51 protein-coding genes and 3 tRNA genes (2 of these 54 running past the window's edge) are annotated in these 56,684 nt (G+C 67.0%); 32 read left to right on the forward strand and 22 right to left on the reverse strand.

Annotation, left to right across the window (positions count from 1 at the left end; all coding sequences use genetic code 11):
* The 8 genes from J0J06_RS03630 to J0J06_RS03665 all read left to right on the forward strand — a co-directional run.
* Window positions 1-544: the 3' portion of a hypothetical protein gene (locus J0J06_RS03630; protein WP_294039986.1), read on the forward strand. 38 nt of this gene lie to the left of the window's left edge; 544 of the gene's 582 nt are visible here — the last part of the coding sequence; its start codon lies beyond the left edge, outside the window; it ends in the stop codon at window positions 542-544.
* A 137-nt stretch (window positions 545-681) separates the two neighbouring features.
* Entirely contained in the window at window positions 682-996 is a 315-nt protein-coding gene (locus tag J0J06_RS03635) for a hypothetical protein (RefSeq protein WP_294039987.1), read from the forward strand.
* A gap of 60 nt (window positions 997-1,056) precedes the next feature.
* Complete coding sequence (locus J0J06_RS03640) at window positions 1,057-2,349, forward strand: TolC family protein (RefSeq protein WP_294039988.1); 1,293 nt, start codon at window positions 1,057-1,059, stop codon at window positions 2,347-2,349.
* The gene (locus J0J06_RS03645) at window positions 2,346-3,500 is read left to right on the forward strand and encodes an efflux RND transporter periplasmic adaptor subunit (RefSeq protein WP_294039989.1); all 1,155 of its coding nucleotides are present in this window, start codon (window positions 2,346-2,348) and stop codon (window positions 3,498-3,500) included. The genes J0J06_RS03640 and J0J06_RS03645 overlap by 4 nt, the downstream gene beginning before the upstream one ends.
* Window positions 3,501-3,503: 3 nt before the next feature.
* Complete coding sequence (locus J0J06_RS03650) at window positions 3,504-6,761, forward strand: CusA/CzcA family heavy metal efflux RND transporter (RefSeq protein ID WP_294039990.1); 3,258 nt, start codon at window positions 3,504-3,506, stop codon at window positions 6,759-6,761.
* Window position 6,762: 1 nt separating this feature from the next.
* Window positions 6,763-7,095 carry a DUF190 domain-containing protein gene (locus J0J06_RS03655; RefSeq protein ID WP_294039991.1) on the forward strand — a complete coding sequence of 111 codons (333 nt, stop codon included), beginning with the start codon at window positions 6,763-6,765 and terminating at the stop codon, window positions 7,093-7,095.
* A complete protein-coding gene (locus J0J06_RS03660) occupies window positions 7,092-8,063 on the forward strand; it encodes a cation diffusion facilitator family transporter (protein WP_294039992.1) in 972 nt (323 codons plus the stop codon). The genes J0J06_RS03655 and J0J06_RS03660 overlap by 4 nt, the downstream gene beginning before the upstream one ends.
* A gap of 34 nt (window positions 8,064-8,097) precedes the next feature.
* Window positions 8,098-8,781 carry a transporter gene (locus tag J0J06_RS03665; RefSeq protein WP_294039993.1) on the forward strand — a complete coding sequence of 228 codons (684 nt, stop codon included), beginning with the start codon at window positions 8,098-8,100 and terminating at the stop codon, window positions 8,779-8,781.
* Window positions 8,782-8,883: 102 nt separating this feature from the next.
* Here the strand turns inward: J0J06_RS03665 and arsH are convergent, their stop codons facing one another.
* From arsH to J0J06_RS03695, 6 genes are all read right to left on the reverse strand, one after another.
* Window positions 8,884-9,627, reverse strand: coding sequence for an arsenical resistance protein ArsH (arsH, locus tag J0J06_RS03670; RefSeq protein WP_294039994.1), 744 nt, complete (start codon window positions 9,625-9,627; stop codon window positions 8,884-8,886).
* Window positions 9,624-10,061, reverse strand: a complete 438-nt coding sequence (gene arsN2, locus J0J06_RS03675) for an arsenic resistance N-acetyltransferase ArsN2 (protein WP_294039995.1) — start codon at window positions 10,059-10,061, stop codon at window positions 9,624-9,626. The genes arsH and arsN2 overlap by 4 nt, the downstream gene beginning before the upstream one ends.
* Window positions 10,058-10,726, reverse strand: coding sequence for an MIP/aquaporin family protein (locus tag J0J06_RS03680; protein ID WP_294039996.1), 669 nt, complete (start codon window positions 10,724-10,726; stop codon window positions 10,058-10,060). Before J0J06_RS03680 ends, arsN2 begins: the two co-directional genes overlap by 4 nt.
* Entirely contained in the window at window positions 10,723-11,154 is a 432-nt protein-coding gene (gene arsC, locus J0J06_RS03685) for an arsenate reductase (glutaredoxin) (RefSeq protein ID WP_294039997.1), read from the reverse strand. The genes J0J06_RS03680 and arsC overlap by 4 nt, the downstream gene beginning before the upstream one ends.
* 9 nt (window positions 11,155-11,163) lie before the next feature.
* Window positions 11,164-11,493, reverse strand: a complete 330-nt coding sequence (locus J0J06_RS03690; RefSeq protein WP_294039998.1) for a metalloregulator ArsR/SmtB family transcription factor — start codon at window positions 11,491-11,493, stop codon at window positions 11,164-11,166.
* A 108-nt stretch (window positions 11,494-11,601) separates the two neighbouring features.
* Window positions 11,602-14,907, reverse strand: a complete 3,306-nt coding sequence (locus tag J0J06_RS03695; RefSeq protein ID WP_294039999.1) for an error-prone DNA polymerase — start codon at window positions 14,905-14,907, stop codon at window positions 11,602-11,604.
* 145 nt (window positions 14,908-15,052) lie between these two features.
* On the opposite strand from J0J06_RS03695, the gene J0J06_RS03700 reads away from it, so the two are divergent.
* Together J0J06_RS03700 and J0J06_RS03705 are read left to right on the forward strand one after the other, a co-directional pair.
* A tRNA-Trp gene (locus J0J06_RS03700) sits at window positions 15,053-15,124 on the forward strand.
* 16 nt (window positions 15,125-15,140) lie between these two features.
* The gene (locus J0J06_RS03705; RefSeq protein ID WP_294040000.1) at window positions 15,141-16,379 is read left to right on the forward strand and encodes a hypothetical protein; all 1,239 of its coding nucleotides are present in this window, start codon (window positions 15,141-15,143) and stop codon (window positions 16,377-16,379) included.
* 30 nt (window positions 16,380-16,409) lie between these two features.
* Here J0J06_RS03705 and J0J06_RS03710 read toward each other — a convergent pair whose 3' ends face one another.
* The 4 genes from J0J06_RS03710 to J0J06_RS03725 form a co-directional block, all read right to left on the reverse strand.
* Complete coding sequence (locus J0J06_RS03710; RefSeq protein ID WP_294040001.1) at window positions 16,410-17,954, reverse strand: DUF6504 family protein; 1,545 nt, start codon at window positions 17,952-17,954, stop codon at window positions 16,410-16,412.
* 112 nt (window positions 17,955-18,066) lie between these two features.
* Window positions 18,067-20,511 (reverse strand): calcium-binding protein, encoded by a 2,445-nt coding sequence (locus J0J06_RS03715; RefSeq protein WP_294040002.1) that lies wholly within the window; start codon window positions 20,509-20,511, stop codon window positions 18,067-18,069.
* Window positions 20,512-20,523: 12 nt separating this feature from the next.
* Window positions 20,524-21,366, reverse strand: coding sequence for a hypothetical protein (locus J0J06_RS03720; RefSeq protein WP_294040003.1), 843 nt, complete (start codon window positions 21,364-21,366; stop codon window positions 20,524-20,526).
* A gap of 131 nt (window positions 21,367-21,497) precedes the next feature.
* Entirely contained in the window at window positions 21,498-22,226 is a 729-nt protein-coding gene (locus J0J06_RS03725) for a damage-inducible mutagenesis protein (RefSeq protein WP_294040004.1), read from the reverse strand.
* 195 nt (window positions 22,227-22,421) lie between these two features.
* Here J0J06_RS03725 and J0J06_RS03730 point away from each other — a divergent pair, with 195 nt between their 5' ends.
* Window positions 22,422-23,369, forward strand: coding sequence for a trypsin-like peptidase domain-containing protein (locus J0J06_RS03730; protein ID WP_294040005.1), 948 nt, complete (start codon window positions 22,422-22,424; stop codon window positions 23,367-23,369).
* A gap of 76 nt (window positions 23,370-23,445) precedes the next feature.
* Here J0J06_RS03730 and J0J06_RS03735 read toward each other — a convergent pair whose 3' ends face one another.
* From J0J06_RS03735 to J0J06_RS03760, 6 genes are read right to left on the reverse strand one after another with little or no spacing between them, the layout of a single operon-like run.
* The gene (locus J0J06_RS03735) at window positions 23,446-25,323 is read right to left on the reverse strand and encodes a hypothetical protein (RefSeq protein ID WP_294040006.1); all 1,878 of its coding nucleotides are present in this window, start codon (window positions 25,321-25,323) and stop codon (window positions 23,446-23,448) included.
* A complete protein-coding gene (locus tag J0J06_RS03740) occupies window positions 25,320-26,270 on the reverse strand; it encodes a TniB family NTP-binding protein (protein ID WP_294040007.1) in 951 nt (316 codons plus the stop codon). The genes J0J06_RS03735 and J0J06_RS03740 overlap by 4 nt, the downstream gene beginning before the upstream one ends.
* Window positions 26,271-26,280: 10 nt before the next feature.
* Complete coding sequence (locus tag J0J06_RS03745; RefSeq protein WP_294040008.1) at window positions 26,281-28,401, reverse strand: Mu transposase C-terminal domain-containing protein; 2,121 nt, start codon at window positions 28,399-28,401, stop codon at window positions 26,281-26,283.
* 35 nt (window positions 28,402-28,436) lie between these two features.
* The gene (locus J0J06_RS03750) at window positions 28,437-28,592 is read right to left on the reverse strand and encodes a hypothetical protein (protein WP_294040009.1); all 156 of its coding nucleotides are present in this window, start codon (window positions 28,590-28,592) and stop codon (window positions 28,437-28,439) included.
* Window positions 28,593-28,594: 2 nt separating this feature from the next.
* Window positions 28,595-29,458, reverse strand: a complete 864-nt coding sequence (locus tag J0J06_RS03755; RefSeq protein ID WP_294040010.1) for a hypothetical protein — start codon at window positions 29,456-29,458, stop codon at window positions 28,595-28,597.
* Window positions 29,458-29,655 carry a hypothetical protein gene (locus J0J06_RS03760; protein WP_294040011.1) on the reverse strand — a complete coding sequence of 66 codons (198 nt, stop codon included), beginning with the start codon at window positions 29,653-29,655 and terminating at the stop codon, window positions 29,458-29,460. The genes J0J06_RS03755 and J0J06_RS03760 overlap by 1 nt, the downstream gene beginning before the upstream one ends.
* 118 nt (window positions 29,656-29,773) lie before the next feature.
* Here J0J06_RS03760 and J0J06_RS03765 point away from each other — a divergent pair, with 118 nt between their 5' ends.
* A complete protein-coding gene (locus J0J06_RS03765) occupies window positions 29,774-30,826 on the forward strand; it encodes a hypothetical protein (RefSeq protein ID WP_294040012.1) in 1,053 nt (350 codons plus the stop codon).
* Between the two features lie 2 nt (window positions 30,827-30,828).
* Here the strand turns inward: J0J06_RS03765 and J0J06_RS03770 are convergent, their stop codons facing one another.
* Entirely contained in the window at window positions 30,829-31,755 is a 927-nt protein-coding gene (locus J0J06_RS03770; protein ID WP_294040013.1) for a hypothetical protein, read from the reverse strand.
* A 228-nt stretch (window positions 31,756-31,983) separates the two neighbouring features.
* Complete coding sequence (locus J0J06_RS03775) at window positions 31,984-32,268, reverse strand: metalloregulator ArsR/SmtB family transcription factor (protein WP_294040014.1); 285 nt, start codon at window positions 32,266-32,268, stop codon at window positions 31,984-31,986.
* Between the two features lie 90 nt (window positions 32,269-32,358).
* Between J0J06_RS03775 and J0J06_RS03780 the strand changes: the two genes are divergently transcribed.
* From J0J06_RS03780 to J0J06_RS03790, 3 genes are all read left to right on the forward strand, one after another.
* The gene (locus tag J0J06_RS03780; protein WP_294040015.1) at window positions 32,359-33,270 is read left to right on the forward strand and encodes a hypothetical protein; all 912 of its coding nucleotides are present in this window, start codon (window positions 32,359-32,361) and stop codon (window positions 33,268-33,270) included.
* Window positions 33,267-34,166, forward strand: coding sequence for a 3'-5' exonuclease (locus J0J06_RS03785; RefSeq protein ID WP_294040016.1), 900 nt, complete (start codon window positions 33,267-33,269; stop codon window positions 34,164-34,166). Before J0J06_RS03780 ends, J0J06_RS03785 begins: the two co-directional genes overlap by 4 nt.
* Window positions 34,167-34,263: 97 nt before the next feature.
* The gene (locus J0J06_RS03790; RefSeq protein ID WP_294040017.1) at window positions 34,264-36,552 is read left to right on the forward strand and encodes an ATP-binding protein; all 2,289 of its coding nucleotides are present in this window, start codon (window positions 34,264-34,266) and stop codon (window positions 36,550-36,552) included.
* 36 nt (window positions 36,553-36,588) lie between these two features.
* On the opposite strand, the gene J0J06_RS03795 is transcribed toward J0J06_RS03790, so the two are convergent.
* Window positions 36,589-37,587: a DNA cytosine methyltransferase gene (locus J0J06_RS03795; RefSeq protein WP_294040822.1), complete on the reverse strand. Its 999-nt coding sequence runs from the start codon at window positions 37,585-37,587 to the stop codon at window positions 36,589-36,591.
* A 38-nt stretch (window positions 37,588-37,625) separates the two neighbouring features.
* Between J0J06_RS03795 and J0J06_RS03800 the strand changes: the two genes are divergently transcribed.
* Window positions 37,626-38,024 (forward strand): hypothetical protein, encoded by a 399-nt coding sequence (locus tag J0J06_RS03800; RefSeq protein ID WP_294040018.1) that lies wholly within the window; start codon window positions 37,626-37,628, stop codon window positions 38,022-38,024.
* On the opposite strand, the gene J0J06_RS03805 is transcribed toward J0J06_RS03800, so the two are convergent.
* Both J0J06_RS03805 and J0J06_RS03810 read right to left on the reverse strand, forming a co-directional pair.
* The gene (locus J0J06_RS03805) at window positions 38,002-39,384 is read right to left on the reverse strand and encodes a hypothetical protein (protein ID WP_294040019.1); all 1,383 of its coding nucleotides are present in this window, start codon (window positions 39,382-39,384) and stop codon (window positions 38,002-38,004) included. The genes J0J06_RS03800 and J0J06_RS03805 overlap by 23 nt on opposite strands.
* A 215-nt stretch (window positions 39,385-39,599) precedes the next feature.
* Window positions 39,600-39,673 (reverse strand) — tRNA-Cys (locus J0J06_RS03810).
* Window positions 39,674-39,851: 178 nt separating this feature from the next.
* Between J0J06_RS03810 and J0J06_RS03815 the strand changes: the two genes are divergently transcribed.
* The 12 genes from J0J06_RS03815 to J0J06_RS03870 all read left to right on the forward strand — a co-directional run bounded on the left by J0J06_RS03815 (window position 39,852) and on the right by J0J06_RS03870 (window position 53,416).
* The gene (locus J0J06_RS03815) at window positions 39,852-40,520 is read left to right on the forward strand and encodes a protein-L-isoaspartate O-methyltransferase (RefSeq protein ID WP_294040020.1); all 669 of its coding nucleotides are present in this window, start codon (window positions 39,852-39,854) and stop codon (window positions 40,518-40,520) included.
* A gap of 16 nt (window positions 40,521-40,536) precedes the next feature.
* On the forward strand, window positions 40,537-42,045 hold the full coding sequence (locus tag J0J06_RS03820) for a TolC family outer membrane protein (protein ID WP_294040021.1): 1,509 nt from the start codon (window positions 40,537-40,539) through the stop codon (window positions 42,043-42,045).
* Between the two features lie 48 nt (window positions 42,046-42,093).
* Complete coding sequence (locus J0J06_RS03825) at window positions 42,094-42,624, forward strand: DUF2497 domain-containing protein (RefSeq protein ID WP_294040022.1); 531 nt, start codon at window positions 42,094-42,096, stop codon at window positions 42,622-42,624.
* Window positions 42,625-42,793: 169 nt separating this feature from the next.
* Complete coding sequence (locus J0J06_RS03830) at window positions 42,794-44,854, forward strand: S9 family peptidase (protein ID WP_294040023.1); 2,061 nt, start codon at window positions 42,794-42,796, stop codon at window positions 44,852-44,854.
* Between the two features lie 190 nt (window positions 44,855-45,044).
* A complete protein-coding gene (locus J0J06_RS03835; protein ID WP_294040024.1) occupies window positions 45,045-45,701 on the forward strand; it encodes a PEP-CTERM sorting domain-containing protein in 657 nt (218 codons plus the stop codon).
* Between the two features lie 89 nt (window positions 45,702-45,790).
* Window positions 45,791-46,321 (forward strand): L,D-transpeptidase family protein, encoded by a 531-nt coding sequence (locus J0J06_RS03840; protein ID WP_294040823.1) that lies wholly within the window; start codon window positions 45,791-45,793, stop codon window positions 46,319-46,321.
* A gap of 64 nt (window positions 46,322-46,385) precedes the next feature.
* Entirely contained in the window at window positions 46,386-46,895 is a 510-nt protein-coding gene (locus tag J0J06_RS03845; RefSeq protein WP_294040025.1) for a CAP domain-containing protein, read from the forward strand.
* Between the two features lie 44 nt (window positions 46,896-46,939).
* Window positions 46,940-49,765 carry a valine--tRNA ligase gene (locus tag J0J06_RS03850; protein WP_294040026.1) on the forward strand — a complete coding sequence of 942 codons (2,826 nt, stop codon included), beginning with the start codon at window positions 46,940-46,942 and terminating at the stop codon, window positions 49,763-49,765.
* Between the two features lie 107 nt (window positions 49,766-49,872).
* A complete protein-coding gene (locus J0J06_RS03855) occupies window positions 49,873-51,333 on the forward strand; it encodes an MATE family efflux transporter (protein WP_294040027.1) in 1,461 nt (486 codons plus the stop codon).
* An 18-nt stretch (window positions 51,334-51,351) separates the two neighbouring features.
* A complete protein-coding gene (hemB, locus tag J0J06_RS03860) occupies window positions 51,352-52,341 on the forward strand; it encodes a porphobilinogen synthase (protein WP_294040028.1) in 990 nt (329 codons plus the stop codon).
* Window positions 52,338-52,874: a GNAT family N-acetyltransferase gene (locus tag J0J06_RS03865; protein WP_294040029.1), complete on the forward strand. Its 537-nt coding sequence runs from the start codon at window positions 52,338-52,340 to the stop codon at window positions 52,872-52,874. Before hemB ends, J0J06_RS03865 begins: the two co-directional genes overlap by 4 nt.
* A complete protein-coding gene (locus J0J06_RS03870; protein ID WP_294040030.1) occupies window positions 52,871-53,416 on the forward strand; it encodes a GNAT family N-acetyltransferase in 546 nt (181 codons plus the stop codon). The genes J0J06_RS03865 and J0J06_RS03870 overlap by 4 nt, the downstream gene beginning before the upstream one ends.
* Here J0J06_RS03870 and J0J06_RS03875 read toward each other — a convergent pair.
* Entirely contained in the window at window positions 53,391-53,885 is a 495-nt protein-coding gene (locus tag J0J06_RS03875; protein ID WP_294040031.1) for a hypothetical protein, read from the reverse strand. The two genes, J0J06_RS03870 and J0J06_RS03875, sit on opposite strands and share 26 nt — an antisense overlap.
* Window positions 53,886-53,968: 83 nt before the next feature.
* On the opposite strand from J0J06_RS03875, the gene J0J06_RS03880 reads away from it, so the two are divergent.
* The 4 genes from J0J06_RS03880 to tkt all read left to right on the forward strand — a co-directional run.
* Window positions 53,969-54,045: transfer RNA gene (locus J0J06_RS03880), tRNA-Arg, on the forward strand.
* A gap of 219 nt (window positions 54,046-54,264) precedes the next feature.
* Window positions 54,265-54,462 carry a hypothetical protein gene (locus tag J0J06_RS03885; RefSeq protein WP_294040032.1) on the forward strand — a complete coding sequence of 66 codons (198 nt, stop codon included), beginning with the start codon at window positions 54,265-54,267 and terminating at the stop codon, window positions 54,460-54,462.
* Window positions 54,463-54,550: 88 nt separating this feature from the next.
* Entirely contained in the window at window positions 54,551-55,234 is a 684-nt protein-coding gene (gene rpiA / locus J0J06_RS03890; protein WP_294040033.1) for a ribose-5-phosphate isomerase RpiA, read from the forward strand.
* 94 nt (window positions 55,235-55,328) lie between these two features.
* Window positions 55,329-56,684, forward strand: partial view of a transketolase gene (tkt, locus tag J0J06_RS03895; RefSeq protein WP_294040034.1) — the 5' portion only. It continues 726 nt past the right edge of the window; only the first 1,356 of its 2,082 coding nucleotides appear in the window; it begins with the start codon at window positions 55,329-55,331; its stop codon lies off the right edge, out of view.

The following is a 56,684-nucleotide window of genomic DNA, read 5'->3' on the forward strand; positions in this document are numbered from 1 at the left end:
CCTCGCCGGGCCGGCCGAGGCGCAGGACACGGCTAGGTCGTCGGATGGACTCTACACTGTCGCGGTCGTGCCGAATGGCAAGGGCGACGAGAACGGGACGGGAGCGCAGGCGCTCGTGCTCTACAGCACGAGGGGGAGCGCCCAGCGCCGCCTGCTCGTGTCCAAGTGGAACGAGGATTACAGCCAGAACCTGGCGGGGTTGTCGAAGCCGCTGTTCTCGCTCGATGGCGGCTACGTCTACTTCAGTTCGACGGATGCGTCGCCGAACTCGGGCTACGTCCACCGGTTCGACCTCAAGCTGGGCGTGGTCAAGTCGATCTGCCCGGGCTGGGCATTGCGCGTGATGAGGACCGGACCGTATCGCGGCTACCTGCTGGTTCAGACGCATCGCTACTGGGACCGTCAGGAGGGCGGATCCTACAACCCGGTGTTCCTGACCCATCCTTCCGGAAGGAGGATATTGATGGTGCCGGGGAGCGACAATGACGATGGCGAACTGGCCATCGATCCTTGGCTCGCGAAGATGAAGTGGCGCGCCTGGTAGTTCTTCGCGGGCAGCCGAGTCCGAGCATGAGAGCGGGAACATGCTTAGCGACGTAAAACTGGGGTGGCGTCCGGAGCGGCGATGCTGCTAATGGCCGCCCGATGTTCCGGCTCCTTGGCCTCCTTGCGTATGTAATCGTGTCGATCACCGTCGGCATGACTTCTGTCGTGCACGCCATGGAACCGATTGGCGGCGTCACCATCGCGGCGTCGCAGACGACGGTCGTCGCCGAGCTGGGCCATTCCCAGGGCGACTCGGACGAGGTCCCCGCTGATGGCGACAAGGGATATCCCCACCATCACGTGAGCTGCCACGGAGATCACATCGCGGCGCCGTTCAGCTGCGACGGGACGATGCTGGCCGACGCGCGCCCAGACGAGCAGTCGTCGAGAAAGCCGTTTCCGCTTGCCTCGCGCCCGACCGACCCCGCGTTGAGACCACCGCGAGCCTGACGACCACTCGCTGACCGCGCCCACGCGCGGTCCGATCTGGTTCGTCAGGAGAATATCTAAATGCATCGCTATATCACGGCCTTGTTGGCCGTGGCGTCGTGCGCTTCGATGGCGCACGCGCAGACGTCGCCGCCGGTGGCGACGATCGTCCCGTCCCCCGTTGCGGCGGGGCCGGCTCTCACGTTGGATGACGCCCTCCGCATGGGAGGTGCCGCATCGCCATCTGTTGACTCCGCCAATGCCGGGGTCCGTGCAGCCGATGCGGCTCGGACGGTCGCCGGCCTCCGGCCCAATCCAACCGCATCCGCCACGGCCGAGAACGTCGTCGGGACGGGCCCCTATCGCGGATTCTCGCAGTCGGAGACGACCGTGTCGCTTTCGCTTCCCATCGAGCTTGGCGGCAAGCGTTCCGCTCGCCTTGCGGTGGCTGGGGCGCAGGGTGTCAGGGCACGGCTGGAAGTCGTGATCGCCGAGGCGGATCTGCGGCTCAGCATAACGCAGACCTACATCCGCGCGCTTGCCGCCGAGAAGCGCGTCACCATCGCCGAGGAGCAGTTGGGCTTTGCGTCCGAAGGCTTGCGGATCGCTCGTGACCGCGTTCAGGTCGGCGCGACGTCGCCGTTGGACGAACAGCGCGCGGCTGTGACTGAGGTCAACGCGCGGACCGCGCTTGAGACGGCGCGCGGCGACGCGGCGGCCGCACGGAACGCGTTGAGCCTGCTGCTCGGCCAGCCGATCGACCAGCCGCTCGACATGGCCTGGTTCGACCGGCTGGGCGGCGGTGGTGGCTACGGCCCATCGGCACCATTCGAGGTCGAGGGCACGCTGGCGCTGGCGGCTGCCAGAGCCGACGTCGCCACGGCCGACGCCGGTGTGCGGCTGGCGCGATCGCAGCGCGTGCCCGATCTAACCGTCAGCACCGGCATCCGGCGACTGCAGGGCACCGGCGACAACGCCGCAGTGGTCGGCGTGTCGATCCCGATCCCGCTGTTCAACAGCGGCCGGGCGCAGCTCGGCCAGGCGATGGCCCTCAGAGACCAGGCGGAAGCCCGCCGTCGGCTGGCCGTCCTCGAGGCGCGGACCGAGATCGGCAACGCGCAGACGGAGGTTGCCAATGCTGCAGCGCGGGCGCGGGCGTCGGGACCTGCGATGGCTGCGGCCATGGAGGCCGCGCGAATTGCCCGCATCGGCTACGGCCAGGGCAAGTTCGAGCAGATCGTCCTCATCGACGCCGAGCGCACCCTTTCCGAAACCCGTGCGTCCGCCGTGGACGCCTTCGCCGCCTATCACGACGCGCTGGCGCGTCTCGCCCGCCTGACGGCTGCGGCCCCCAATTCCGGAGACATCAAATGAATCTGAACGACAAGCGCGCGGTCGGCGGCATCGCCGCCGCCGTGCTCGTGGCGGCGGTGGGCGGCTTCTCCGTCGCACGCTGCTCGAACGACTCGCCCAAGGCCGACGTCGCCGCCAAGCCCGAACCCGAGCCGGCCGCGCCCGACACCTTGTCGATGACCGCCACTGCGGTGACCGCAGCCGGGATCGAGACCGAGACAGTCTCCGCTGGCGGTCTCGGTGCGGAGATCATAGCGACCGCGACCGTGGCGCCGTCACCCGGCGGCGAGGCGCTCGTCACCGCCCGCGCGGGCGGTGCGGTCACGCGCATCTTCAAGCGGATCGGCGATCCAGTCCGCGTCGGCGAGACGCTGGCGATCGTGGAGAGCCGCGATGCGGCGGGCATCGTCGCCGAGCGCAGCACCGCAAACGCCAAGCTGGTGCTTGCACAGAAGGCGCTTGCCCGCGAGCGCTTCCTCTACAAGGAGCGCGTCTCGGCCAAGGTCGAGCTCGAGCGCGCCGAGGCGGAAGCGGCGGCGGCCGAGGCCGAGCTCCGCCGCGCGCAGGCGGCGGCCAGCGCTGCCGGCGTCACCGGTGACGGACGCGGCGTCGTGGTGCGAAGCCCGATCTCCGGGCGTGTCAGCGCGGAGAGCGTGACGCTCGGCGCATTCGTCCAGCCCGAGGCCGAGCTGTTCCGCGTGTCGGACGCGAGCCGAATCCAGGTCGAGGCCGCGATCCCGGCGGCCGACGCTCAGCGCGTGGCTTCCGGTGATCGGGCGATCGTCGAGCTGCCCGATGGTCGGACGGTCGATGCGACCGTCCGGTCCGTTACAACTGCGTTGAACGGCGAGACGCGGACGGCGACGGCGGTGCTCGACGTTCCCGGCGGGCTTCAGCCCGGCCTCGCTGTCCGCGTCCGGTTGAAGCCGCAGCGCGGCGCAATGACGTCGGCGATCGTGCTGCCCGAGGACTCGGTTCAGACGGTCGACGGCCGGGACAAGGTGTTCGTGCGGACCGGTAGCGGCTTCCGCGCCGTGGCTGTGACCCTCGGCCGTCGATCGGCCGGGCGCGTCGAGATCGTGTCCGGTCTTAAGCCCGGCCAGCAGGTCGCGACCAAGAACGCATTCCTCCTGAAGGCGGAGCTTTCCAAGGGCTCGGGCGAGGAGGAATAGACCATGATCGCGAACCTCATTTCTCTGTCCGTCCGCGCGAGATGGGCGGTGCTCCTCATCTTTCTCGTCGTGGCGGGCCTCGGCCTTTGGCAGCTGACGAAGCTGCCGATCGACGCGGTGCCGGACATCACGAACCGCCAGGTGCAGATCAACACGGTCGAGCGCGGACTTTCGCCGATCGAGATCGAGAAGCGCGTGACCTTCCCGATCGAGACGGCGCTGGCCGGCATCCCGGGGCTCGAGACCACCCGGTCGCTGTCCCGGAACGGCTTCAGCCAGGTCACGGCGATCTTCACCGATCAGACGGATCTCTACTTCGCCCGTCAGCAGGTCAGCGAGCGACTGACTCAGGCGCGCGATACCCTGCCCGATGGCGTTCAGCCGCAGATCGGTCCGGTCACGACCGGTCTCGGCGAGGTGCTCATGTATTCGGTCGGCTACGCCCAGCCGAACGGCAAGGGCGCGAAGGTCGTGGACGGCCAGCCCGGCTGGCAGTCGGATGGCAGCTACCTGACCCCGGAGGGCGACCGGCTGACCACTGAGGTCGCCAAGGCGGGATACCTCCGCACTGTGCAGGACTGGATCATCCGACCGCAGTTGCGCACGGTTCAGGGCGTCGCGGGCGTCGATTCGATCGGCGGCTACGCGAAGACGTTCGTTGTCGAACCCGATCCGACCAAGCTCAGCGCCTACGGCATCTCCTATTCGGAGCTGGCCAAGGCGCTGGAGGCAGCGAACCTCGCTGTCGGCGCCAACTACTTCAACCGCAGCGGCGAGGCCTATCTGGTGCGCGCCGACGCACGCGTCCGCTCGATCGACGAGATCCAGACGGCGATCGTCGCGACGCGGAGCGGGGTTCCCGTCGCCGTGAAGGACGTCGCCACGGTGTCGATCGGCGGCGATCTTCGCACCGGAGCGGCGAGCATGAACGGCCAGGAGGCCGTGGTCGGCACGGCGCTCATGCTGATCGGCGAAAACAGTCGCATCGTCGCCAAGGCGGTGGCGGAGCGGCTCGACCAGGTGACGAAGTCGCTTCCGCCCGGCGTCAAGGTGACGGTGGTGCTGGACCGGTCGAAGCTGGTGAACGCGACGGTCGCGACCGTCGAGCGCAACCTCGTCGAAGGGGCGCTTCTCGTGGCAGCGGCTTTGTTTATGCTCCTCGGCAATTGGCGGGCGGCGATCATCGCGGTGCTGGTCATTCCGTTCTCGTTCCTGATGATGGCGATGGGGATGAACGCGTTCCGGGTGCCCGGAAACCTGATGAGCCTCGGTGCGCTGGACTTCGGCCTCATCGTCGACGGGGCGGTGATCATCATCGAGAACTGCCTAGCGCGCCTCGCACACCGGCAGGAGCACGAAGGCCGGCTGCTGACACTGCGTGAGCGGCTGGAAGAGACGATGCGGGCGGCGCAGGAGATGATCCGGCCGACCGTGTTCGGACAGGCCATCATCCTGCTCGCATTCGCGCCGCTGCTGATGTTCACCGGGGTCGAGGGCAAGACGTTCTCGCCGATGGCGATCACGATCATGCTGGCGCTCGGCGCGGCCTTCATCCTGGCGCTGACCTTCGTGCCCGCGATGATCGCGATCCTCATCCGGGGGCGCGTCGCCGAAAAGGAGGTTTGGCTGATACGCAAGACCAAGGAGCGATATCTGCCGCTCCTCGACAAGGCGGTCGCCCGGCCGTGGACGTTCATCGTCGGCGGTCTCGCGTTCTTCCTGCTCTGCATTCCCGTGTTCGGCTGGCTTGGGCAGGAGTTCATTCCCCAGCTCGACGAGAAGAACGTCGCTCTCGCGTCGACCCGCGTGCCGTCCGTCAGCCTTGAACAGTCGCTGAGCATGCAACGTGGCGTCGAACGCGCGGTGAAGGCCCTGCCGGAGGTGGAGACGATGTTCTCCAAGACCGGCACGGCAGAGGTCGCGACGGACCCGATGCCGCCGAACGTATCCGACGGCTTCGTGATCCTGAAGCCGCAGGAGGAGTGGCCGGCGGGCGTCAAGACTAAGGCCGACGTCCTCGCTCGCATTGAGAAGGCGAGCGGCGGTCAGCTCGGTCAGACCTTCGAGGTCAGTCAACCGATCCAGCTGCGCTTCAACGAGCTGATCGCGGGCGTTCGCGGCGACGTCGCCATCAAGCTCTATGGCGACGACCTTGAGAAGATGAGCGCAGCGGCGGCGGACATCGTCCGCACGATTCAGGCGATACCGAGCGCGGCCGACACGAAGGCCGAGCAGGTGGGCGGTGCGCCCACCCTCGACGTCCGCTTCGACCGCAGCGCCATCGCCAGATACGGCCTCACCGTCGAGGAGGTCGCCGACACGGTGTCCGCCGCGATGGGCGGTCGTGAATCCGGCCTGCTGTTCGAAGGCGATCGCCGGTTCGAGATCTCGGTGCGGGTGCCGGACGGCACGCGGGCGAGCCTCGACCAGGTGGCCGCCTTGCCCGTCATGTTGCCGCAGGCGGGGACTGCGCCTCGGCGGTCGGTTCCGCTTTCGGCCGTCGCGCAGTTCCGGTTCAGCGATGGCCTCAACCAGATCAGCCGGGAGAACGGAAAGCGTCGGGTGGTCATCCAGACCAACGTGCGCGGACGCGACGTCGGTTCGTTCGTCGCCGAGGCACAGGCCAAGGTCGACAAGGTGAGGCTGCCCTCTGGATCCTATCTGGAATGGGGCGGGCAGTTCCAGAACCTGCAGGCCGCATCTCAGCGCCTGTCTCTGGTCGTGCCGCTCTGCTTCGCTGCGATCTTCGGCCTGCTCTACATGGCGTTGGGCGGGTTGCGGCGCGCGGCGGCGGTGTTCCTCGCGGTTCCGTTGGGTCTCGCGGGCGGCGTCTTCACCCTGGCGGCGACCGGCATCGCCTTCTCGGTGTCGGCGGCGGTCGGGTTCATCTGCCTGGCCGGGGTCGCGGTGCTGAACGGGCTCGTCGTCATGTCGGCGATACGCGAGCGGCTGGAGTCCGGCGCGGGGCTGGTCGAAGCAATCCGCGACGGCATGGCGGACAAGATGCGGGCGGTCGTGATGACCGGGTTCGTGCCCGCCATCGGGTTCGTGCCGATGGCGCTCGCCCACGGGACGGGCGCGGAAGTCCAGAAGCCGCTCGCGATCACGGTGATCGGTGGGCTCGTCGCCGCGACCATCCTCACGCTGCTGGTGCTGCCGGCGATCGCCAAGGTCGTTCTGGCGATCCGGTCCCGCCGCGATGGAAGTCCGCCGCGACCGCCAGCGGGCGAGAACGGCACCATGGAAACCGGAGGACGTTGAGATGACCGAGATGAGACTCTTGCGGATCTACACCGACGAAGCCGCCTACTTCGGCGATCGCCGGGTCTACGAGGAGATCGCCGCGCGTGCGAGAGGCGGCGGCATGGCGGGTGCGACGGTGGTGCAGGCGCTGTTCGGCTTCGGCCGGTCGTCGCACACGCATCGGCGGCATGTGCTCGAGGACGAGCAGTCGCTAGTGATCGAGATCGTCGACGCGGAGGCGCGCTTGCGCGCCTTCGCCACGGCGCTCGCCGACATCGACGGCATCGGGCTGATCACGCTCGAGACGGTCGAGGTCATCGGTCGCATACAAACCGGGGAGGTAGTCAAGTGAGCGGACATTCCGGTTCGCACGACCACGCTGGACACGATCATGGCGATGGCGGTCATGGTCACGCCCATGGAGGGCTCGGGCACGTCCACGCGCCGAAGAGCTTCGGGCGCGCCTTCGCGATCGGCACGACGCTCAACCTCGGCTTCGTGGTCGTCGAGGGCGCCTACGGCATTGTTGCGGGTTCGATGGCGCTCCTTGCCGATGCGGGGCACAACCTCAGCGACGTGTTGGGACTGCTGATCGCCTGGGGCGCGGCGACGCTGGCGAAACGGCAGCCGAAGGGGAAGTACACCTACGGACTTCGAAGCTCGTCGATACTGGCCGCCTTCCTCAACGCGCTGCTGCTGCTCGTGGCGATCACGGTCATCGCGGTCGAGGCGATCGGCCGCTTTTCCGAGCCGTCGCCGGTCGCCGGGACGATGGTGATGATCGTCGCGGGGATCGGAATACTGATCAATGGTGCGACCGCGCTATTGTTCATGAGCGGGCGGAAGGGCGACCTCAATATCAACGGCGCCTTTCTCCATATGGCGGCCGATGCCGCCGTCTCGGCGGGGGTCGTGGCGGCCGGCTTCGCGATCGTCCAGACCGGCTGGTCTTGGATCGATCCGGTCGTCAGCCTGGTGATCGTCGCCGTGATCGCGATCGGGACGTGGGGTCTGCTGCGCGACTCGGTGAACATGAGCCTGCAGGCTTCGCCGCCGGGCCTCGATCCGCAGATGGTCGGCGCCTTCCTGGAGGGGCAGCCGGGCGTGACGGCCGTGCACGACCTGCACGTCTGGCCGCTCAGCACGACCGAGACCGCGCTGACCGTCCACCTCGTGATGCCCGGCGGGTATCCAGGCGACCGGTTCACGGCCGATCTCGCCATCATCTTGAGGCAGCAGTTCGGCATCCATCACGCTACGGTGCAGATCGAGACCGATCCTGACGCCGAATGCGTGCTCGCGCCGGACGACGTCGTATGATGGCCGGGCTCATGCAAAGCGGGGAGACGTCGCGATGACCGGATTGACCAGCACGATCATTCCCGTGCTCGCGGTGCTGCTGGGCGCGCTGGTCTCGGTTTGGCGGCGTCCCGGCGAGGCCGTCGTTGCCGGCGTCCAGCACCTCGCCGCCGGCGTCGTGTTCGCTGCGGCCGCCGCCGAGATTCTGCCACAGGTGCTTCATGGAGGCTCGCCAGCCGCCACGTTGATAGGCGGGGCGATCGGCGTTGCCGTGATGCTCGGTCTCAAGGCGGCGGGATCGAGAATGACCGGTCCGGTCGCAATGCTCGGCGCGGTCGGGATCGACATACTGGTTGATGGGCTCGTGCTCGGCCTCGCGTTCGTTGCCGGCGAGAAGGCCGGTCGGCTGCTGACCATCGCATTGACGGTCGAGGTGCTGTTCCTGGGGCTGACGGTTACGGAGGCGCTGCAGGACAGGATCAGGTCGAAGGTCGCGATCATCGGCGCCACGCTCGGGATCGGCCTCCTGCTGCCCGTAGGCGCTTTGATCGCGACGCCGGTCGCCGCGCTCTCGCCTGCGATGATCACGGCGTTCCTGAGCTTCGGACTAATGGCACTGCTCTATCTGGTCACCGAGGAACTGCTGGTCGAGGCCCACGAGAAGCCCGACACGCCACTGATCAGCGCGATGTTCTTCGTCGGCTTTCTCGGGCTGCTGTTGATCGAAGAGCTTTCCTAGGGCCGTCGGCTTTCTCGGCTAGCGGCGGCATCAAGGGAAAACCTGGTCGTCGCGCTCCCGCGCGCCATCCCCCTAAGGCGCGCGGGAGCAAATGCCTCACACTTAGCGGCGTGCGGTAGCGATTGCCGAATGATCGTCTTGTCGACCGACGTCGCCTCGTGTCTTGCGCTCGGAGTATCGGTCGGTGAGCTGGCGCGCATGCGACCGCGTCAGCACGGTAAAGCGCACCAGCTCCTCCATAACGTCGACGATGCGATCATAATAGCTGGAAGGGCGCATGCGACCGTCTTCGCCGAATTCCTTGTAGGCCATCGCGACCGAGGACTGGTTGGGGATCGTGAACATGCGCATCCAACGGCCGAGCAGACGGAGAGTGTTGACGGCGTTGAACGACTGCGACCCACCGGACACCTGCATCACCGCGAGAGTCCGCCCCTGCGTCGGCCGCATGCCTTTCATCTCGAGCGGCAGGTGGTCGATCTGCGCCTTCATGATTCCGGTGATCTGTCCATGGCGCTCGGGAGTGCACCACACCATACCCTCGGACCACAGCGCGTGCTCGCGCAACTCGTGAACGGCGGGGTGGTCGTCGCCTCTCACCTGATCGGGAAGCGGCAGGTCCGATGGGTCGAAGATTCGCGTCTCGGCGCCAAACATCTGCAGCAGCCGCGCGGCTTCCTCCGCCGCCAGTCGCGAGAACGAGCGCTGCCGGAGCGACCCGTAGAGAAGAAGGATGCGCGGTGGCGGCTGGTCGTCGCCGAGTCCCGCAGCCGGGCGGGAGACGACGAATGCCGGGTCGAGCGCGGGCAGGATGTCTGCGTCGGTAAGCTGGCGGAGGCGGCTCATGCGATTTCCTTGACGAGGTAGGCTGCGCTCCCGGGGCACAGCGTAGAGAATTGCGCCGTGGACCGTATCGCTTCGGGCGCGGCGGCACGGTCGGCGTCGCGGTAGCCGCGCGCGCGGAAGAAGTCGGCGGCGGTCGTCGTCAGGAGGTGGAGGCGCTCGACGCCGTCGCGACGCGCGACCGCTTCGGCGTGCGCCACGAGCAGGCCACCATGCCCTAGCCGCTTGCGGCTCGGCAGCACGACGAGCGAACGTAGCAGCCGGTTCGGACCATCGCCCTCGATGCCGACGAAGCCGATCGGCCCGTCCTCGTCAGAAAGCTCGAAGAGGCGGTGGCCTGGCTCGTTGAGGTCGTCGGTGGGTAGCCGCGCGGCATCGAGCGCCAACCGCATGACGTTGCGATCGCCATCGGGAATGAGGGCGAAGGAGACCCTCATGTCGCCTGCACTGGATGGCCAGCGAAGAGCGTGTCGGCGATGACGTGCGCCGCGAGCGCGCCGACGAGCTGGGCGGCGATGAAGGCAGGCACGGACGCAGGTGCTATTCCAGCGAACGTGTCGCTCAGCGAGCGCGCCACGGAGATGGCGGGATTGGCGAAGCTGGTGGACGATGTGAACCAATAGGCGGCGGTGATGTAGAGAGCGACGCTGGAAGCGACCGCCGCCGGCCGGACCTGCGTCGTGCCTAAGATGGTCAGGAGCAGACCGAAGGTAGCGACCGCCTCGCCGGTGAGCTGACCCGCACCACCCCGCGCCTTGGTCGACAGCTCGATAATGGGCACGTCGAACATCGCGTGTGCCAGCCAGACCCCCAGGACGCCGCCCGTGAGTTGGGCGGCGACGTATGCGATCGCCATGCGCGTCGAGAGGTGGCCGCGCAGCCTCATCACCAAGGTGACGGCCGGGTTGAGGTGCGCGCCCGAAACCGGTCCGAACATGGTTATGAGCACGAACAGGATGGCACCTGTCGCCAGCGTGTTGCCGAGCAGCGCGATGGCGACGTTCCCGGCGGCGAGCCGCTCGGCCATGATACCCGAGCCGATGACGGTCGCGAACAGCAGGAGGCTGCCCAGTGCCTCGGCGAGCAGCGCGCGACGCCTCACGCGGGAAGGACGCGGTCGCCCGCCGCATCGACGACCTGCTCACCGTCCTCCTTGGCGAATGCACCGCGCTGCTTCCCGGGCAGGATGTCGAGCACGACCTCGGACGGCCGGCACAGGCGGACGCCGAGCGGCGTCACCACGATGGGCCGGTTGATGAGATTCGGGTGTTCCGTCATCGCGTCGATGAGGGCGTCGTCGGACAGCGAGGTGTCGCCGAGTCCGAGATCGGCGTAGGGCGTGCCCTTCTCGCGCAGCAGGTCGCGCGGCGACATGCCCGCGCGGTCGATCAGCTGGACCAGCAGCGCACGCGCCGGCGGCGTCTTCAGATACTCGACCACGTGCGGCTCGATGCCGGCATTGCGGATCATCGCCAGCGTGTTGCGGGACGTGCCGCAGTCAGGATTGTGGTAGATTATGACGTCGGTCATGGCGGTCCCTCAGCAGCAGGCGAGTTCGGCGAGAAGCGGCTCGCATAGTTCTGCCCGTCCTTGGCAGCAGTCCTTGGCGAGGAACGTCATCAGCGCGCGGAGCGTGTCGATGTTCGCACGCTGAATCTGCTGACGTCCGCGTTTCTCCGACGCCACGAGACCAGCCTTTGCGAGCACGGCCAGATGGGTGGAGAAGGTGCTCTGCGTCAGCCCGCTTTCGGCGACGAGCTCGCCGGTCGAGAGACCATCGGGTTCGTGGCGGACAAGAAGGCGGAAGGCATCCAGCCTCACGGGATGTGACAGCGCGGAGAGGGCGGTCAGGGCGGAATCGGCGTTCATGCATCGGAATTACCCGATGCGATCGCGATGGTCAACAAGCATCGGACAATCCCGATGCGTTCGAGGTGGTGCTTTCCGACCTTGGTATTTGATCGCCCGACGTCATGGTCAGCGGAAGTCGCGCGTCCTCACCTTGATGCCCTCGACAGGCTCGCCGGGAATGATGCCAGAGCCGAGCCGCAGATCAGGAATGTAGATGTCGCGGGGTCCCTTGCCGAGCGGACGCTCAGCGGGGTCGCGAGGGTCGGGCGCCATGCCGTGCTTCACGACGTCGGCGCGGCTGACGCGGTAGACGTCGGCGACGTCAGCTCGGCCGCTGACGCTGGCGAGCAGCCGCGACATGTCGTCGAGGCAGCGGGCGATGACGTGGATGACGTCGCCCTCGCGCTGGACTTGGCCGCGCACGCCCATCATCGAGGCGCCGAGGACAGTGCGGCGATTGGCCTCGAAAATCTTGGTCCAGACGACGAGGTTGGCGACGTCGGTCTCGTCCTCGAGCGTGATGAACATGACGCCCTTCGCCGACCCCGGCTTCTGCCGGACCAGCACGATGCCTGCGAGCTCGACGTATCGCCCGTCTTTGACGTTCTGCAGCTCGGCGCAGGTGATCATGCGACGCGCCTTCAGCTCGTCGCGCAGGAAGGCGAGGGGGTGGGCGCGCAGCGAGAGGCCCGACGCGCGGTAGTCCTCGACGACCTCGGCGCCTTCTCCCATCGCGGCGAGATCGACCTCGGGTTCGACCGCCTCCCGCAGCAGCTTCCCGTCGCGCTCTTCTGCGGCGGCGAACAGCGGCAGCGGCGCGTCACCGAGCCCCTTCACCTCCCACAGGCCGGAGCGGCGGCTCGCGCCGATCGACCCGAACCCGTCGGCATCGCCAATGCGGTCGAGCGCGCCGCGCCCGACGCCCGCGCGGCGCTGGACCTCCTCGACGGACGAATAGGGCTCGCCGCCGCGCGCGGTGGCGATCGCGGCACCGTCGTCGTTGGAGAGGTCGCGGACCATGCGCAGGCCGAGCCGCACTGCCTTGTAGCGGCCGTTGCTCTGCTCGAGCGTGCAGTCCCAGCGGCTGGAATTGACGTCGACGGGCCGCACCTCGACCCCGTGCCGGCGCGCGTCGCGGACGATCTGGGCGGGGGCGTAGAAGCCCATCGGCTGGGCGTTGAGCAGCGCCGCGCAGAAGGCGTCGGGATGATGGCACTTCATCCACGACGAGGCGTAGGCGATCAGCGCGAAGCTGGCGGCGTGGCTCTCGGGGAAGCCGTAGGAGCCGAACCCCTCGATCTGGCTGAAAGTCTTCTCGGCGAAGGCGCGCTCGTATCCGCGCCCGATCATGCCGTCGATCAGCTTGTCCTTGAAGTGGCTGACGCCGCCGGTGAGCTTGAACGTCGCCATGGCGCGGCGGAGCAGGTCGGCCTCGGACGCGGTGAAGCCGGCGCACTCGATCGCGACGCGCATCGCCTGCTCCTGGAAGAGCGGGACGCCGAGCGTCTTTTCCAAGACGCGCCGCAGCTCGTCGGTGGGATAGGTGATCTCCTCCAGCCCGGCGCGCCGCCGTCGGTAGGGATGGACCATGTCGCCCTGGATCGGTCCCGGCCGGACGATCGCGACCTGGATGACGAGGTCGTAGAATGTCCTGGGGGCCATCAGCGGGATCGACGCCATCTGGGCGCGGCTCTCAATCTGGAAGACGCCGAGCGTGTCGGCCTTGCGGATCATCGCGTAGGTCGCGGGGTCCTCGGCCGGGATGGTGGAGAGGTCCATCGCGACGCCCTTGTCGTGCTCGAGGAACTCGAAGGCGCGCCTCATGCAGCTGAGCATCCCGAGGGCGAGGACGTCGACCTTCATGAAGCCCAATGCGTCGATGTCGTCCTTGTCCCACTCGATCACCTGCCGGTCGTCCATGGCGGCGGGCTCGATCGGGACCAGCTCGTCGAGCCGGTCGCGCGTCAGGACGAAGCCACCGGGGTGCTGCGACAGGTGGCGCGGCGTGTTGATCAGCTGGCGCGCGAGCTCGAGCGTGAGCGCGAGACGCCTGTCGCCGAGATCCATGTTGAGTTCGGCCGCGTGCTTTTCCTCGACGCCGTCGCGGCTGAAGCTCCAGACCGACGAGGCGAGGCCGGCGGTCATGTCTTCGCTAAGGCCAAGCGCCTTTCCGACCTCGCGCACCGCGCCGCGCGCGCGGTATCGGGTGACGACGGCGGTGAGCGCGGAGCGCGTGCGGCCGTAGGTCTCGTAGATCCACTGGATCACCTCCTCCCGGCGCTCGTGCTCGAAGTCGACGTCGATGTCGGGCGGCTCGCGCCGCTCGGCGCTGACGAACCGCTCGAACAGCAGTTCGGAGCGGACGGGGTCGATCGAGGTGACGCCGAGGACATAGCAGACCGCGCTGTTCGCCGCCGACCCGCGCCCTTGGCAGAGGATGCCGCGCCGCCGCGCCTCGGCGACGATGGAGTGGACGGTGAGGAAGTAGGGGGCGTAGTCGAGCTCGCCGATCAGGCGCAGCTCGTGCTCAAGCTGCTCGCGCACCTTGCCTTCGATCCCTTCAGGGTATCGGACTGGCGCCTTCTCCCAGGTCAGCCGCTCGAGCTCCTGCTGCGGCGTGCGGCCCGGCACGTTGATCTCGTCGGGATACTGATACTTCAGCTCGGCGAGGCTGAAGGTGCAGCGCGCCGCCATCTCGACGCTGCGCGCGACCGGCGAGGCGTCCTTGAGGTAGCGGCGGAACAGCCGCTCCATCTCCTCGGCGGTCTTGAGGTGCCGGTCGGCGAAGCGCTCGCGCCGGTCGCCGAGCTCGTCGACGGTGCACTTCTCGCGGATGCACGTGACGATGTCCTGCAGCAGCCGGCGGTCCGGCGAGTGGTAGAGCACGTCGTTCGTGGCGACGGTCGGAACCCGCGCCGACGCCGCCATGCTGGCGAGATCGCGCAACCGGACGGCGTCTCGCGGTCGGCGGCGCACGGTCAGCGCCATGTAGGCTCGGTCGCCGAAGATGCGGTTCGTGCGGGCCAGCTGCTCCTCCGCCACGGCGTCGGCGCGGTCCGGCACTAGCATCGCGAGCAGGCCCTCGTTCCACTCCTCCACGTCGGACCAGCCGAGCGTGCATGCGCCCTTGCCGCCGCGAGTCTTGCCGGCGCTGAGCAGGCGGCACATCCGGCCATAGGCGGCGCGGTCGGTGGGATAGACGCACAGCGTCGTGCCATCGCTGAGGTCGAGGCGTGTGCCGACGATCGCGCGCACGCCGGTCGTCTTCTCACCGTCCCAGGCCCGGACCATCCCCGCGACCGATCCCCGGTCGACGACGCCGAGCGCAGGCAGGCCGAGCAGCGCGGCGGCGGCGAACAGCTCCTCCGGGCTGGACGCACCGCGCAGGAAGCTGAAGTGCGTGGTTACCTGAAGCTCGACGTATTGGGCCATGGGCGCGGATCCTGGCAATTGGTTCAGATAGGTCCGCAGACAGTGGGTGCACGAATCATGTTCCCATTATGTTCCAATTGTTCGGCCGGTCAACGGCGACCCGATTCAATTATTGCAGACCGAAACGTCGATGTGCGACAAGGTAGCTGGGCGTGGTCCATTGGCTGGGCACGGAGCTCCAAACTCCGCCAAGTCGGTTCGATTCCGACCGCCCGCTCGCAAATCCATGCCCAGTGGCCGACGACGTGACCTGTATCTACTGCCAATCAGCCGGACCGTTCTCCGACGAGCACGTCATACCGGCCGGACTGGGGGGCGATGACAGGGATTGGCTGCTGAAGGACGTCGTCTGTGCGGTATGCAACACGAAGGTGTTCTCGCCGCTCGAAACGAAGGTCATGCGCTCGTCGCCTCTCGCTATCGCTCGGCTGTTCTACCAATCACGATCGCGGGATCGCGGTGGCAAGACGGTCGCGCCAACGATCCAAGCACCCGTCAGCTATTTCGACGACACCGGTTCGGGCCTGCTCCTAGAACAGCAGCTCGGGAGCGGCGGACAATCCACCGTCCATCCCCAGGTGATCGTCGTCCCGCCGAACAATATCACCGTGGCCGGCAGCGATGTCGCGACGATGAACGCGCTGGTCGATGAGCTGCGCTCGTTACCCGACACTTTGACGATCTGCGAAAAGTTTCGTGACGGCGTCGAGGTCCGCTTCGATCTGACGCCGCTGACCTGGAATGGCAGAAGTTACGTGGTCGGCGTAGCTGCGGGCCATAACAAGGCGCCAGCCGATGCCATCTGGCTCGAGCCGCTGGAGCTTCCGGCAACCGAGATCGTCGGTATCTTGACGCCTCGCGTATTCCGACGGTCGAAAGGGCCGATGGTCTGCCGTGCCGATAGCTTGGCGGATGCAGCTGTCCTGCTTTCGTTCGTCCGCGCCAACCACGAGGTTCTCGCCGTGCCGGCGGACGCAACGGCCACGGCTACCGAAACCCCGGGCATTCATTTTCGACAGACGATGGATGAGGACGCGTATGACCGCGTTCTTACGAAGATCGGGATCAATTTGTGCGCCCATCTTTTCGGAGCGGAGGCCGTCAGGGCGCCGGCGTTCGATCAGGCCAGAGAATTTGCCCGAACTGGTTCGGGACGTGTGAGAATGTTGCCGGTTGATCAGGCCAAGCAGTTGACCGACAAGTTCCCAAGGCTGCCGCGCCACCATCTTCTGGTGGTTTTGATCGAGCCGGCTAGCGCTGGGCAGGTCGGGCACGCTGCGGTTCTCATGCAATTCTACGGTGGCCTGATGCACGCAGTGGTCGTGGCGCAAGGTTCTTCGGGCCTCCCTTCAACATCCGACCTGATCTACGTGGTCGTGGACTACGAAGCGAACTCGATCACGCGGTGCACCCCGGATCAGTTTGCCGAGTATGCCATTAGGGTCGGAGCGGAGATGCCATTTCCGTTTTGAATGTGTGCGATCCGCCGTGTTGGCCAGCGCCTATGCGAATGCCCCGTGGATGAACCAGCGCATCGGACCGGTCGACGGGTTCACCCCGTCGCCGAGCCGGAACAGCCAGTATCGCCCGCCCGTCGCCGTCTCGACCTGGTAGTAGTCGCGCACCGTATATGGCCGCTCACCCTCGACCCCGCCGTCCCGCCACCATTCCCCGTGCAGCCGTTCGGGACCGTCGCCGCGCGCGACCGGGAACCGCCTGCCGCGCCAGACGAAGAGGCGCGGCGCGTCGTCCGGGAGGAGCGCGATCACCTCGACCGGCTCGGGCCGGGCGAGCATGCGCGCCGGGCGGGGAAGATCGTCGTCCCAGGCGACGGCACGCGCGGCGTCGAGCGCGGCGGGCGCGTCGATCGATCGCTCGGGCATCGTGCCCGCGCGCGGGGCCGTGCGGTGTAGGCTGCGGTGCCCGAAGCGGTTGGACAGCGCGTCGACGAGCGCGGCGAGGTCGGGGCCGCGCCCCATGCCGGTCTCCAGCCCGTCCCGCTGGGACGAGCCCATCGCCTCGGCGAGCGGCACGACAAGCGTCATCGCCTCGATGCCGAGGCCGGGTTCGACGATCTCGATCTTCGCGCGCAGCAGCTTCGCCATGTGCGCGGCGTCGCGCGTCGGCGTGGCCATGCCGACCCGGACCGCCTGGACGTGCCCGTCGACGCGGTGGAACAGGCAGTCGAGGCGCCGCGCGCCCTTGCCGATGCGGACCAGCTGGTCGACGACGTCGGCGGCGAGGTCGCCGATGACGCGGCCGAACGCCTCGGGCGTCGCGATCGGCTCCATGAAACCACGCCGCGCGCGCGGCGTGTGCTCCGGGAAGACCGGCTCGATCGGCTCGGGCAGGTTGCCGAGCGCTTGGTCGAGCCGGCGGTGGAGGCCGAGGCCGAACCGCTTGGCGAGCGGCGCGCGCGGCGTGCCGATTAGCTGCTCGATGCGCTCGAACCCGAGCTTGCGCAGGCCATCCACCGTCGTCGCCTCGAGCCGCAGCGCCGCTATGGGCAGGAGCGCGATTGCCTTGCGCACGTCGCCGGGCTCGACCGTCACGGGCCGCCCGGCGGGGACGTGACGCGCGACCGCGTGCGCGCAGCCGGCGGTGTCGGCGACGGCGATCTGGACCGTGAGGCCGAAGGCGGCGGTGCGGCGGTGGAGGTCCTTCAGCAGCGCGCGCTCGGTCGAGAACAGGCCTTCGCATCCCTTCACGTCCAGCCAGAGGCCGTTCGGCGGATCGGGCGCGACCAGTGGCGAATATCGGGTGCCGGCCCACAGTGCGAGGCGGCGCAGGCCGTCCGCGTCGGCATCCGGCTCTGCATCGACCACCTGCAGCTCGGGAGCGAACGTCCGCGCCTTCGTCAGCGTCATGCCTGCCGCGACCCCTACCGCGCGGGCTGCGCCGTCCGCCGCAGCGATGACGCGGCGGCCGTGGTCGGGGACGACCGTGGCCAGCGGCGTGTCGGCCGCAAGCTCACGGGCGGTATCCTTCCGCCGGAGCCGGTCGGTCTGCCACGTCGGCAGGAAGATGGAGACGACGCGGCGGGGCATGGGCGTGGGCTGGCACTCGGATCATGGATGGCCTGTTCCTAGTTTGTTCTATTTCGGGTCGAGGTCAAGCGGCCGCGCGTTTCGCGGTTCGGGGGATATGGCTGGCGGGATCCTAAAGCAGCATGTGCGTGCCCATGTCGTAGAGCCGGCCGGTGTCGGCGAACCGCAGATATTCGATGCCGAACAGCTCGTCGGAGAGGCCGGGGCCGTAGATGAACGCATGCGATGCGTCGCCCGAGATGAGCAGCGAATCTAGCGACGCGTATTCGGCGATGTCGAACACGCCGGCGCCGTGCATCTCGTTGTGGCCGGAGCCGCCGGAGAACACGCAGTTGTCGGCGACCCCGGAGAGGTAGTCGTCGCCATCGCCGCCGATGAGGGTGTTCTGCCGCAGCCCGTAGAGCTGGTCGTTTCCGGTGCCCCCGATCAGGATGCCGTTGCCGAAGTCGTAGATGACGTCGTCGCCCTCTCCGCCATCGAAGGTGTCGAAGTTGAAGAAGCCGTAGCCCTTGATCAGGTCGTTGCCGCCGCCTCCGGACACCGATCCGCCGGCGAACGAGCTCGGCGAGCCGAGCAGTGCATCCAGCTTGTGGTTGCCCTCGATGATCTCGTCGGCGGCCGTGCCGGTGATGTCTAATTTGCCGTAGGGGTTGGAGTAGTGCTCGAACCCATCGGCGACGCCCGACCCGATGTCCGACGTGAACGTGTGGTCGACGAGGTGGACGGAGACGGTCGTCGCGCCGCTGGGGCCGAAGTCGAGCGTGTCCTCGCCGGCGTCGCCGAACAGGACGTAGGGGCCGCTCTCGGTCAGGCGGAACGTGTCGTTCCCGTCGCCGCCATGCACGACGACGTTGCTGCCGACGAGGATGGTGTCGTCGCCGCCGGCGCCATCGACCGTCTGGGTGGCATGGGGCATGCCCTGCGATCTGGCGTCGATGGTGTCGTTGCCCGAACTCCCGACGAGGCTCGCGATTTCGATGTCGGCGTTGCCGTTGAGCTGGACCGACACGCCGCCGGCGGCGAGGTCGAAGATGACTTGGCTGCCGGGTCCGCCGTGCACGCCGATGAGGTCGGACAGGTGGAAGGTGTCGGCTCCGCCGCCGCCGTAGATCACGCCGGGATTGCCCCAGAAGACGTCGTCGAACGGGGTGCCGGCGACCTGCTCGATGCCGGTCATGGTCGACACGTGGTTCTCCGATGTGACCGTGCCGTTGCGCGTGTCGACGATCACGCCCGCCCCGAGGTTCGACAGCAGCAGGAGATCGGCGTCGCCGCCGCCGTCGTAGAGGTTCTCCTGGTCGGTGCCGATGATGACGTCGTTGCCGGCGCCCCCGTGGAACTGCGCAGCCCCGCTAGCGATGAGGAGATCGTCCCCGTCGCCGCCGTAGAGCTCGTCCTGACCAGTGTTGTGGGACGCGTGCGAGATGATCAGGTCGTTGCCGGAACCGCCGATGAGCTTGTCATGCGATCCAGTGGCAGAGGCGGCGCCGAAGATGATCTCGCCGTCGAGGGCACCGCTGCGGTCGATCGAGATCGTGGATGGAGGCGATCCGTTCGAATCGATAACGCCAGCGATGTCGAGTTGATGTCCGGACTGATAGTCGAAGTAGTGGTCGGCACCCAGTCCGACGGCGCTGCTTTGCGCCGCTCCCGCCGCCGAGGCGAAGTTGGGTGCGCGCAGAGTGTAGCTCAGGGCGGCGGCTATCGCGGTGCCCGTCAAAGACGTCGAAGTGAAAGCGGGCGAATGCATGACGCTGTCGATGAAGCGGCTGGCTGAGCCGCCGGCCGAATAGACGCCGTTCGCGGAAGCGTTCAGCAGCGGGCTGTTGAGATGGATCGTGTCGAGGATGTAGTGGACATATTGTTGTCCGCCGACGGAATAGCCCGGGGCGTGGTATTCCCTGGAGACGCTGCCCGTTCCGTTTGAGGCCGTGAACCTCACGGTGACGTTGTTGTCGACACTCATTTGAGCCGGTCCGAACCCGGAGAAGAACAGGGCGCCGGATGTGCCGGGCGAGCCCGAATAGTCGGACTGATGTCCAATGCGGACGTTGCTTGAGTTCAGCATGCCCATTGCGGCAGGGACGTAGATCAGGTTCTCCGCCGCGACTGCGAGCTCTTCCTCGAGGTCGAAGACTCCCCCTTGAATCTGCCACAGACTTGGGTGGGGGTTGGCCGGGTTCGGACCATCGCCGTGGAAGTCGAAGCGCGCGTGCATCATCTCGTGAAAGAGCGCTCGCTCCATACCGAGCGGCGCGACGGTGCCCGTGCCCCACATGACGTTCTCAGACGCGTTGGGATCGAGGCGGATGTAGATCGAGGCGGGCGCGAGCCCTGCGCTCGCCTTCACGTATTTCGGGTCGCCGGTGACGTGGGATCCTGCGGTGTAGGCGCCCGACTTTCCCGCGACTGACACGTCGGTGAACGAGATCAAGGTGTCTGCCGCCGGGCCTATCGCGGCGGCCAGCGCGGGGCGGTTGAGGATGCTGGTGAGCAGCGATTGGATCTGCCCCTGCTCGCTACCGCTGAGTGAAGTGTCGATCGAGTAGTTCGGCATGTTTTGAACCTGTCAGTGCGAGAAGGGGTCGGCGGCGCCGAAGCATTGGCGATGCGCTGGGTTCGGACCGGACTCCGCCTGGACGTCCGGCACTCCGGCGACATCGAGACTGAAGAATTCGAGGTTTCCGCTCCGGATGTTCATGATGATCTGGCGGGGGTCCTTGGGGCGCAGCGCGCACGACTCGACCGAGCGCGTCATGAGACAACCGCCGAAGGGCGGGGCGCATTCGGAGGCGACCAAGCCGAATTGGGGCGTCTCTTCCCTAGCGGATACATAGGACGCATCGTCGATTCTGGGATCGCACGTCCTGGAATACGCCGCTGACGTCGGGGTACCCAACTGGGCAATCATCAAGCTCGTGTTGGAGAAGCCGATCCTCGGCTGCTCGAACGAGATGAGGATCTGGAAGACGTGTCTTCCCGACCAGGTCGAGGCAGTGGTGTAGCGGACGGTCAACTCGGTCGGCTTGCGCCCGATGGACCGGCTGAACTCGGACAGCCATGGATATCGAGTTGGTATGGTGAAGTGTGTCCCGCCCTTATCGATTGGCGCTGAGCCGATGGCCTTCATCCGTGAGGTCATCGCGTCGGGCGACAGGCCGAAGGCGAAGCCGGGCGGGAGCTTTGAGATGATGTTGGCGCGGGAATACGTCGGTCCGCCCTCCGCCACAGATCCTGCGCACTCGAAGCCATGGCGGCCCTTCGAGAAGGTTTTTGGAACCGGAGCGTAGGACGGCGGCATCTGTGAATAGGTGAAGGCGCCGATGCCGGCGGCAATGAGCAGCACGGTCGCTGCAGCAACGGAGCGCCGGTGCTTGGAAATTGTTTCGAACTTCGAAGTTCCTTGTCTCATCTTTCTTCTCCGGGTCGACGATCGTCGGCCGGATTCAGGGTGGCAATCACCCCCTTCGACGAAATTTTATCCTCTGTTCGTGGTAGGATGATCGGTTCGCTCGATCTCCCCGGCCGCCATGCCGGCGAAGGTTAGGCTGCGGCTGGTCGACGTTCCCTATCCAGGTCCGCTTCTGATGGCCTTGGCAGCGCGATCCGCCCCTGCGCATCGCACCCCTCCACGATCCAGACGTGCGGATTGCCGCCGCGCGCGCGTTCGAGTGCGACGCGCCAGCGCGGCCGGCCCAGGCTCGGGATGCCGAGGTCCTCGCTCGGCTCGGCGGTGACCCGCCAGCGCGTGACGGCTGCCGTCCCGTCTACCGCCTGTTCGGGTTTCGACGAGCGGCGGAACACGAAGGCGGCGACGCCGGACGCCTCGGCGGCGAGCTGGAGCCGCTTAGAGGCGGTGGTGGAATACTTTGCGATCTCGCCGACGACGCCGGCGAGTCCGGCATGCCGCAGGCATTCCTCCATCGCGAGAAGGACGTTCGCGTCGCTGCCGGCCTCGACGTGGATCACGCGGTCGGGATGAAGACCGGCGAGATGGAGGGCGGGAGCGAACAGGTCGCGCCAGCGCAGGCACCACAGCACCGGCCCGTCGATGCGGGCTAAGATGCCGGCGAGGAAGATGGTCGCACTCGCGTCGTCCGCGATGTCCGGGCCGCCGCAAATCTCGTGCAGCGCGCCCATCGTGATCCCGCCGCCGGGAATCCGGCCATCGATCGGGCCGATGCCAAATGGGAGCCTCCAGCGGGTGACGGCCGTCCCCTCAATGCACGCGATGCGAGCACGCAGACCTTCGAGGATGGCAGCAGTTTCCATTTAGACGACAAGACTCAGCAGGTTGATTCGTTCCTTTTTTGTTCTCAATATGCCCAACGTGTCAATCGTCCGCGACCAGATCGAGAGATGTGCCGACTGACGCCCGCGCTAGTGCGCTGCGCCCATCGCGATGTCGCAGCATCGTGCAGTTCGCGCCTTCTTCAAAAAGCGGGCCCGACCCACGAGATTGGGATCATGTCGGAAGGCCGTCCTCAACTGAACCAAGACCCGCGTCTTCGGGCGATGATTATGCCCATCTTCCGCTTCGATCCTAACTCGCCATCGGACCGGCCATTCGGTCTGGGAACGGCATTCCGGATCGATCCGTGGGGAAACTGCGCGACCGCCTTCCACGTAATCGAGGAGATGCTGAAGCTCTACAAAGGCAAGGTTATCTTACGCGATGACGTGCGGTTCGCGGCCCTCGAGATCGAAGGCATCCTCTACGGCGCGCCTCCGGTTCCGAAGGATGCTTGGCGCCCCCTCTCTGGTTTCTATGCCGAGGCGGGCGCTACCCAACCGGCGCTGCTGCACGAGAAGCCCGAGATCAAGAACTTGACGGAGATCGCATGCCTGACCATCGGCCGATCGCACCGCAGGACGCCGATGCCCTATATGCCGGTGGCGCTGACGTCGGAGCCGCCCGGAGTGGGGGACGTCGTCACGGGCTACGGCTTCGCAGGTTTGGACGTAGCGAAGGACGGCAAGGGCGAGGACCGGCCGATGACCCAGTATCTCTACGAGAGCGCGGGGAAGGTGATCGAGGTCACTCCTGCCGACCTGCAGTCGACCATGCCGTGGCCGCGCTTCCGGGTGTCCGCCGAATGGCCGAGCGGTATGAGCGGCGGTCCGGTCGTCAATGCGGCGGGCAACGTGATCGGAGTCATATCGCGCGGTTGGACCGGCGAGGCGGATTCGACGGCCACACACTTCGCGGGATGGGATGTCAGCCGGCGGACCTTCGCCTCGCTCGATCCTTTCGCACCGAGGCGGTTCCGTGCGTTCGCCGCCATTGATGGCGATGGCAACGTCAGGTTCGCGGGACAGGACGTTGACGAGGCGAAAGCGTTCGCGGCCAAGGCAGGTCTCACGGTCCGAGCAGTGTCCTTCAGTCCTGACACAGGCGAATGGCTCTCGATTTGACGCAACGCCGTTCGCGTCGCGCAGCCCGCTGGTCGAGGATCGAAACAGAGCCGGAAGGGAGTTTGCTGCGCGCCATTTACGTAGCCGCTCGTGTCGGTTGGCGAGCACACTTCGCTCGCTGGGTTTGCTGGATGAAGAGCTCAGCAGCCGGGCGATCGAAGCCGGTGCCTTTTCGCGGCAGTCCCGCGCGCGCTGCGGCCGACAGGGCGGCCATCGACGACAGGCCGGTGCGAAGCGCCAATTCGGTCAACTGCATCGCGCGGCGCACGGTCTCTTCGACCGCCGCGACCGGCACCTGACCGACGTGGCCGTCCGAATTCGGCCACTGGTCGAGAACGATCGCGGCATTTCGCGAGTAGAGGTTCAGCTCGAGCCGGACGTCGACCTTCGACATCTTCGGAGAATATGCGAACGTCGTCTGCGGTTCGGTCAGCCCCTCGATCTGAGGGAGATCCTGGCGGCGGATGCGCAGGCGGCCGGCGATGCCGCGACCGGTATCCGCGACGGTCGCGGCGATCTCGCCCATCGCCATTGCTTCGAGCAGCGGTCCCCACGGCTTCAGTCTTCCGCCGGCCGCAAGCAGGCCGACGGGCACGGTGACGGTGTCGGCCGCGTGGCATTTGGGCAGAGCGGTCAGCCGGCCGATGAACGCATCCAGCGACCGCGCGCCGACGAGACCCTCGGGTCGGGTGACGGCGATGATGGCATCGAGATGATGCTCGAGCGTTCCCGACGCGATCAGCTGCTCGACGCCGCGCCGAGGTATCCCCAGCCGGCTGGCGGCCTCCTCGATCGGAACGCCGTCACCGGTGGCGTCGGCGGTGCGGCGGACGGCATCGGCGCAGAGTAACGGGACCGGGTTTCCGTTCCAGAGCGCGAACAGCGCGGGTATTTCGCCGGCCCGGCGAAGGTCGGCCAGCACGCCGGTGCGCCGACCGATGGCGCGAGCTGCTTCGGTGATGCCGATTCCCCTTTCGTGGATGCGCGCGTCGACCAGGTCGGTGTCGATGTCGTTCCTGAAGCGGCTGATGAGAGCCTTCACCGCCGGCCTTTCCACCGTCGACGTCGCGCTGCGCAGGAAGCGCATCGTCGCGCCGCGATTGCCATCGGCGTATCGGCCGACCCGTCGGGCGACGCGTTCCGAGATCATGCGCTCGAAGCCGTTTGGCCAGTCGGAGAGCATGGGCCACGCGTCTGCGAGTGCGGCCGTCCACGCAGCCGGGTCGCTCGTCCACGACGGTGATTTGGACGACCTGATGTCCGGCGAGGCGGCGCAGGCGATGCGGATAGCGAGCGCAACGGCGCCTCCCGGTCCCAGATCCCTGACCTCCTCGGGCAGCGTTGCCATTGCCGCCGCGCGCCGTCCGGCATCCCAGTGGAGGAGACTGGAGATGGATGCGAGGTTCGGTCGATGGCGTTCGGGCACGAGCGGGGCCGGTGGGGACGTCAGGGAGCGCGCGCACTCGTCGCACCTGTCCACGCCCATCGTGCGGGTCCAGCGCTGTCGTGCCTGGCAGTCCGGATGGGGGCACGCCTCCGCCAGCATCTCCCAGGTCTCGCCGCAGAAGGGGAGGATCCGGAGCTGCCACATCGCGCGGTGATGCCTAGAGGTGGCGTAGCCCGTCGGCGAGAAGCGGCGTGCGCGTATCTCGAGCCATCTGGCGTCGACCTCCACGCCGAAGAAGAGGCGCCGGTGGGCATCGGTCTGCGGATACGTGCGGCCGGCCAGGTCCTGGGGATCCGCGCCGAGGCAGTCTGCGACGACCGCGACCTCGTCGCTGCGCCGCAGCGTCATCGTGGGGAAGCAGTGTGCCGACGCGCCGGCCAGCGACGTCACGTCCAGAAGGCGGTCGAGATGGGCGCCGGCGACACGCTCGGCGACGTATCCGTCGAGATGCTCGCCGGGCAGGGGGTCTCGGCCCGGTGGGAGGCGCCAAGGCGCATGGATCGTCATGCGGCGAACGGATTGACCGAGATGAAGCGGTTCTCGATCGCGTAGCCATCGGTCGCGTATTCGAGGTCGACCCTCTCGATCCGGTCGCTGCCGCGACCGACCGCCTCGACGAGCGCCTCCCGGATGATCGAGCACAGTTCGCGGATCGACCCGCGCGAGGCCAGCCACAGCTTCTCCGCCGTGCTGCGGCGAGCGAGGCCCGAGATGTTCGGCAGGATGTCGGCGTCGACGATCGCGGCATCGAGCGCATCGAGGAATTCGAGGTAGATGGCGCGGTCCACCTCCTCGTCGGCCCAGTCGATGGGGTCCATCTTGATCGGTGCGCCGAGGCGCTGGCGGAGACCGGGTGCCATCTTGAGCGCGGTCCGGGCGTCCTCGCTCCCCACGAACGCCACGGGACACACGCCGGCGTCCATCACGTGCTGGCGGATCGCTGTGGCGATCGATCCTGCGACCGTGTGGCGCCGCGCCGCGCGGTTGAATTCGTCGAACACCAGGAGCTGGACACCATGGCGGCGCAACGCTTCGGTCGCGCGGATCCACCGGACACCCTCCCTGCCGGCCGTCGCCTTCGGCTCTCCAAGGCTGGCCAGGATGGCCGTGGGGACCGAATCGGTCGTGCCGGCGGTGTCGATCTCGACGAGCAGGACGGGGCACTGTCCGGGCATTGGACCGGAGCTTTCGTCGACGAAGTCCCTCAGCAGCTCGAGCATCACGGTCTTGCCGGCGCCGAAGGGCGCCACGAGGTAGGCGCCGCGCTTCGGCTGCCCGGGATTGTGCAGCCCGGTCCGGCGGATCAGGTCGAGGGCGCTGATCGCGGCGTCCTGCCGTTCGTAGCGGACGCGGATGCCGTCGAAGCGACCGATCGCCTCCGCCACGCGCTCGTTGTGCGCGGAGGGCTTGTGCTCGGGCGATCCGGTGATCGCGCGCGGCGCGGATTCTTCCATCGGGGAACTCCTATTCATACTGGGGATGGCGCCGGCGCGACCGACCGACCGGGCGGGGGGCGGGGGCGTCGTCGTCGTCGTCGTCGACGGCGGGTCGGGGGCGGCCGCCCCACGGCTTGCGTGGCGCGAGGATCTCGGTGTCCAGGGCGGTGAGCGACTGCAGCTGGGCGGGGATGAAGTCGGCCATCGCTGCGGACTCGGCGGTGCTCGTGTCGAGGTGCTCGATGGGCCCGGTCAGCGCGCGGATGCGCGGAATCTCATACAGCTTGGCGACGGCGGCGCGCGCGCGGGCGCTGGCATTCGGGTCGAGCGCCTTCACGAACTCGACGAGACGGTTGCGCGTCGCGCGCAGCGTGGCGGGGTCGATATACGCCTCGCCATCCGCCTTCATCTGGGCCAGCACCTGCTTGTGGACGGCGAGCGGCATGCCCTCGCAGTATTCCGGATCGCTTGCACGCAGTTCGACATACTGGCGCGTTTTGACGTTCCAGACCCAGATCGATCCGATGTTCAGCGGATCGTACTTAACCTTCACCGTGGCCGTCTGCTTGCCGGCGCGGCGTCGCCGACCTTCGAGCGGGAGGAGATCGCCGAGTAGCTCCTGAACGGCGCGCGCACCTTGATAGCGCATTCCCCAGAGTTCGATGCCGCTGTTCGTCAGGGTGGCGGCTGGAATGACGGGCATCGATTCGATGCAGAACGCCCGCAGGTTGGGCGGATTGACAAGGCCATGCTGGCCAGCGAGCTCCTCCCAGAGCAGGGCGGGGGGACGCTTGCCCTCGAGCCGGTTGGGCCTGATGTTCAGATGGGCGATGGCATGGCGGGTGACCGCCTCTACCTCGTCGATGACGTGGAACGCCTCGGCCTCGCCGTTGTAGTCGCGGCGGCGGGACTCCGCGATCGGGATGGCGCGGCCGCGCAGCCTCCAGCAGACGTAGCGGTTGAGGGTGCCGAGCTTGCGTTCGCCCTTCGCCTTGTGGCGGGGATGGTTCTTCTTGACCCAGCGGATGCTCGTCCCGATGCCCTTCGCCGCGCTCTCGAAGGAGAGGCTGCGGAGTTCGGGGCCGTTGTCGACGATGGCCAGTCTGATCGTGCCACGCATCGACCGCAAGGCCGGGAACTGCTCCGCGAGATCGGCCGGGGGCTTCTTCGGCTTCGCCACTTCGAGGAGCAGCTTGCTGATCGTCCAGGTGCTTGGCTCGTGGAAGGAGATCAGGTGGCCGACGATCGCGCCCGTGGCGACGTCGACGGCAAGGCTGAGCCAAGGGCGGCCGAACACCATCCGGCGCTCGGGGTCGACGCAGTAGACGTCCATCTCGGTGTGATCGATGATGACCTTCTGCATCGCGAAGCGGGCGGTGAGAGCCTTTCCGCCGCCCTCATAGTCCTGGTAGGCGGCCGCTTCGCCGATCCTTTCCGCCTCGGTCGCGCGCTGCTTGAGCCTGATGCAGTGGCGGTAGATCGTCCAGTAGGACTGGACGGGATGGGGGACGTCGGGTTTGGGGTAGAGGTCGCTTCGGCCCTCGTTGATCGCGTTCATTTCGGCTTCGTAGCCGTCGTGGACGGCATAGTAGGGCATGTCCTTGGCGAAGTGGAGGAGGACGTGCTTGGCGCGCACCTCCGCCGCGACGTCGGATACGTTGGGCGCGAGCCGCATGCGGCCCTGCATCGCCACCATGTGACGTGGAAGCCTGGAGTGTACATGTCCACGGGTGCGCCGCCACTTGCGGACGGTCTCGCCCTTGGGGCGCGGGCCGACGTCGGCCTCGTGCTTCGCGGTCCACTTGGCGCTCAGGAAGATGTCGATGGCCTTGGCGCCGTTCGGAACGCCCGCCGCGTCGCACATCGTGCATGCGGCGAGCCGGACCTTCGCGACGGGATCGAGATCCTTGAGGTCGTCGTAGCACCACTCGGACGCGTTGCGAACGGCATCGGTCTTGTCGGTGCTGGCAGGGGGGAGGATCTCGACCGCCTCGGCTTCGAGGAGATCCTCGAAGTCGTCGTCGGTCGGCATGCCGACCGTCCCGTCCCGCCGCTTCATCACGAAGGGCGCGGACCGGTTGGGATCGAGGAAGTTGAGGAAGTTCGCCGCGTAGCCCTGCCAGACGTGGCCGACGCCGTGAATGAGCACGAGCGCGCCCGGCGGGAATACGTTGCGGGGCCTGCTCAACGGACGTGACCGACGTGATGGCCGACGACGGCGCCGGTGATGCAGTCGATGGCGAAGGTGACGGTTGGGCGGCTGTCGTCCTCCGGCGCGCGGCGTTCCTGCTTGCGCGTCGACGTCCGGACCGTCGCCTTGGGTGTCTTGCGGTGGGTCATCTTCAGGTCCTCTTGCTGATGGTCACAGGGGTGTCGTCGTTCAGCCACGCGCGAAGGTCGAAGGTCACGCGGTGGCGGACGACGAGGGCATGGATGACGGCCTTGCCGTAGACCGGCCTGTCGGGTTCGAGGCAGGCGGCGAGGCATCCGTATGCGATCGTGCCGTTCGTCTTCGCGAGCCTCTCGATGCAGGCGAGGTGCCTGAGCGTCGGCTCGACGAACTGATGCATGGCGACGAGCTCGCAGTTCCTGCTGTGATGGCGGTTGGCGAAGATCTGGTCGCGCATGACCACCTCGGTCTCGAGGCCCTCTCGGCGGAAGCATTCGAACGCGATCGCGAGATGCTGGCGGTATTTGGGATTCGCCAGATCGCGTTCGCTCCGCTTGATCTCGATCGCGCGGCGGACGCCGCTGCGGAACGTGACGAGCGCGTCGGCCGTGTAGGTGAACTTGCGGCCGTCGGCCGGGATGTTGACGACCACGCGCGGCGTCTCGGTCACCACGAAGGCCACCTCGGGGTCGCTCTCGCACCGGGTGACGAACGCCTCCGCAGCCTCGCCTTCGCAATGGAGCGTGCGCTTGGCGCGGAACGACTGGATCTGGGCGCATTCGCTGCCTCTCGCGCCGGCGAACGTGCGGATGCTGCCGCCGTCCTTGGCCAGCATGACGGTGGCGACGATCGGACTCGCGGGCGATGCGAACGCACCGATGCCTTCGCCGATCCGGTGGGACGACAGTTCGTATGCATCGCTCAGCGGTCCCGGCTGGAACGGTGCGAGGTCCACGCCGACCTTCTCCCTGGCGGGAACGGTGCGCGGATCGAAGGTCTCGACGTCCCAGCTGCGGGCGAGGGGTTCGAAATACATCAGTCGTCACCCCGGGCGGTGTCGCGACCGGACGTTGGATCGACGACTGCCCCCGCGATCGTCCCGTAGGTGATCGCGACGTCGGCGCCGCCATCGCGGCGGCGGCCGACCAGCCTGCCGTCGCATATCGCGATGCGGCAGCGGTCGCCGCCGATCTCTAGCGGCATGCCAGGGTTCAGGTTGAGGTGTTGCGTCATGGAGGGCGTCCTTTCACCAACCTGATATGTGGTGAAATCGACCTCCGCCGCAAGCTCTTTAACCATCTTTGTGGTTGGTAGGGTATATTTTTAGGATTCCGGGTGGTAGCGGTCAGGGATGGACGCGGATGTTCAGGACGACCCGGGCGATCTGATCCGCCGCAACTTGTTCGGCGGCGACGAGGAGCGCGAGATGGCGGCGTTCGGAGCGCTCTCTCCTCAGCGCAGGGTCCGCGTGCTCGACCGGCTCCGCGCCATAGACGGATACGAGCGCGCAGGGCGGACGATGGCGGCGGCGGCGGACTGCGCGGCCTCGGTCGGGATGTCCACCGGCGGCTTCCTGAATCTGCGCACGCGGGCGGTGAAGCACGGGCCCGTCACCGGCATGGCTCCGTATCAGCGGCGCCAGCAGCGCCCGTCCGCCAGCCGGGACGGGCTGCCCGCCATTGCCGAGAACGTGATCAGGCGGATGTTGGCGGCCGACCCCGCCGCCCGGACGTCTGCCATCGTCGCGGCGGTCGAGGACCGGATGGCCCGGTCCGGCAGGGGCGCCATCCCGACCACCACGGTCCAGCGCCGGATCGAGGCCGTCAGGGGCAGGCGGCCGCGCTTCCTGGCCGTGGGGCGGCGGGTTTCCGTCGTCCAGCTCCGCTGCCGGACCGAACTGCTGGGCGACGAGTGGCTGACGATCGTCTACGACGAGGACTGGTCGATCGTGTTCGGCAACGCGAACGACGCCGACCCGGAAGCCAGCCTGGAGCAGGCGCTGACCAGCGCCGTGGCGGGGATAGGCGATCTCGCTGCCGCCGGCGTGCCGATTTCGGCCCGCGTTGAGCGTGTCGCCGTCCGGGTCGCCCCGGCGATGTCCGAATGGGTCGGCCGATGGGAGCGCGAAGCGGGCAGGATGCGTCCGGACGTCGAGTTTCGTGGGGAGTACGGGAGCGGGGCGGCGTCGGTCCCGGTCCTGGGGTCCGTGGCTGTCGGCGGCGTCGTCGGACTGGACCCGTTCGCCTTGAGGCGTCTGGTCCGGGAATGGAATGCGGGCCTATTGGACCGCGCGCATCCGCGCGCGCGCACGGGGGTCGACGACGGGTCGGCGCTGCGCACTGCGCTCGACACGCTGAGGCTGCGCTTCGGCTCGGGGTCGGCGACGCAGGCCGTCCCGGCCTGACGTCATCGGGCGATCGAGGCGTTGCGGCGCGCGACGAGCAGGTCGATGACGGCCACGGCGTCCTCGACCAGCGTCGGCGCGAACGCGGGCGGATGCCTGTTCGGCCACGATCGCGAGATGCTGACCTTGCCGATGCGCGATCCGAACACCGCATGCAGCGCCGATCCGGTGCCGAGCTGCCGCGATCCGGCGAGATCGAGGGCGATGCCGTGCTCGCTCAGCTGCGCGACGAGTTCACCGGGCACGTCGGCGAGGTCCTTCGTGACGAGCAGCGTGCGCCGGGGACCTCCGGCAGCGCCGAGTTCCGGCGCGATCAGATCGGCCAGGTCGATGGCGCTTGGCCGGCCGGCGACCAGGCGGTGCGCCAGGATTCGGCCGGTTGGGATGCAGACGACCACGGCGAGCGCCGCCGGCTGCGGCCCGCCGGGCATGTCCAGCAGGATGTCGACGCCGGCGGCATCCAGCACCAGGTCGCCCTTCCGCCTGAGCGCGCGGGCCACGTCGGGCGCCCGCGCCATGGCGGCGTCCATCCTCGCGATCCGGCTCTTCACCGCGTTCGCCGACGGGTTCGCCAGGCCTGCGGCGGCGCAAAGCGATTCCACCTGGCGGATGATCGCGGCGAGCGGGGCGCCCGGGCCTGCCGCGCGGACGGCATCGGCGACGATGCCGTCGAGCGCGTCGTCGAGCCTGCCGCCGCCGCCCCTGGTCTCGATCGTGTGGCGGGGGCTGCCGCTCGCCTTGTATAGCGTGGCGATCCGGTAGAACGGCTGGAGGCCGATGCCCATCGCGGCGCCGGCGCGCATGGCATCCTCGACCGACGGGCGCTCGATGGCGAGATACGCCTCGAGCACGTCCGCGCGTCGGCGCGTCTCGCTCCAGTTCCTGGGCGTCAGGTCGGCGACCAGCGTCGCCAGGGTCTCCGGCGTCATCGCCGCCGCTCGCGAGCTTTGCGCATTTCTTGTCCTTTCAGCCGATTGCCACCGGCTGATGTTCTTAATATGTTCTTTTCTCGGTTTTGCGACTTGCATCGAGGGGACGGGTCCGCCCAGCTCGTTGCCGGGCGCGCCCGGTTCCGGACTTGCATGGCGGGATGTTGGGGCGCGTGCCGCTCTGCGGGCGGCGGCGACGTCGGCGGCACCGACCCGCCGATGCGCCTGCTAGCGTTGGTTGGGCGCCAAGCTGGTCAGAAGGTCGCCGAGCTGCGCCATCGCCGGACCGACGAGGCGGTAGGTGATCGTCCGTCCCGACGTCTTTCCCTTGATGAGGCCGGCGGTCGATAGCGTCTTCAGGTGGTTGGACAGCGCGCTGCGCTGTAGCTTCAGCCGGTCGGCCAGGACCGATGCCTGCAGTCCTTCTGGGGACTTCGCGAGTTCGCGCACGACGTCGAGCCTCGTCCCGTGGGCGAGCGCGGAGAGTTTCGCGACGGCGTTCGCGCTGTTCATGTCCCGGACTCTGGCCGATCGGAGGCGTAATCTCAACGACAACTAGCGCCAGAACGGATAAGATAGTTCACAAGTTCATAAACTATTGAATTGTTGAATCCGTCCACTAGATGTCCGCGCGCCGAGGTCGCCGATACTGCCTGGATCGAACACGGGGCGGCCGCGATCCTGAGTCAAGGAAGGGAAACCGAGATGCTGGATTTGATCGACGAGCCGCAGGTCGCGAACGCGAACGGAAGGAACTCTTCGAGCGGGGGGCGCTCCTGCGGGGTCGCGCTGGTGAGGGAGCCGACGCCGCCCGTGGCTGCCGGCCGGTATCTGCCGGGACCCGGAGAGCTCGAGGTCGCCGACCTCGACCCGTTCGCCGCCGACGAGATCTCCGATGGCTGGGCGCGCGTGTCCACGCGGCAGCTCCTGCGCCTGGCGATCGTCGCCGCCGACACCGGGGCGCGGTTCGAGCGCGAGGGGATCGGGCACGATCCGGTCGCTTGGCTCCTTGCGCCGCGCGAGCTGTTCTGCGGCAGCGCGGCGCTCACCGCCTGCCAGTCGGTCGGCGGCTTCTCGCGCGCGCTGATGCTGCACGGCCTCGGGCTCGGCCTCGATGGCGATCCTGCCGTCATCGATGGTCTCCTGGCCGACGACGCGGAGGCGCCCCCCGGTGTCGGGACGTCCGTGCGGGACGAGGACGGTGGCACGCCCGCCGGTCTCGGTCTGTTCACCTGCTTCGTCCAGAGCTCGATGGCTGATGGCGAGGTGTTCATCGAGGCGGTGCGCGCGATCGTCGCCACGGAGGAGGGGGAGGTGAGGTCGCTGCTCGAGCGGCGCTACGGCCTGAAGACCGCGCGCGGCGCCCGCATCGAAAGGGGTTTTCCGGCCGACGATCCCGACGTCGTCAGCCTCGTGCCGAAGCCGGCCGGCGACATGATCGCCGCCATCGCCGCCAACCCCACCGGCCTGCTGGCGCGGGGCTTCGACCTCACCATCGAGCACCGCCTCGCATGAGGTCGCAGCGGGAGGTCGCCGCCGTCCCGATTCCCGTCGAGACGCTTGCGCGCTCGATCGCTCGGCATCCGGACTATCGCGTGCAGCGCCGGTCGGTCGACCTGGACCGGCGCGAACCACGGCTTCGCAAGACGGGAGAGCTGTCGGTCGCGGTCATCGACTGCGAGACGACCGGAACGGACCCGACCAAGGACCGCATCATCGAACTCGCGGTGCAGCGCATCGCCGTCGATGGCCGGGGCGCGATCGTCGAGACGGGACCGATGCGCAGCTGGCTGGAGGATCCGGGCATGCCGATCTCCGCCGAGATCTCGCGGATCACCGGAATCACCGACGCGGACGTGCGCGGTCTCAGGATCGCAGACGGCGAGGCGTATTCGATGATTGCCACCGCCGACATCCGCCTGGCGCACAACGCGGCGTTCGACCGGCCGTTCGTGGACCAGCGTCTCGAGCTGGGCGGCGAGGCCTGGATCTGCAGCCTCAACGACATGGACTGGACGGCCCACGGCTTCGAGTGCCGGAAGCTGGGCTGCGTGCTGGGCCGGTGCGGCGGATTCCATGACGCCCATCGCGCCGCAGGCGACGTCTCGGCGCTCGTGAACATCCTCGATCACCGCCTGCCGGGCGGGTCGACGGTGATGCGGGAGCTGATCCGGGGAGCGGCGCGCCCGACCTATCTGGTCGAGGCGCCGAAGACGCCGTTCGCGGCGACGCAGGAATTGCGTGGTCGCGGATACCGCTGGGACGAACGGCGCAAGCTGCGCTGGCGCTACGTCGGCGAGGAGGCCATCGATGCGGAAGTCGAATGGCTGATCAACGACGTCTATGCGGGCAAGCGTGAACCCGTCGTCGAGCGCGTCACCTGGCGTGAGCGGTACTCGTTGCGGGAATGAGTCCGGCGGGGGCGGCCATGCCGCCGCCCCCGATCGCGCACGGGGCGCTTACATTGCCGACCCGGCGCTGTTAGCCTGCTGCTGGAAAGGGGTGGTGATGGATCAGGAGACGATCGAGTCGGCGGACGCGGCTTCGCTCGATGCCGGCGGAGAGGGACGGCCCAGCCATCTGCCGATGGCCATCCAGAGCGGCATCCTCAAGAGCCTGGGGATCAACCTCTACACCAGCATCGGCAAGGTGATCGTCGAGTTCATCGCCAACGCGTATGACGCCGATGCCACCCGCGTCGAGATCACGATCCCAAGCGACCGGATCGCGGAGGAGCGGACGAAGGCCAAGGCCATCGCCGACGCGGCGATCGCCGCTGCCGAGGCTGCGGCCAGCGGGCAGGGGACGCTCATGTCTGCAGAGGTCTCGCAGCCGGCTGGGCACAAGGCGCTGAACCTCGAGGCGCTGTTCGAGACGCTGCCCGCCGACGTGCAGGTCGTGATCGAGGACGATGGGCATGGAATGACCTGGGAGGAGGTTCGCGACCGCTTCCTCCCGCTCAATCGCCAGCGCCGGGCTGACGCCAAGGGTCATGAGGTCCTCCTCACGTCCCCAGGCGGTCGATACGTCATGGGTCGCAAGGGCGTCGGCAAGCTGGCGGGGTTCGGTGCGGCGCTGACCGTGGAGATTTGGACCAAGCGCAGGGGCGAGACGTCCGCGACCATCATCACCCTGGTCGACGAGGATCTCAACCACGCTGGGTCGATCCACGACGTGCGCGTTCCGGTTCGCTATGAGGACGGACTTGACGCGGACAGCCAGGGGACGCGCGTCACGCTGAGCCGACTCAAGGCCGACGCGACGCGGGACACCATGGACAAGATCCGCAAGGTGGTGACGAAGTCGTTCCACGCGATCCGGCCCGAGGATTTCTCCATCGAGATCAACGGCGAGCAGCTGCGCTTCGAGCTTCCCGACTACGAGTTCGTCTTCCCGACCGATTTGACGCGCGATTCGATCGCCGCCGGCGCGCGGCAGGAGGCGTCCGTCGTCGTGCCGGGCGCAGGCGTGCTGCGCTATCGCTATTACGTCGGATTCCTGCAGCGGTCGCACGCGGGCGGCGAGGAGCGCGGCGCCACCATCTACTGCAACAACCGCCTCGCCGCCGGTCCCGCACTGTTCGGGCTGCCCCCGGGCATGCACAGCTTCCATTCCGTCGACTACATGGACTGCATCATCGAGGCGGACGATCTCGACCGCACCGACATCGACTTCGTGAACACGGCACGGAACGGCATCAAGGAGGGGAACGAGGTCGTCAGCGCGCTGTTGGAGGGAGTCGTCCGCGCCATGCGCGGCGCGATCGCCGCGCACGCCCGGTTCAAGAAGCAGGAGACCGACCGCAAGCTGCTCGAGGACCGGACCGCGCGCGTCATCGCCGCCACCATCGAGACGCTGCCGCCGAAGACCCGCAAGGCGGGCAAGAAGCTGCTTCAGACCCTGGCGAGCCGGTTCGAGGTCGGCACTCCCGAGTTCGAGGAGCTGGCCCCGACCATCGTGAACTCCATCAATGCGACGGAGGTGCTCGTCGCGCTGGCGTCGCATGGCACCGACGCGGCCACGATCGCTCAGATCATGGGTCAGCTGCGCCAGCTGTCCGAGATCGAGAAGCAGGATTCGCTCAAGCTCTACCGCGCCCGTCGCGGCGGCATCGAGAAGCTGGAGATCCTCTACGAGAAGGGGAAGGACAACTGGAACAAGCGGCAGTTCGAGAAGGAGCTCCACCGCCTGCTGAAGGAGAATCCCTGGCTGATCCGGCCTGAGTTCTCGACCTACATCTCCAGCGACCAGAGCATCAACACGACGGTGACCCGGCTGGCGCGAGAGTTGAGCGTGGATCAGTTTGCGCCGATCGTGAACGGCGACGAGCCGGCGGCCGACAGGCCGGATCTGGTGTTCCTGATGTCCGATCCGATGGAGGAGGGGCCCTACACGGTGAAGATCGTCGAGCTGAAGAGCCCGGCGCTGGCGCTGAACATCGACCACTGGCGGCAGCTGGAGAACTACATCGCCGACGTGAGGGCATGGTGCGAGGCGAACCTGCCTCATGTCGTCCGGATCAACGGCTATCTCATCGGCACGATGCCCGAGCCCAATCCCACGAAGCGCGAGGAGAGGATGCTGGTCGACACCTATCGCGACAGCGGTCCGACGGGCCCGATCCAGATCATCGGTCTGCTCGAGCTCATTCGGCTGGCGCGAACCGTGCACGTCGAGGCGATCAAGGCGCTCGAGCGCGACCTCGCCGGCGAGGAGGACGAAACCGTCGAGGACGTCGAGGATGACGATCCGATCACCGAGGACGACGAGATCTGGAAGGCCGACGCTGCGTCGTGACGCGGCAGAGGTCCTGGCCTTGCGTCGCGCGCCTCGTCAGGCGGCCAGCCGTTCGACTGCCGCTGCCCTGAAGGCGGCCATCACGCTGCTGCACACCGCCTCGGCGAGCGCTACCGGGACGCCGTTCCCGATCTGCCGTGCGACGGGATAGGGCTTGCCGACGAACTGCCAATCGTCCGGCACGCCCTGCAGCCGGGCACCCTCGCGGAGCGACAGGCACCGGTCTTCCGTGGGATGGAGGTAGCGCCCCTTCGATGGATTCTGGAAAGTACACCGAAGCGTGTTGGCCGGCTGAGACGGATCGATCCGGCCCCAGACGTCGGTCGCCTGGCACCCGACCTTCTCCCATGAGGGCGGGCACAGGTGCGGTGCGAGCCGCATGACGTCGCGCTTGTCGCCCTTGGGCGGGATCAGGGCGATGCGCTGGGCGGCGATCCCGACCGGCGTCGGCCATACGTGCATCGGGTCCCCGGTCCGGATCGGCCGGGCGAGGACGTCGCCTGCGGTCCGGCGCTCGCGCTTCGACGGAGCGGGTTCGGCGATCGCGCCGATCTTCGAGGCGATGGTGAAGGAGCGACGGCGTAGCTGCGGCGCGCCGTAGTCGGCCGCCTCGAGCTCCCAGGCGTTCACGTCGAAGCCCAAGGCCTCGAACGCGACGACGAGCTCGCGCCATTTGGCGGAGCGCAGGAACGGCGGGACGTTCTCCACGACGACGACGTTCGCGCCGGTCATCGCCGCCCAGGTCGGCACCGCGAGGGCCAACGTGTTACGCACGTCCAGAGGGTCCTGTCGGCCGAGCGTGGAAAAGCCCTGGCAGGGCGGTCCGGCGAGCAGGACGTCGACCTTGGGCAGGTCGCAGCCATCGAGCACGGATCCGACGACGCCGACCGGCGCGATGTTCGCATTGTAGCTGGCGATGGCGTCCTTCGAGAGATCGATCGCGAACGCGGGCGTCATCCCCGACCGGACCGCGCCGGCGCTGAACAGCCCGGCGCCACTGAACATGTCGGCGAAGTCGATCCGCATAATACGCATAGCCAATAATGCGGAATATGCGTATATGCAAGCGAATCATGGAAGATTCGAACCGTCTTTTCCGGCTCGCCGAGATCCTCAATCTGGTCGGGATGCCCACGCAGACGACGATCGCGCGAGGGGCGAACGTCCATCAGTCGTTGGTGTCGCGGGCGAAGCGCGGCCTGCTGAAGCGGCTCACGCCGAAGGTCGGCGAATTATGCGACTATGCGGAATCGCGGGCGGCGCAGATCGAGCGTTTCCGTGCCGAGCGGCAGGAGCGTCGAGAGCGGCGGCCGGCGCTCGCGGAGGACGTGCTGTCGGATTGCCGCCGATATCTCGACGAGGGTTGCGACCCTGTGGTCCTTCGTGATCAGCTGAACGTCCTGCGACGGGCCCAAGGGCAGCGTGCCAGGCTGCCCAGGGCTCAGTCGGCTACCGCTCCAGATGCAGCCTGACGGGTTTCGGTTCGACCGTCACGCAGGGATCGGGCATGTCCAGGGGCGAATGCTCGCGCACGCCGTCCTCGTGGAATTGGGCGTATAGCGACCGGATCACGCGGATGGACCAGGCGACCTCGGCCGCGATCGCCGGATCGCAGTTCGGGTCGAGGAGCGGGTTCACGCAGAACTTCCCGCCCCGTCTCGCGGGATCGATGTCGTTCAGGAAGCGGGTCGCCATCGAGTTGGCTAGGACTTCCTCCTCGGTGATGATCTCGGACGGATCGTCGCCGAACGACACCCGGTGCCGGATGTATTCGATGATCTTGAGCGCGATCCGGTGGTGATGTTCCACGGGTGCGCGACGGATCGTCCGCCAGGCTGCGTCCGCGATGGCCGGGATCTGCTGCCGCATCGCCGAGGGGAAGTCGTTCGGCACCTTCGCGGCCGGATCGCCCGGCGGGGCCGTGATCGGCAGCACCGTCCCGGCGCGCTCGAGGCGCTTCACGGCCAGCCAGATCGGGACGCGCGCGTCGCGTGGCAGGCTGGCGGGCGCCAGCATCGCGAGCGCGTCCTCGGGTATCGGCGCCATGGTGATGAGCGGCATGGACACGGCCACCCAGACGTGGCCGTCCGGGCGGCGGTCGACGACGTCGCGGACGACGAGCTGCGCGAGGAGGTAGCCGACGGGCGCGTCGATCACGCCGATCGCGTCTCCGAGGCGGCTGCCCGGCCGGAGCGCGGCGATGTCGTCCAGGGGCTGTGGCTCGTCGAAGAGGAAGAACGTCTCCTGGAGCTGCTGGAGCACGACGCCGGGCGCGAGGTCGGCGTAGGTGGTGAGGAGCAGGTTGCCCTGGCGCGTGATGTTGACTTCGCCGGTCGTCACCTTTCTCAGCGTCACGGCGAAGCGGTCGTCGTGTCCGGCCATCGTCCAGACGTGATGCGAATCGGTCCCGTCGAGGCGCATGATCTCTTCGGTGATCTCGGTGGTGGCGAGCGACCAGGCCGGAGGAATGTCGCCTTCCCACCAGTCCATGCGCTTCATCATCGCCTCGCGGGCCATGGCGGCGGTGCAGAGGTCCAGGCATTTCCTGATGTGGTCGGGGTTTGTCGGCATCTCGCCGATGCGGATGGTCGCCATCGGCAGCGGGCCGACGGAAGGGGGCCAGTTCACGAACAGAAGGTCTGCCGTGTGGCTCACGGCGATCTCGTGTTCGGTCAGTCCGCGAGCGTACATCTCTGCGGCGATGAACGCGCCGGGGCGGGTGGACTCCCAGCCGATAGTGCGACGGACTAGCATCGGACCGACCCAGACCGGCGCGTCGAAGCCGACGCGGTAGAGCAGCCGGTTGTCGAACTGATCTGACGCGCCGCTCATGCGGAGGCGCCTTCGAATTCGCGGGCTTCGGTCGGGCGTCCGCCGTCGGTTTCGTGAAGGGGCGTCGAAGGTGTAGCAGGGGAACTCGGCATTGTGACCTCGCATCTTGTTGAAGATGCAGGACATGTGGCCAGGAGATGTCGGTGCCGAGTCGCCTTAGAGGGGACGCGAACTTGCAACAGCGGGGACGGCTAAATGCTATCCGACATCGCCGCTGGAGGCCCGACCGGGAATCGAACCCGGGTGCAAGGATTTGCAGTCCTCTGCGTCACCACTCCGCCATCGGGCCCCGATGCGGCAAGGCGCGGGGCTTTGCGCATGGGCGGCGGGCAAGTCAACCCACGCTTTATATGATCATTGTAATTCAATATGCTATTCGGGTTGGCGTCGGCCCCACCGCGCCATATAGGAAGCCAGCAACATTTAGTGTGTTGCATAAGTAAAACAGCTATGCGAAGAGCGGGGCCATGAGCGATCCGGCGGCGGACATCACCAATTTCGAAGCCATGCGTCATGCCATGGTGCAGAGCCAGTTGCGCACCAACGCGGTCAACGACCCGCGCGTTGTAACGGCGATGGCGATCGTTGCGCGCGAGAAGTTCGTGCCGGCGGAAGCTCGGCCGCTCGCGTATCGCGACACCGCGGTGGCGATCGGCAACGGCCGGTTCCTCAACGTGCCGATCGCGACGGGCAAGCTGCTGACGGAGGCCTATCTGCTGCCCGCCGACAAGGTGCTGCTGATCGGCGCGGCGGGTGGCTACACGGCGGCGGTGCTGTCGCGGCTGGTCGCGTCGGTGGTCGCGGTTGAAAGCGATCCCGATCTCGCGGCGCACGCCAAGGCGGCGCTGGAAGGCCTGGCTAATGTCACTTTGGTCGAAGGGGCGCTAGAAAAGGGTCATGCCAAGGGCGCTCCGTATGACGTGCTGATCGTCGATGGCTGTGTCGAGCAATTGCCGGAGAGTCTGGTGGCCCAGGTCGCGCCGGGCGGCCGGGTGGTCGCCGGGATCGTCGAGCGCGGCGTTCGCCGGCTCGCGACGGGCCGCACGGTCAAGGGCGGGTTCGGGCTGCGCGCGTTCGCCGACATCGACTGCGTCGCGCTGCCCGGTTTCGCTGCGCCGCGCGGCTTTGCGTTCTAACAGGGGTGGTGATTTGATGCGCGTATCGGTTCTGCTCGCCGGCGTGGCGATGATCGGCATGGTGGCGGGGCCCGCCGCCGCCGACACGCTGCGCGAGGCTCTGGTCAAGGCCTATAACACCAATCCGGGCCTGGCCGCGGCGCGCGCCGACGTGCGTGCGACGGACGAGAACGTACCGATCGCCAAGTCGGCTGGCCGCCCCAGTCTGAGCGTCAACGGCAATTATACCGAGAACGCGCTGAACAGTTCGAATTCGCTCGCGAACCCCGATCGGCAGCTGGCGGGGAATACGCAGCTCACTGTTCCGATCTTCCGCGGCGGGCGTGTCGCCAATTCGGTCAAGGGCGCGGAGATTCGCTCCGACGCCGCGCGCGATCAGTTGCGCGGCACCGAATCCGACCTCTTCGTCGGCGTCGTCGGCGCCTATATGGACGTGATCCGTGACGAGGCCATCGTCGGGCTCAACAAGGAAAACGTGAAGGTGCTGGAGGTCAACCTCCAGGCCGCTCGGGACCGGTTCCAGGTCGGCGACCTGACCCGCACCGACGTCGCCCAGTCCGACGCGCGGCTTGCCCTGGCGCGCAGCCAGCTCGAGACCGCGATGGCGCGGCTGATCTCCAGCAAGGAGAATTACATCCGCCTGGTCGGTTCGCCGCCGGGCGTGCTGGAGGATCCGCCCGTTCTGCCCAACCTGCCCGAATCGCCCGATGCGGCGGTCGACGTTGCGCTGAAGAACAATCCGGTGCTGCTCGCGGCGGTGCGCGCCGGCGACGCCAGCAAGTATGACGTCAGCGCCGCCCGGGCGGCACGGCTGCCGACGCTGTCGGGCGTCGTCGGGGGCAATTACTTCAATTATCTCGGCTCGTTCGGCTCCGGCACCAGCCCCAAGCCCGGCCAGACCGGCAGCGCGGGCACGGTCGGGGTGCAGGTGACGTTGCCGCTCTATCAGGGCGGCTTGCCGTCGGCGCAGCTTCGCCAGGCGCAGGAACGCCGCGCGCAGGCGCTGGAGACCGTGACCGACACCGAACGCGCGGTAATCTCGCAGACGCGGTCGGCCTATGCGATCTGGAAATCGTCGCTCGAGGTGATCGCGTCCGCTCAGCGCGCGGTCGAGGCCAACAAATTGAGCCTCGAGGGTGTCCGCGCGGAGAACAGCGTCGGCAACCGCACGATCCTCGACATCCTCAACGCGGAGCAGGAATTGCTCAACAGCCAAGTGACGTTGGTGACCGCGCAGCGTGACGCTTATGTCGCGGGCTTCGCGCTACTCGCGGCGATGGGCCAGGCGGAGGCGCGCGACCTGGGGCTCGACGGCGGCGCGCTGTACGACCCGCTGACCAACTATAACAAGGTCAAGGGCGCGTGGAGCGATTTCGGCGGCAAGCCGGACTACAAACCGACCGGGACCAGCACCCGCAACGCCCCGCCGCAGGACTCGTCGCAGGGCCGCCCGCTCGATCCGCAATTGAACGCGCCGGTTGACACGGCCCCCGGTAGTCCCGCAAACGTGCTGAAGACGAATTAACCACGCGCTTCGCGTGGCCTATCGGTACGACAGGGAAGCAGGCTGCATATGGGGGATGTAAGCGCCGAACCGTCGATGGAGGACATCCTTGCCTCCATCAAGCGGATCATCGCCGAGGACGCCGAGAACGGCGCGACGATTCGCACGCGACGTCGTCCCGCGCCGGTGCCGGTCGAGGATTTCGTCGATGACGACGATGTGCTCGAACTGAGCGAGCAGGCGCCCGAGCCGGTCGCAGCCCAACCGATCGAGCCTCAGCCCGTCGCCGAACCGGCTCCTATGCCGATGTCACCGCCGCCGGCGGCGGTGGCCGCCGAACCAGTGGTAGTGGCTGCTGCGCCCGCCACGCCAGCACCGGAAACGATCGTGTCGCCGCAGACCGCCGAAGCCAGCCGCGCCAAGCTCGATTCGCTGTCGCGGTTGGTGGTGAAGCCGGACACCGCGGGTGCCGACACGCTCGAAGGCTTGGTGCGCGAAATGTTGCGGCCGATGCTGAGCGACTGGCTCGACAGGAATCTGCCGGAGATCGTCGAATCGATGGTCGCCAAGGAAATCGCGCGGATCACCGGCGGGCGTTGAGGCCCACCACCTATGTTCCATCGTCACCCCGGCCTTGTGCCAGGGGCCAGCTCTCCACCTGTCATATCGCTCGCCGCACCGCGGACCCCGCATCAAGTCCGGGGTGACGCGTTGCTTTAGATCGGTGAGTGGTTGCTCGCGCAACGATCTTGCGGCAATTGTCGCTGCCATGAGAAAGCTCCTGCTCGCGAGCGTCGCGCTCGCCACACCGATCTTCGTCACCGCAATTCCTGCCAGCGCGCGTCAACTCACGATCGAGGACGTGACGATGCTTAGCCGTGTGTCCGCGCCGGTCGTGTCGCCAGACGGGCGCTGGCTGGTGTGGCAGCAGCGCGAGACGGACATCGCCAAGAACAGGGGCCGCTTCGACCTGTGGCGGCTTGACCTGACGAACAAGGGCGCGAAGCCCGAGAAGCTCGTCGCCGACCCCACCGTCAACGAAACCGCGCCGCAATTCTCCGCCGACGGCAAGACCGTTTTCTTCCAGTCGGACCAGGGTGGCGAGGACAATGTCTGGTCGATCGCGATCGGGGGCGGCGCAGCGACGCAGGTCACCGACCTGAAGGGCGGGCTCGGCGGGTTCAAGGTCGCGCCGACCGGCGACAAGTTGCTGATCTGGGCCGATCGCTTTCCCGGTGCGCCGTCGAGCGAGCCGCCGATGATCAAGAAGGGGCCGGACGACGGCAACGGCCGCACCTATGACCAGCTGTTCGTTCGCCACTGGGCGAGCTGGGCGGACGGCACGCGGTCGCAATTGTTCGTCCTGCCGCTCGCGAACGGCAAGGCGAGCGGATACGGCGTCCCGATCGAGGGCGCGCTGGTCGGCGACACGCCCTCCAAGCCGTTCGGCGGCGGCGAGGAAGTGTCGTGGTCGGCCGATGGCAAGACAATATTCTTCGCGTTGCGCGAAGCGGGGCGGATCGAGCCGCTGTCGACCAATCTCGACATCTTCTCCGCGTCCGCCGACGGGTCGGGCGAGCCGGTCAACCTGACCGCCGGCAACAAGGGGATGGACAACCTTCCCACCGTGTCGCCCGACGGCAAGTATCTCGCCTGGTTCGCGATGAAGCGGCCGGGCTACGAAGCCGATCGCCAGGTGCTGATGCTGCGCGACCTTGCGACCGGCAAGGTGACGGCGCTGACCGAAAGCTGGGACCGCTCGGTCGGGTCGATCGCCTGGGCGCCCGATTCGAAGACGATCTACGTCACCGCCGAGGATACGCAGGAAAACCCGATCTGGTCGGTGTCGCTGACCGGCAAGGTCACGCGGTTGACGCAGCAGGGCAACGTCAGCGCCGTAGTGCCGACCGCCAAGGGCGTGCTGTTCGCGATGAACTCGCTGACCGCGCCGGACGATTTCTACTGGCTGGCGGGCAAGAAGACGGTGCGGCTGACCAGCGTCAACGCCGACAAGCTGGCGGGGATCGACATGCCGACCGTCACGCGGTTCAGCTTCACCGGCGCGAACAACGACACGGTGTGGGGCTATGCGGTCAAGCCGGCGGGCCTGAAGGATGGCGCGAAGGGCCCGATGGCGTTCATGGTCCATGGCGGGCCGCAGGGATCGAGCAACAATAGCTGGTCGTATCGCTGGAACCCGGCGCTGTTCGCGGGCGCGGGTTACGCGCTGGTCGCGATCGATTTCCACGGAAGCACCGGTTACGGCCAGAAGTTCAGCGACGACATCCGCAACAATTGGGGCGGCTGGCCACTCGAGGACCTGAAGAAGGGGTTCGACGCCGCGACGGCCAAGTTCAGCTGGATCGACGGCAACAATGCCTGCGCGCTCGGCGCATCGTATGGCGGCTATATGATGAACTGGATCGAGGGCCAGTGGCCCGATCGCTTCAAGTGCATCGTCCAGCATGACGGCGTGTTCGACGCGCGCGCGATGGCCTACGAGACCGAGGAGCTGTGGTTCGACGAGTGGGAACATGGCGGCAAGGCGTATTTCGAGGACCCCGCCGCGTTCGAGAAATGGAACCCGGTCAACTATGTCGACAAGTGGAAGACGCCGCAGCTCGTGATCACCAGCGAGGGCGATTACCGAATCCCCTATACGCAGGGAATCGCCGCCTTCACCGCGCTCCAGCGTCGCGACATCCCTTCGCGGCTGGTCGTTTTCCCGGGCGGCAGCCACTGGGTGCTTTCGCCCAGGGAGAGCCGTCAATGGTATCGGGAAGTGCTCGGCTGGCTGGGCAAGTGGACCGCGAAAACGCCCGCTAACTGACCGTTTCCAAAGCTGTTTTCGGCCCTTTCGGAGGGATGCGCCGGATGACGCGAGCCTGAGGTTCGTGCGGGGCGGGGCGTTGTCCGGAAACAACAATTTACACGGAAATTCAGCTTAATAGGTTAACGGCGTTGTAATCATTACAAAGCGGGCGCTTAAGGGGCCGATAGTTTGCGTAACGGGTCCGATCATGAAGATTGACGTTCTAGTCAATGGCCAGACGGGCATGGTTGCAGCGTCGCTTCTGGCCACTGTGGGATTGGGGTTCATCTCCGCCCAGACGCCGATAATGGCGGCTCCACTGGATACCATGTCCGAAATCGCCAAGCTGGCGACGAAAGGCGGCGTCGGCGCGATCGAGGCGATGTACGACGCCCGGTCGCCGGGATCGCGCGCGCCCGGCGCTCTCACCCAGACCAAGGCGCGGCGAGTCGCGTCGCTGAAGGATGCCTTCAACCCGAAGGAACGCGTGCTGAGTGGAGAGCGGACTCGTCCGGTCGACCCCGCCGCGCCCGCGATGGCCTATGAACTCGGCGACGTTGCTGGACCGTCGCCCGCTCCGAACGCGTTGCCGGAGAGCGCTCCCGGCATTGCCAGCCTCGAGTCGCTGCCCCCGCCCGCCTGGTTCAACCCGGTTTCCGGCGGCGGCGTGCCGCCGATCATCGTTGGCGGCGGCGGCGGCGGTGGTGGTGGCGGAAGCGACGGTGGAGGAGGCGGCGGAGGCGGCACGCCCGGCGTCGGACCTGCCGTGCCCGAACCGGCGACCTGGGCGAGCCTGCTGATCGGCTTCTTCGCGATCGGCTTCGGGCTGCGCGGCGGGGCGATACGGCGGCCCGTCCTGCAATAAGTCGCATGTCGGCCATCGCCCGGTTCGCGCTGCCGATCGTCATCGTCGTGATCGGGCTGGTGCTCTGGTCCAACTGGATCGCCCCGCCGATGACGCCGAAACCCGCGGTGACCGGCGTGGTGAAGGACGAGGTGCGGGTGCGCTATCCCGCCGGCAAGCAGCCGGCCCTCACGCTGCCCAATGGCGACCGGCGCACGGTGCAGAGCCTGCTCAACATCCGCACCAGGATGAAATTCGGCGACTTCGTGTGGAATGACGACGGCGTTGCGCCCGGCGCGGTGTGGGTCCGCATCGACCTGTCGCGGCAGATGTTGTCGGTGTTCCGCGCGGGCCAGGAGATCGGGTCGGCGGTGATCCTGTACGGCACCGACGGCAAGCCGACCCCGACCGGCGTGTTCCCGGTGCTGGAGAAGGCCGAGCGGCACAGTTCGAACCTCTACGATGCCGAAATGCCCTATATGCTGCGGCTGACCAATGACGGCGTCGCGATCCATGCCAGCAATGTGCGGTTCGGCGCGGCGACGCACGGCTGTATCGGCGTGCCGATCGAATTCGCGCGACTGCTGTTCGCGCAGGTTAAGCGCGGCGACCTGGTCGCGATCGTCGCGGCGGGAACGTAGTTGATCGCATCCTAACCATTGCCGGAAACCGGCAAGTTATTGCCGGTGCGTACACCCCGTCGTCATGGCGGGACGTCTCACCCTGGTTTGCAGCGCACTCGCGTCGCCCTGGTTGCTCGGCGCAGCGAGCTTTGCGGGCAATTTCGACGACCGCGTGCTGGCGGCGCACAATCGCGAGCGGGCGTCGATCGGCATCGCGCCGCTGAACTGGGATCCCGCACTCGCCGCCGACGCCGCGCGATGGGCGAAATACCTCGCCGCGACGGGCAAGTTCGAACACGCGCCCGAAAACGTCCGCCAGCCCGAGGGCGAGAATCTGTGGGCGGGGACCAAGGGCTATTACAATGCCGAGGCGATGGTCGATGCCTGGGTGCGCGAGAAACGCTACTACAAGCCCGGCAAGTTCCCGGAAAACAGCACGACCGGAAGGGTCGGCGATGTCGGCCACTATACCCAGTTGATGTGGCGCGACACCGGCCGGGTCGGCTGCGCGATCGCGACGGGGGCGGAGGAGGACGTGCTGGTGTGCCGCTATAGCGACGCCGGCAATTATATCGGAGAACGACCCTTCTAGCACCCGCTTCCGCTCGCGGGGCAGAGTGGCTACAGGCCCTGTCCATGAGCGAACTGCCGAAAACCTTCGACCCCGCCGAAATCGAGAAGCGCTGGTATGCGCATTGGGAAGGCGAGGGGCTGTTCCGTCCCGATCGCCCAGGCGCGGAGCCGTGGACGATCGTCAACCCGCCGCCCAACGTCACGGGCTCGCTCCATATCGGGCACGCGCTCGACAATACGTTGCAGGACGTGCTGGTCCGTCACGCGCGGCTGAAGGGCAAGGATGCGCTGTGGGTGGTCGGCACCGACCATGCCGGCATCGCGACGCAGATGGTGGTCGAGCGCCAGATGGCCGAGCGACAGGATAGCCGTGCCAACTACACGCGCGACCAATTTGTCGAGAAGGTTTGGGAGTGGAAACGGGAGAGCGGCGGCGAGATCACGCAGCAGCTCCGCCGGCTCGGCTGTTCGATGGACTGGGCGAACGAGCGCTTCACGATGGACGAGGGCTTTTCGAAAGCCGTCCTGAAGGTGTTCGTCGACCTCTACAATCAGGGCCTGATCTATCGCGACAAGCGCCTCGTGAATTGGGACCCCGGTCTCGGCACCGCGATTTCGGACCTCGAGGTCGAGACCAAGGAGATCAAGGGCAGCTTCTGGCAGATCCGCTATCCGCTGGCGGACGGGTCGGGGTCGATCACCGTCGCGACGACGCGGCCGGAGACGATGCTGGCCGACATGGCGGTCGCGGTGCATCCGGAGGACGAGCGCTACAAGGCGATGATCGGCAAGCAGGTGAAGCTGCCGATCACCGGCCGCCTGATCCCCGTCATCGGCGACGAACATGCCGACCCCACGCTCGGCACGGGCGCGGTGAAGATCACGCCGGGCCACGACTTCAACGATTTCGAGGTGGGCAAGCGCGCGGGCATGAAGGCGGGCGAGATGCTCAACATGCTCGACGCCAAGGCGCAGGTCACGCAGACGAGCGACGGGCTGATCCCGGTCGATCTGCTCGGCGTCGACCGCTTCTGGGCGCGCAAGCTTGTGGTCGAGAAACTGAAGGCCGAGGGGTTCCTCGTGCCCTTCATCGACAAGGAGGGGGTCGAGCACGACGCCGAGCCGCGCACGATCCAGACACCCTATGGCGACCGATCGGGCGAGGTGATCGAGCCGTGGCTGACCGACCAATGGTATGTCGATGCCGAGACGCTGGCGAAGCGCCCGATCGAGGCGGTCCAGTCGGGCGCGATCAAGATCGTGCCGAAAAGCTGGGAGAAGACGTTCTTCAACTGGATGGAGAACATCCAGCCGTGGTGCGTGTCGCGCCAGCTGTGGTGGGGGCATCGGATCCCGGCGTGGTTCGGGCCCGATAAGGAGTTTGAGGCAGGCGTCGGAAATGCCAAGCATTTTGTCGGATTAGACCAAGAGCAAATCCGTCAAGAAGCTGCCGAGTTTTACGGTTTGCCGGCCGAGAGCATTTTCTTTTCGCAGACCGGGGAAGCTGGCCTGGAATGGCTTGATTTGTCCGATCCGGCAGTGGTTCTTTGGCAAGATACCGATGTCCTAGACACCTGGTTCTCCTCCGCGCTCTGGCCGTTCGCGACGATGGGCTGGCCGGACGATACGGACCCCAAACTCCACGGCCGCTACCCCAACGACGTGCTGATTTCCGGGTTCGACATCCTGTTCTTCTGGGACGCGCGGATGATGATGCAGGGGATGCACTTCATGCAGGATGTGCCGTTCCGCACGCTGTACCTGCACGGCCTCGTCCGCGCCGCCGACGGGCAGAAGATGTCCAAGTCGAAGGGCAATGTCGTCAATCCGCTCGGGCTGATCGACCAGTACGGCGCCGACGCGCTGCGCTTCTTCATGGCGGCGATGGAAAGCCAGGGCCGCGACATCAAGATGGATGAGAAGCGGGTCGAGGGTTATCGCAACTTCGCGACCAAGCTGTGGAACGCGGCGCGCTTCTGCCAGGCGAACGGGATCGGCGCGAGCACGACGCTGGAGGCACCCGCGGCGACGCTGGCGGTCAACAAATGGATCATCGGCGAGACGATCCAGACGGTGCAGGCGGTCGACCTCGCGCTCGCCGACTATCGGTTCGACGGCGCGGCAAACGCGATCTACCAGTTCGCGTGGAGCCGGTTCTGCGACTGGTATCTCGAACTGATCAAGGGTGCGATCGACGACGAGACGAAGGCGGTCGCGGGCTGGGTGCTCGACCAGATCCTGGTGATGCTCCACCCGTTCATGCCCTTCGTGACCGAGGAATTGTGGTCGAAGCTCGGCGCGCGCGAGTATGATTTGATCGTCGCAAAGTGGCCGGTGGTGGATCACAACGACATAGATGTCGATGCGAGTGACGAAGTAGATTGGATGGTCAGACTGATCGGTCAGATCCGTGCAGCGCGAACCGAACTCAACGTGCCTCCGGGCGCTAGATTGAACATTCTGGCGCACCAGTCTGACGACAGCACTCGCAAGCGCGTTCAAAGGAACGCGACGGCTATCGGACGCATGGCGCGATTGGACGTAGCGGCATTCACCGGAAACGGCTTAGTCGTGGATTTGAAAACCGGCTCGTTACTTCCCTACGAGGCTTCGGTTTGGACCGAGACCAAGGCAATACAGATAGTTGTAGACTTCGTGACGTTCATGCTTCCCGTTGCGGACGTCATCGACCTCGACGCTGAGCGCACGCGTCTCACAAAGGCGATCGAAGCCGTGGCGAAAGAACGCGACGCCCTCGCGGGCCGCCTCAACAATCCGAGCTTCGTCGAACGCGCCAAGCCTGAGGCGGTGGAAAAGGCCCGCGCCGATCACGCCGAGAAGGCGGCCGAGGCCGAGCGGCTGACGGCGGCGCTGGCGCGGTTGGGCTAGGCAGGTGGTCACCCCGGACTTGTTCCGGGGTCCAAAGTGCCCCAAGCGCTGTCGCTCGTGGATGGTTGGATGCCGGAACAAGTCCGGCATGACGGAGTAAGGGGGCGATGGCAGTTTCACCAAATCGCTCCAACCGCCGCGACCTGACGGTCGGTCCGATCGGCCCTACGCTGCTCGCGTTCGCGCTGCCGACGCTGGCGTCGAACATCCTCCAGTCGCTCAACGGGTCGATCAATTCGATCTGGGTCGGGCGTTTCCTGGGGGAGGGCGCGCTGGCGGCGACGAGCAACGCCAACATCATCATGTTCCTGATGTTCAGCGCGGTGTTCGGGTTCGGCATGGCGGCGACGATCCTGATCGGCCAGTCGGTCGGGCGGCACGACATAGAGGCGGCGCGGCGCGCGTTCGGGTCCGCCGTGGGGCTGGTGGTCGGCGGCGCGGTGGTGATCGCGGTGGTCGGCTGGCTGTTCGCGCCGCAGATATTGCGGTTGCTCGCGACGCCGGGCGAGGCGCAAGGCTTGGCGCGAGACTATCTGCGCGTGATCTTCCTCGGGCTGCCCTTTTCGATGCTTGGCGTCCTCATCCAGATGAGCCTGCGCGGGACCGGCGATTCGCTGACGCCATTATGGTTCATGGGATTGTCGGTCGCGATCGACAGCGGCTTCAACCCGTTGCTGATCGACGGCATCGGGCCGTTTCCGAAGATGGGGATTGCGGGGTCGGCGACCGCGACGCTGATCGCGGGGGTCGTGTCGTCGGCGGGGCTGCTGATCTATGTCTACTGGCGCGACTTGCCGATCCGGCTGCGCGGGGCGGAGGTGCGCTACCTGATCCCCGAACCGGCGCTGGTGAAGACGATCCTCGCCAAGGGCCTGCCGATGGGCGCGCAGATGCTGGTTATGTCGACCGCGGGGCTGACGATGGTCGGGCTGGTCAACCGGTTGGGCGTGGAAACCGCTGCCGCCTATGCGGTGTCGCAACAACTCTGGACCTATATCCAGATGCCCGCGATGGCGATCGGCGTCGCGGTGTCCAGCATGGCGGCGCAGAATATCGGGGCGGGCAAATGGGATCGCGTCGGTGCGATCACGCGATCGGGGCTGATCTACAACACCGTTATCGTGCTGGTCGTGATCACCGCGATCATCCTGTTCGATCGTCCGATCATGGCGCTGTTCGTCGGCGCGGAGAGCCCGGCGATCCCGATCGCGCGGCACATCCAACTCATCGCGTCCTGGACCTTCGTGATGTTCGGCGCGACGATGGTGCTGTTTTCGACCGTGCGCGCGAACGGCGCGACGGTGCCGCCGCTAGTGATCCTGGCGATTGCTTTCTATCCGGTCCGCCTGGGCTTCGCGATCGAGGGGCAGCGCTGGATCGGCAGCGACGCGCTGTGGCTGGCGTTCCCGATCGGGTCCGTCGTTTCGCTGGTGCTGGCCACGCTCTATTACCGCTACGGGCACTGGCGCGAGCAAGTGCTGGTCGTCCCCCCCGAGCATCCGAGCGAGCCGGAGGAACACGCCCATGCCGACGGCGAACCCGCGGGGCGCTTGCACCCGACCGGCTAGGGGAGCATGTGGCGACGCATGAGCCACTACCCTGCACTTCGTCTTCGTCGCACGCGTGCTTCGGCCTGGAGCCGGCGGATGCACGCCGAAACCGTGCTGACCCCAGCCGACTTGATCTGGCCCTTGTTCATCGCCGAAGGGGAGGGTGTCGAGGAGCCGATCGCGAGCTTGCCCGGCGTGTCGCGCTGGTCGGTCGACGGCATCGTCGCACGGGCCAAGGAAGCGCGCGACCTCGGCATTCCGTGCGTTGCACTGTTCCCGAACACACAGGCCGATCGCCGCAGCGACCGCGGCGAGGAAGCGCTCAATCCCGACAATCTGATGTGCCGCGCGATCAAGGCGCTGAAGGATGCGGTGCCGGAGGTCGGGGTGCTGACCGACGTCGCGCTCGATCCCTATACGAGCCACGGCCATGACGGGTTGCTCGATGCGGGCGGCTATGTCCTCAACGACGAGACCGCCGAGGTGCTGGTCGGCCAGGCGCTCAACCAGGCGGCGTCCGGCGCCGACATCATCGCGCCGTCGGACATGATGGACGGCCGCGTCGGGCTGATCCGCGACGCGCTGGAGGCCGACGGCCACGTCAACGTCCAGATCATGTCCTACGCCGCCAAATATGCCAGCGGCTTCTACGGCCCGTTCCGCGACGCGGTCGGCAGCAGGGGCCTGCTGAAGGGCGACAAGAAGACGTACCAGATGGATTCGGCCAATGCCGAAGAAGCGCTGCGCGAAGTCCAACTCGATTTGGCCGAAGGCGCCGACAGCGTGATGGTCAAGCCCGGCCTGCCCTATCTCGACATCATCCTGCGTGTGAAATCGGAGTTTCAGGTGCCGGTGTTCGCCTATCAGGTGTCGGGCGAATACGCGATGATCGAGGCCGCGGTCGCGGCGGGCGCGGCGGAGCGTGACGCGGTGGTGCTGGAAACGCTGATGGCATTCAAGCGCGCGGGTTGTTCGGGGGTGCTAACCTATCACGCGCTCCACGCTGCGAAACTGCTGGGCAAGTGATCGAGACCGATCGTCTGATCCTTCGCCCATGGCGCGAGAGCGACAAGCCGCGCTTCGATCAGATCATCAATACCCCGGCGATGATGGCTCATTTCGGGGGTGTCTGGCCGCCGCGCGAGCATGACGCGCTGATCGACGCGCAAATAGCGAGCGAGGATCGCGACGGCTTTTCGATGTGGGCGGTCGATTGGCGTGAAAGCGGCGAACTCATCGGGGTGTGCGGGCTACGGCGCGCGCATCACCCGGATACGCCGGTGACGGGTGATCTCGAAATCGGCTGGCGGATCGCCGAGCCATATTGGGGAAAGGGAGTCGCGCGCGAGGCGGCGGCGGCCAGCCTGGCGTGGGGCTGGGCGAATACCGCCGATCCGCGGATCATCGCCTATACGACCGTCGAGAACACTCGCTCCTGGGGACTGATGGTGCGGCTCGGCATGGAGCGCCGCGCCGATCTCGACTTCCGGCATCCCAAGTTCGCCGCCGACGATCCATTCGGAGCGATGGCGGTGTGGGCGATCGATCGGCCGCAATGATCGAAACCGATCGCCTGATCCTGCGCGGCTGGCGCGACGGCGACATCGCGCCGTTCCACGCGATGGGCAATGACGCCGAGGTAATGCGCTATCTCGGCCCGCCGATGACGCTGGCCGACGCGCAAGCGGCGGGCGACCGGATGAACGCGGTGATGGCTGAGCGCGGCTATTGCTTCTGGGCGGTCGAGCGGAAGGACGACGGAGCGTTCATCGGCTTCTGCGGATTGCAGCCGGGCTACGATTTCCTGGCGGGGCAGACCGAGATCGGCTGGCGGTTGCGGCGCGACGCCTGGGGCCGGGGCTATGCGCGCGAGGCGGCGGAAGCGAGTCTGGCCTGGGGGTGGGACAATCTCGACGTGCCAGCGATCACGGCGATTACCGTGCTGGCCAATACGCGAAGCTGGGGATTGATGGAGCGGCTGGGCATGACGCGCTATCCGGACGAGGATTTCGATCACCCAAAGGTGCCCGACGGCAGCCCGCTCAAGCGCCACATCCTCTATCGCATCGCGCGGCCTATTTCTCGCCGAGCAGCGCCTTGACCGCCGCGACCTTCGCGATTTCGCGGTTGAGCTGATCCCGCGCCCGGGCGTGCAGTGCGTCCAGCGTAGGGTAGGGCGGCTGGCCGGCGATCCCGCGATCGGTCACCATCTGCTCCAGATCGCTGACCATGCCCTGCGTGTCGCCGTGCAGTCCCTCCAGTTCAGCGAGCGCTTCCTGCGCGGCGAGCCATTGGTCGCTGCCAGTCGCCATCGCGCCCTTTGCGCGGGCGGCGGCGTCGGCCTTCGCCGCCAGGGTCGTAAAGTCGGCGTCGATCTGCGCGAGCTTGGCGGTGGACGCCGTGATCCGCGCATCCAGCGCGGCGTCGGGCGTCGCCTCGACCACCGGCGCGACAGGCTCGGCCTCCGATCGAGTCTCGATCGGGCGCAGCGCCAGCGACGGATATTTGTCGGTCGATTGCGCGCAACCGGCGGCGGACAGGGCGATCAGGAGCAGGGCGGATCGTTTCATGGCGTTCGGTCTAGGGGGCGAAAAAGCCGCACGCAACGCACTTGCGCTCGCTGAACGAGGTCTCTAAGGGACGCCTCTCTTGCGCGCCCGTAGCTCAGCTGGATAGAGCATCAGACTACGAATCTGAGGGTCGGACGTTCGAATCGTTCCGGGCGCGCCAATGAAAGCCCCGCCGGTCAGGCCGACCGGCGGGGCTTTTGTTTTTGCCGCGTCGCAGCAACGGAGACGCCCAAATTGGGCAAGAATGCGGCAAGGCGTGCATTTTCTCCTATCAAATGGATAGGGATTGCGGCATAGGGGCCGGCGGAACACGGGTCCGGTTACGCGACGCATGGTGCAGAGCGGGGGTGCCGGCCCTGGAAGCCACGGAGTGATACATATGAAGAAGCTCGTTATTCTGTCGGTGATCGCGCCTGCCATGCTCGGCCTCGCCGCTTGCGGTGGCAATGTCGGCGCCGGCAACACGTCGACCAACGACGTCGTCGCCAATGTCGACGACGCCAACCTGTCGGTCGACGAGAACGCCACGGTGCTGAACGACACCGTTCCGGCCGACAACGTAGCCAACGCTAACTGATCCTTAAGCGCTTTTGCGCTGACGATCACGGGGCCGCGTCATCCGATGGGATGGCGCGGCCCTTCGCTTTTCTGGTAGCGCGTCCCCCATGCAGGACGACGACAAGAAGCTGGCGGCTGAGGCTGCGGTCGCGGAAATCCGCGACGGGATGCGTGTCGGGCTGGGCAGCGGGACAACGGTGGCGTTCGTCATCGCCGCGGCCGGGCGCCGTTTGGCGGAGTGGCCAGGCGCGACCTTCTTTTCGACATCGCAGCGGACCACCAACGCGGCGCGCGACGCCGGTATTCCGATTTCGCGCTTCGCCGATCGGGCGGAACTCGACCTGGTGATCGACGGCGTGGACGAGATCGACCCGCAATTCCGCGCGATCAAGGGCGGGGGCGGGGCGATGCTTCGCGAGAAGATCCTCGCCAGCGCGGCGCGGCGGATGGTCGCGATCGCCGATGGCGGCAAGCGGGTCGATGTGCTGGGCGCGCGGCCGGTGCCGGTCGAGACCTTGCCGTTCGCCCGCAGCTTCGTCGCGGCGCGCGCGAAGGAACTGGGCGCCGATCCGGTCCTGCGAATAAATATGGCGGGGAAGGAATACCGAACCAATCAGGGCAATCTGGTGCTCGATTGCCGGTTCGGCCCGATCACCGACCCCGCGCGACTCGCGCTCGACCTCCAGGCCGTTCCCGGCGCGCTCGGCCACGGCCTGTTCCTGACCGAAATCGACGCGCTTTATGTCGCGACGGGCGGGATCGTTACGAAAATGGAACGCCCCGCGCCGTGATGGGTGGCACGAGCGAAAAGCCCGCCATATAGGACAGGTCAAAGCGCAACCCTGCCGGTGTTTGCGCGTTCGACCACCCGAGTGGGAGCCTTGCATGTCCGATACCGAAACCGCCGCCCGGGATGTCGACCAGTTGAAGGAAGACGGGTCGATCGAGCGCCTGACGATCGACACGATCCGCACGCTGTCGATGGACGCGGTGCAGAAGGCCAATTCGGGGCATCCCGGTACGCCGATGGCGCTCGCGCCGGTCGGCTATACGCTGTGGTCGCAATTCCTGCGCTACGATCCGTCCAAGCCCGACTGGCCCAATCGCGATCGCTTCGTGCTGTCGGTCGGGCACGCGTCGATGCTGCTCTATTCGCTGATCCACTTGGCGGGGATCGAGGAGATCGATCGCGACGGGAACAAGACCGGCAAGCCTGCACTGAGCCTCGAGGATCTGGAGAACTTCCGTCAGCTCGGGTCGAAGACGCCGGGCCATCCCGAATATCGCCATACGACGGGCGTCGAAACGACCACCGGACCGCTCGGTGCGGGATGCGGCAATTCGGTCGGCATGGCGATCGCCGAGCGCTGGCTCGCGGCGCGCTACAACCGACCGGGCTTCGATCTGTTCGACCATGATGTCTACGTCCTGTGCGGCGATGGCGACATGATGGAGGGCGTGTCGGCGGAAGCCGCCTCGATCGCTGGGCACCTGAAGCTCAGCAACCTGTGCTGGATCTACGACAGCAACCAGATTTCGATCGAGGGCTCGACCGACCTCGCCTTCGACGAGGATGTCGGCAAGCGTTTCGAGGCTTATGGCTGGAACGTCGTCCATGTCGTCGACGCCAACGATTGTGTGGCGATGGCGCAGGCGCTGGCGGCATTCAGGAAGACCGATGACCGCCCGACCTTCATTCTGGTCCATTCGGTGATCGGCTGGGGCAGCCCACGCGCCGGCAGCGAAAAGGCGCATGGCGAACCGCTCGGCGTCGACAACGTCAAGGCGACCAAGGCGGCGTACGGCTGGCCGGACAAGGACTTCTATGTCCCGGACGGCGTGGTCGAGCATTTCAACGGGGCCGTCGCCGATCGTGGGCGGCCGTTGCGCGAGGCGTGGGAGGCGACCCTCGCCAGCTATCGCGAGACGTGGAGTGATCCGGCCAAGGAACTCGACCTGCTGCTCGCTGGCAAGTTGCCCGAGGGCTGGGACGCCGACATCCCGACCTTCGACGCCGATCCCAAGGGCATCGCCAGCCGCGATGCGGGGGGCAAGGTGCTCAACGCGATTGTCAAGACCGTGCCCTGGCTGGTCGGCGGCTCGGCCGACCTCGCGCCATCGACCAAGACCGACATCAAGGGGGCGGAATCGTTCGAGGCGAACAACTATGCCGGCGCGAACTTCCATTTCGGCGTGCGCGAACATGCGATGGGCGCGGTGGTCAACGGTATGACCCTGTCG

The sequence above is a fragment of the Sphingomonas sp. genome, from assembly GCF_017304615.1.
Taxonomy (GTDB): Bacteria; Pseudomonadota; Alphaproteobacteria; order Sphingomonadales; family Sphingomonadaceae; genus Sphingomonas.

What these genes read in the sequence shown, in the direction of transcription:
- J0J06_RS03710 (WP_294040001.1), bottom strand. Translation starts at nt 17,954, where the DNA reads ATGCCCCGCCGCGTCGTCTCCATCTTCCTGCCGACGTGGCAGACCGAC.
- J0J06_RS03855 (WP_294040027.1), top strand. Translation starts at nt 49,873, where the DNA reads ATGGCAGTTTCACCAAATCGCTCCAACCGCCGCGACCTGACGGTCGGT.
- J0J06_RS03735 (WP_294040006.1), bottom strand. Translation starts at nt 25,323, where the DNA reads ATGACGATCCATGCGCCTTGGCGCCTCCCACCGGGCCGAGACCCCCTG.
- J0J06_RS03845 (WP_294040025.1), top strand. Translation starts at nt 46,386, where the DNA reads ATGGCGGGACGTCTCACCCTGGTTTGCAGCGCACTCGCGTCGCCCTGG.
- J0J06_RS03760 (WP_294040011.1), bottom strand. Translation starts at nt 29,655, where the DNA reads ATGACGCAACACCTCAACCTGAACCCTGGCATGCCGCTAGAGATCGGC.
- J0J06_RS03695 (WP_294039999.1), bottom strand. Translation starts at nt 14,907, where the DNA reads ATGGCCCAATACGTCGAGCTTCAGGTAACCACGCACTTCAGCTTCCTG.
- J0J06_RS03725 (WP_294040004.1), bottom strand. Translation starts at nt 22,226, where the DNA reads ATGGAAACTGCTGCCATCCTCGAAGGTCTGCGTGCTCGCATCGCGTGC.
- arsN2 (WP_294039995.1), bottom strand. Translation starts at nt 10,061, where the DNA reads ATGAGGGTCTCCTTCGCCCTCATTCCCGATGGCGATCGCAACGTCATG.
- J0J06_RS03770 (WP_294040013.1), bottom strand. Translation starts at nt 31,755, where the DNA reads ATGACGCCGGAGACCCTGGCGACGCTGGTCGCCGACCTGACGCCCAGG.
- J0J06_RS03655 (WP_294039991.1), top strand. Translation starts at nt 6,763, where the DNA reads ATGACCGAGATGAGACTCTTGCGGATCTACACCGACGAAGCCGCCTAC.
- J0J06_RS03665 (WP_294039993.1), top strand. Translation starts at nt 8,098, where the DNA reads ATGACCGGATTGACCAGCACGATCATTCCCGTGCTCGCGGTGCTGCTG.
- J0J06_RS03800 (WP_294040018.1), top strand. Translation starts at nt 37,626, where the DNA reads ATGGAAGATTCGAACCGTCTTTTCCGGCTCGCCGAGATCCTCAATCTG.
- J0J06_RS03690 (WP_294039998.1), bottom strand. Translation starts at nt 11,493, where the DNA reads ATGAACGCCGATTCCGCCCTGACCGCCCTCTCCGCGCTGTCACATCCC.
- J0J06_RS03830 (WP_294040023.1), top strand. Translation starts at nt 42,794, where the DNA reads ATGAGAAAGCTCCTGCTCGCGAGCGTCGCGCTCGCCACACCGATCTTC.
- J0J06_RS03640 (WP_294039988.1), top strand. Translation starts at nt 1,057, where the DNA reads ATGCATCGCTATATCACGGCCTTGTTGGCCGTGGCGTCGTGCGCTTCG.
- arsC (WP_294039997.1), bottom strand. Translation starts at nt 11,154, where the DNA reads ATGACCGACGTCATAATCTACCACAATCCTGACTGCGGCACGTCCCGC.
- J0J06_RS03790 (WP_294040017.1), top strand. Translation starts at nt 34,264, where the DNA reads ATGGATCAGGAGACGATCGAGTCGGCGGACGCGGCTTCGCTCGATGCC.
- J0J06_RS03835 (WP_294040024.1), top strand. Translation starts at nt 45,045, where the DNA reads ATGAAGATTGACGTTCTAGTCAATGGCCAGACGGGCATGGTTGCAGCG.
- J0J06_RS03715 (WP_294040002.1), bottom strand. Translation starts at nt 20,511, where the DNA reads ATGCCGAACTACTCGATCGACACTTCACTCAGCGGTAGCGAGCAGGGG.
- J0J06_RS03885 (WP_294040032.1), top strand. Translation starts at nt 54,265, where the DNA reads ATGAAGAAGCTCGTTATTCTGTCGGTGATCGCGCCTGCCATGCTCGGC.
- J0J06_RS03870 (WP_294040030.1), top strand. Translation starts at nt 52,871, where the DNA reads ATGATCGAAACCGATCGCCTGATCCTGCGCGGCTGGCGCGACGGCGAC.
- J0J06_RS03740 (WP_294040007.1), bottom strand. Translation starts at nt 26,270, where the DNA reads ATGGAAGAATCCGCGCCGCGCGCGATCACCGGATCGCCCGAGCACAAG.
- J0J06_RS03795 (WP_294040822.1), bottom strand. Translation starts at nt 37,587, where the DNA reads ATGCGTATTATGCGGATCGACTTCGCCGACATGTTCAGTGGCGCCGGG.
- J0J06_RS03815 (WP_294040020.1), top strand. Translation starts at nt 39,852, where the DNA reads ATGAGCGATCCGGCGGCGGACATCACCAATTTCGAAGCCATGCGTCAT.
- J0J06_RS03785 (WP_294040016.1), top strand. Translation starts at nt 33,267, where the DNA reads ATGAGGTCGCAGCGGGAGGTCGCCGCCGTCCCGATTCCCGTCGAGACG.
- J0J06_RS03720 (WP_294040003.1), bottom strand. Translation starts at nt 21,366, where the DNA reads ATGAGACAAGGAACTTCGAAGTTCGAAACAATTTCCAAGCACCGGCGC.
- J0J06_RS03805 (WP_294040019.1), bottom strand. Translation starts at nt 39,384, where the DNA reads ATGAGCGGCGCGTCAGATCAGTTCGACAACCGGCTGCTCTACCGCGTC.
- J0J06_RS03645 (WP_294039989.1), top strand. Translation starts at nt 2,346, where the DNA reads ATGAATCTGAACGACAAGCGCGCGGTCGGCGGCATCGCCGCCGCCGTG.
- J0J06_RS03765 (WP_294040012.1), top strand. Translation starts at nt 29,774, where the DNA reads ATGGACGCGGATGTTCAGGACGACCCGGGCGATCTGATCCGCCGCAAC.
- J0J06_RS03875 (WP_294040031.1), bottom strand. Translation starts at nt 53,885, where the DNA reads ATGAAACGATCCGCCCTGCTCCTGATCGCCCTGTCCGCCGCCGGTTGC.
- J0J06_RS03755 (WP_294040010.1), bottom strand. Translation starts at nt 29,458, where the DNA reads ATGTATTTCGAACCCCTCGCCCGCAGCTGGGACGTCGAGACCTTCGAT.
- J0J06_RS03750 (WP_294040009.1), bottom strand. Translation starts at nt 28,592, where the DNA reads ATGACCCACCGCAAGACACCCAAGGCGACGGTCCGGACGTCGACGCGC.
- J0J06_RS03840 (WP_294040823.1), top strand. Translation starts at nt 45,791, where the DNA reads ATGACGCCGAAACCCGCGGTGACCGGCGTGGTGAAGGACGAGGTGCGG.
- hemB (WP_294040028.1), top strand. Translation starts at nt 51,352, where the DNA reads ATGAGCCACTACCCTGCACTTCGTCTTCGTCGCACGCGTGCTTCGGCC.
- rpiA (WP_294040033.1), top strand. Translation starts at nt 54,551, where the DNA reads ATGCAGGACGACGACAAGAAGCTGGCGGCTGAGGCTGCGGTCGCGGAA.
- J0J06_RS03825 (WP_294040022.1), top strand. Translation starts at nt 42,094, where the DNA reads ATGGGGGATGTAAGCGCCGAACCGTCGATGGAGGACATCCTTGCCTCC.
- J0J06_RS03775 (WP_294040014.1), bottom strand. Translation starts at nt 32,268, where the DNA reads ATGAACAGCGCGAACGCCGTCGCGAAACTCTCCGCGCTCGCCCACGGG.
- J0J06_RS03650 (WP_294039990.1), top strand. Translation starts at nt 3,504, where the DNA reads ATGATCGCGAACCTCATTTCTCTGTCCGTCCGCGCGAGATGGGCGGTG.
- arsH (WP_294039994.1), bottom strand. Translation starts at nt 9,627, where the DNA reads ATGAGCCGCCTCCGCCAGCTTACCGACGCAGACATCCTGCCCGCGCTC.
- J0J06_RS03730 (WP_294040005.1), top strand. Translation starts at nt 22,422, where the DNA reads ATGTCGGAAGGCCGTCCTCAACTGAACCAAGACCCGCGTCTTCGGGCG.
- J0J06_RS03820 (WP_294040021.1), top strand. Translation starts at nt 40,537, where the DNA reads ATGCGCGTATCGGTTCTGCTCGCCGGCGTGGCGATGATCGGCATGGTG.
- J0J06_RS03850 (WP_294040026.1), top strand. Translation starts at nt 46,940, where the DNA reads ATGAGCGAACTGCCGAAAACCTTCGACCCCGCCGAAATCGAGAAGCGC.